This is a genomic window from Amycolatopsis vastitatis (assembly GCF_002234595.1).
Taxonomy (GTDB): Bacteria; Actinomycetota; Actinomycetes; order Mycobacteriales; family Pseudonocardiaceae; genus Amycolatopsis; species Amycolatopsis vastitatis.
This window is the reverse complement of the sequence record NZ_NMUL01000005.1, coordinates 281,037-336,787: the sequence shown is the minus strand read 5'-3', so window position 1 is coordinate 336,787 and position 55,751 is coordinate 281,037. Positions and strand designations below refer to the sequence as shown.

General features: G+C 71.1%; 59 protein-coding genes, 1 tRNA gene and 1 pseudogene (1 of these 61 only partly in view). 28 read left to right on the top strand and 33 right to left on the bottom strand.

The window, feature by feature from the left end:
• Positions 1-45 precede the first annotated feature (45 nt).
• The 4 genes from CF165_RS05255 (at position 46) to CF165_RS05240 (ending at position 4,269) form a co-directional block, all read left to right on the top strand.
• Positions 46-639, top strand: coding sequence for a GNAT family N-acetyltransferase (locus CF165_RS05255; protein WP_093946247.1), 594 nt, complete (start codon positions 46-48; stop codon positions 637-639).
• Positions 640-737: 98 nt separating this feature from the next.
• Positions 738-2,720, top strand: a complete 1,983-nt coding sequence (gene acs, locus CF165_RS05250; RefSeq protein ID WP_093946246.1) for an acetate--CoA ligase — start codon at positions 738-740, stop codon at positions 2,718-2,720.
• Between the two features lie 142 nt (positions 2,721-2,862).
• Positions 2,863-3,333: a DUF6319 family protein gene (locus tag CF165_RS05245; protein ID WP_093946245.1), complete on the top strand. Its 471-nt coding sequence runs from the start codon at positions 2,863-2,865 to the stop codon at positions 3,331-3,333.
• Between the two features lie 207 nt (positions 3,334-3,540).
• The gene (locus tag CF165_RS05240) at positions 3,541-4,269 is read left to right on the top strand and encodes a VIT1/CCC1 transporter family protein (RefSeq protein ID WP_093946244.1); all 729 of its coding nucleotides are present in this window, start codon (positions 3,541-3,543) and stop codon (positions 4,267-4,269) included.
• On the opposite strand, the gene CF165_RS05235 is transcribed toward CF165_RS05240, so the two are convergent.
• Positions 4,270-5,727 carry a peptide MFS transporter gene (locus CF165_RS05235; RefSeq protein ID WP_093946243.1) on the bottom strand — a complete coding sequence of 486 codons (1,458 nt, stop codon included), beginning with the start codon at positions 5,725-5,727 and terminating at the stop codon, positions 4,270-4,272. It lies immediately after the preceding gene.
• A gap of 188 nt (positions 5,728-5,915) precedes the next feature.
• On the opposite strand from CF165_RS05235, the gene nhaA reads away from it, so the two are divergent.
• From nhaA to CF165_RS05220, 3 genes are read left to right on the top strand one after another with little or no spacing between them, the layout of a single operon-like run.
• Positions 5,916-7,172 carry a Na+/H+ antiporter NhaA gene (gene nhaA, locus CF165_RS05230; RefSeq protein WP_240521458.1) on the top strand — a complete coding sequence of 419 codons (1,257 nt, stop codon included), beginning with the start codon at positions 5,916-5,918 and terminating at the stop codon, positions 7,170-7,172.
• Between the two features lie 42 nt (positions 7,173-7,214).
• Entirely contained in the window at positions 7,215-7,715 is a 501-nt protein-coding gene (locus CF165_RS05225; RefSeq protein ID WP_093946242.1) for a phage holin family protein, read from the top strand.
• A 4-nt stretch (positions 7,716-7,719) separates the two neighbouring features.
• Positions 7,720-8,643, top strand: coding sequence for an alpha/beta fold hydrolase (locus CF165_RS05220; RefSeq protein WP_093946241.1), 924 nt, complete (start codon positions 7,720-7,722; stop codon positions 8,641-8,643).
• Here the strand turns inward: CF165_RS05220 and CF165_RS05215 are convergent.
• Positions 8,630-9,724 (bottom strand): FAD-dependent monooxygenase, encoded by a 1,095-nt coding sequence (locus tag CF165_RS05215; protein ID WP_093946240.1) that lies wholly within the window; start codon positions 9,722-9,724, stop codon positions 8,630-8,632. The genes CF165_RS05220 and CF165_RS05215 overlap by 14 nt on opposite strands.
• A gap of 109 nt (positions 9,725-9,833) precedes the next feature.
• Between CF165_RS05215 and CF165_RS05210 the strand changes: the two genes are divergently transcribed.
• Positions 9,834-10,718 (top strand): TetR/AcrR family transcriptional regulator, encoded by an 885-nt coding sequence (locus CF165_RS05210; RefSeq protein WP_093946239.1) that lies wholly within the window; start codon positions 9,834-9,836, stop codon positions 10,716-10,718.
• On the opposite strand, the gene CF165_RS05205 is transcribed toward CF165_RS05210, so the two are convergent.
• Genes CF165_RS05205 through nth form a run of 4 tightly spaced genes read right to left on the bottom strand, consistent with a single transcriptional unit; the run spans position 10,715 to position 13,875 of the window.
• Positions 10,715-11,899 (bottom strand): MarP family serine protease, encoded by a 1,185-nt coding sequence (locus CF165_RS05205; protein WP_093946238.1) that lies wholly within the window; start codon positions 11,897-11,899, stop codon positions 10,715-10,717. The genes CF165_RS05210 and CF165_RS05205 overlap by 4 nt on opposite strands.
• A 4-nt stretch (positions 11,900-11,903) precedes the next feature.
• Positions 11,904-12,599, bottom strand: coding sequence for an NUDIX hydrolase (locus CF165_RS05200; protein ID WP_093946237.1), 696 nt, complete (start codon positions 12,597-12,599; stop codon positions 11,904-11,906).
• On the bottom strand, positions 12,596-13,195 hold the full coding sequence (locus CF165_RS05195) for a TlpA family protein disulfide reductase (RefSeq protein WP_093946236.1): 600 nt from the start codon (positions 13,193-13,195) through the stop codon (positions 12,596-12,598). The genes CF165_RS05200 and CF165_RS05195 overlap by 4 nt, the downstream gene beginning before the upstream one ends.
• Positions 13,192-13,875: an endonuclease III gene (nth, locus tag CF165_RS05190; RefSeq protein WP_093946235.1), complete on the bottom strand. Its 684-nt coding sequence runs from the start codon at positions 13,873-13,875 to the stop codon at positions 13,192-13,194. Before nth ends, CF165_RS05195 begins: the two co-directional genes overlap by 4 nt.
• Before the next feature lie 226 nt (positions 13,876-14,101).
• Here nth and CF165_RS05185 point away from each other — a divergent pair, with 226 nt between their 5' ends.
• From CF165_RS05185 to CF165_RS05170, 4 genes are all read left to right on the top strand, one after another.
• Complete coding sequence (locus CF165_RS05185; RefSeq protein WP_013230551.1) at positions 14,102-14,353, top strand: hypothetical protein; 252 nt, start codon at positions 14,102-14,104, stop codon at positions 14,351-14,353.
• Between the two features lie 149 nt (positions 14,354-14,502).
• Complete coding sequence (locus CF165_RS05180) at positions 14,503-15,177, top strand: Crp/Fnr family transcriptional regulator (RefSeq protein ID WP_003081747.1); 675 nt, start codon at positions 14,503-14,505, stop codon at positions 15,175-15,177.
• A 456-nt stretch (positions 15,178-15,633) separates the two neighbouring features.
• On the top strand, positions 15,634-16,887 hold the full coding sequence (locus CF165_RS05175; RefSeq protein WP_093946234.1) for an MFS transporter: 1,254 nt from the start codon (positions 15,634-15,636) through the stop codon (positions 16,885-16,887).
• A gap of 40 nt (positions 16,888-16,927) precedes the next feature.
• Positions 16,928-17,989, top strand: a complete 1,062-nt coding sequence (locus CF165_RS05170) for a DNA polymerase III subunit beta (protein WP_093946233.1) — start codon at positions 16,928-16,930, stop codon at positions 17,987-17,989.
• Positions 17,990-18,060: 71 nt separating this feature from the next.
• On the opposite strand, the gene CF165_RS05165 is transcribed toward CF165_RS05170, so the two are convergent.
• Entirely contained in the window at positions 18,061-19,026 is a 966-nt protein-coding gene (locus CF165_RS05165; RefSeq protein WP_093946232.1) for an Lrp/AsnC family transcriptional regulator, read from the bottom strand.
• A gap of 83 nt (positions 19,027-19,109) precedes the next feature.
• Between CF165_RS05165 and CF165_RS05160 the strand changes: the two genes are divergently transcribed.
• Together CF165_RS05160 and CF165_RS05155 are read left to right on the top strand one after the other, a co-directional pair.
• Positions 19,110-19,931, top strand: a complete 822-nt coding sequence (locus CF165_RS05160; protein WP_158226735.1) for a VOC family protein — start codon at positions 19,110-19,112, stop codon at positions 19,929-19,931.
• Positions 19,928-21,076 carry a carboxylesterase family protein gene (locus tag CF165_RS05155; RefSeq protein WP_093946230.1) on the top strand — a complete coding sequence of 383 codons (1,149 nt, stop codon included), beginning with the start codon at positions 19,928-19,930 and terminating at the stop codon, positions 21,074-21,076. Before CF165_RS05160 ends, CF165_RS05155 begins: the two co-directional genes overlap by 4 nt.
• On the opposite strand, the gene CF165_RS05150 is transcribed toward CF165_RS05155, so the two are convergent.
• The 7 genes from CF165_RS05150 to sp36 form a co-directional block, all read right to left on the bottom strand.
• On the bottom strand, positions 21,054-21,308 hold the full coding sequence (locus CF165_RS05150) for a glutaredoxin family protein (protein ID WP_093946229.1): 255 nt from the start codon (positions 21,306-21,308) through the stop codon (positions 21,054-21,056). The genes CF165_RS05155 and CF165_RS05150 overlap by 23 nt on opposite strands.
• Complete coding sequence (locus CF165_RS05145) at positions 21,305-22,072, bottom strand: MBL fold metallo-hydrolase (RefSeq protein WP_093946228.1); 768 nt, start codon at positions 22,070-22,072, stop codon at positions 21,305-21,307. Before CF165_RS05145 ends, CF165_RS05150 begins: the two co-directional genes overlap by 4 nt.
• Positions 22,069-22,887: an NUDIX hydrolase gene (locus tag CF165_RS05140; protein ID WP_093946227.1), complete on the bottom strand. Its 819-nt coding sequence runs from the start codon at positions 22,885-22,887 to the stop codon at positions 22,069-22,071. Before CF165_RS05140 ends, CF165_RS05145 begins: the two co-directional genes overlap by 4 nt.
• 110 nt (positions 22,888-22,997) lie before the next feature.
• Entirely contained in the window at positions 22,998-24,122 is a 1,125-nt protein-coding gene (locus CF165_RS05135; RefSeq protein WP_093946226.1) for a hypothetical protein, read from the bottom strand.
• Positions 24,123-24,158: 36 nt separating this feature from the next.
• Positions 24,159-24,785, bottom strand: a complete 627-nt coding sequence (locus CF165_RS05130; protein WP_093946415.1) for a hypothetical protein — start codon at positions 24,783-24,785, stop codon at positions 24,159-24,161.
• Positions 24,785-25,240 (bottom strand): RidA family protein, encoded by a 456-nt coding sequence (locus CF165_RS05125; RefSeq protein ID WP_093946225.1) that lies wholly within the window; start codon positions 25,238-25,240, stop codon positions 24,785-24,787. Before CF165_RS05125 ends, CF165_RS05130 begins: the two co-directional genes overlap by 1 nt.
• Positions 25,241-25,245: 5 nt before the next feature.
• Positions 25,246-25,407, bottom strand: coding sequence for a Sp36 family protein (gene sp36, locus CF165_RS05120; RefSeq protein ID WP_003068074.1), 162 nt, complete (start codon positions 25,405-25,407; stop codon positions 25,246-25,248).
• A 110-nt stretch (positions 25,408-25,517) separates the two neighbouring features.
• Here sp36 and CF165_RS05115 point away from each other — a divergent pair, with 110 nt between their 5' ends.
• The 3 genes from CF165_RS05115 to bagB are packed head-to-tail and all read left to right on the top strand — an operon-like array spanning position 25,518 to position 27,901.
• A complete protein-coding gene (locus CF165_RS05115) occupies positions 25,518-25,766 on the top strand; it encodes a hypothetical protein (RefSeq protein WP_093946224.1) in 249 nt (82 codons plus the stop codon).
• A 21-nt stretch (positions 25,767-25,787) separates the two neighbouring features.
• Complete coding sequence (bagA, locus tag CF165_RS05110) at positions 25,788-26,795, top strand: ATPase BagA (RefSeq protein WP_093946223.1); 1,008 nt, start codon at positions 25,788-25,790, stop codon at positions 26,793-26,795.
• On the top strand, positions 26,792-27,901 hold the full coding sequence (gene bagB, locus CF165_RS05105) for an ATPase BagB (protein ID WP_093946222.1): 1,110 nt from the start codon (positions 26,792-26,794) through the stop codon (positions 27,899-27,901). Before bagA ends, bagB begins: the two co-directional genes overlap by 4 nt.
• An 84-nt stretch (positions 27,902-27,985) precedes the next feature.
• Here bagB and CF165_RS05100 read toward each other — a convergent pair whose 3' ends face one another.
• A complete protein-coding gene (locus tag CF165_RS05100; RefSeq protein ID WP_093946221.1) occupies positions 27,986-28,282 on the bottom strand; it encodes a WhiB family transcriptional regulator in 297 nt (98 codons plus the stop codon).
• A gap of 346 nt (positions 28,283-28,628) precedes the next feature.
• Between CF165_RS05100 and CF165_RS05095 the strand changes: the two genes are divergently transcribed.
• Positions 28,629-30,809: a transglycosylase domain-containing protein gene (locus tag CF165_RS05095; protein ID WP_240521457.1), complete on the top strand. Its 2,181-nt coding sequence runs from the start codon at positions 28,629-28,631 to the stop codon at positions 30,807-30,809.
• 49 nt (positions 30,810-30,858) lie between these two features.
• On the opposite strand, the gene CF165_RS53360 is transcribed toward CF165_RS05095, so the two are convergent.
• Complete coding sequence (locus CF165_RS53360) at positions 30,859-31,281, bottom strand: protein kinase domain-containing protein (RefSeq protein WP_276209720.1); 423 nt, start codon at positions 31,279-31,281, stop codon at positions 30,859-30,861.
• 113 nt (positions 31,282-31,394) lie between these two features.
• Here CF165_RS53360 and CF165_RS05080 point away from each other — a divergent pair, with 113 nt between their 5' ends.
• Entirely contained in the window at positions 31,395-32,375 is a 981-nt protein-coding gene (locus CF165_RS05080; RefSeq protein WP_167441357.1) for a metallophosphoesterase, read from the top strand.
• A gap of 28 nt (positions 32,376-32,403) precedes the next feature.
• Positions 32,404-32,477 (top strand) — tRNA-Pro (locus CF165_RS05075).
• Positions 32,478-32,518: 41 nt separating this feature from the next.
• Here the strand turns inward: CF165_RS05075 and CF165_RS05070 are convergent.
• Positions 32,519-33,289 carry a methyltransferase domain-containing protein gene (locus CF165_RS05070; RefSeq protein WP_093946219.1) on the bottom strand — a complete coding sequence of 257 codons (771 nt, stop codon included), beginning with the start codon at positions 33,287-33,289 and terminating at the stop codon, positions 32,519-32,521.
• 39 nt (positions 33,290-33,328) lie between these two features.
• Between CF165_RS05070 and CF165_RS05065 the strand changes: the two genes are divergently transcribed.
• Entirely contained in the window at positions 33,329-35,179 is a 1,851-nt protein-coding gene (locus CF165_RS05065; RefSeq protein ID WP_093946218.1) for a prolyl oligopeptidase family serine peptidase, read from the top strand.
• Between the two features lie 37 nt (positions 35,180-35,216).
• On the opposite strand, the pseudogene CF165_RS05060 reads toward CF165_RS05065, so the two are convergent.
• From CF165_RS05060 to CF165_RS05040, 5 genes and pseudogenes are all read right to left on the bottom strand, one after another.
• Positions 35,217-35,405: pseudogene (locus CF165_RS05060) on the bottom strand (tautomerase family protein); the annotation flags it as partial.
• 13 nt (positions 35,406-35,418) lie between these two features.
• Positions 35,419-36,450, bottom strand: coding sequence for a GNAT family N-acetyltransferase (locus tag CF165_RS05055; RefSeq protein ID WP_205660770.1), 1,032 nt, complete (start codon positions 36,448-36,450; stop codon positions 35,419-35,421).
• Entirely contained in the window at positions 36,444-37,469 is a 1,026-nt protein-coding gene (locus tag CF165_RS05050; RefSeq protein WP_093946217.1) for a GNAT family N-acetyltransferase, read from the bottom strand. Before CF165_RS05050 ends, CF165_RS05055 begins: the two co-directional genes overlap by 7 nt.
• Positions 37,466-38,497, bottom strand: coding sequence for a GNAT family N-acetyltransferase (locus tag CF165_RS05045; protein ID WP_093946216.1), 1,032 nt, complete (start codon positions 38,495-38,497; stop codon positions 37,466-37,468). The genes CF165_RS05050 and CF165_RS05045 overlap by 4 nt, the downstream gene beginning before the upstream one ends.
• Positions 38,494-39,219 (bottom strand): hypothetical protein, encoded by a 726-nt coding sequence (locus tag CF165_RS05040; protein WP_093946412.1) that lies wholly within the window; start codon positions 39,217-39,219, stop codon positions 38,494-38,496. The genes CF165_RS05045 and CF165_RS05040 overlap by 4 nt, the downstream gene beginning before the upstream one ends.
• A gap of 310 nt (positions 39,220-39,529) precedes the next feature.
• On the opposite strand from CF165_RS05040, the gene CF165_RS05035 reads away from it, so the two are divergent.
• The 5 genes from CF165_RS05035 to CF165_RS05015 are packed head-to-tail and all read left to right on the top strand — an operon-like array spanning position 39,530 to position 45,567.
• Positions 39,530-40,540, top strand: a complete 1,011-nt coding sequence (locus tag CF165_RS05035) for a glycosyltransferase family 2 protein (RefSeq protein WP_093946215.1) — start codon at positions 39,530-39,532, stop codon at positions 40,538-40,540.
• On the top strand, positions 40,537-41,778 hold the full coding sequence (locus CF165_RS05030) for an ATP-grasp domain-containing protein (protein ID WP_093946214.1): 1,242 nt from the start codon (positions 40,537-40,539) through the stop codon (positions 41,776-41,778). Before CF165_RS05035 ends, CF165_RS05030 begins: the two co-directional genes overlap by 4 nt.
• On the top strand, positions 41,775-43,022 hold the full coding sequence (locus tag CF165_RS05025) for a hypothetical protein (RefSeq protein WP_093946213.1): 1,248 nt from the start codon (positions 41,775-41,777) through the stop codon (positions 43,020-43,022). The genes CF165_RS05030 and CF165_RS05025 overlap by 4 nt, the downstream gene beginning before the upstream one ends.
• 26 nt (positions 43,023-43,048) lie before the next feature.
• On the top strand, positions 43,049-44,866 hold the full coding sequence (locus tag CF165_RS05020) for a carbamoyltransferase family protein (protein ID WP_093946212.1): 1,818 nt from the start codon (positions 43,049-43,051) through the stop codon (positions 44,864-44,866).
• Entirely contained in the window at positions 44,863-45,567 is a 705-nt protein-coding gene (locus tag CF165_RS05015; RefSeq protein WP_093946211.1) for a hypothetical protein, read from the top strand. The genes CF165_RS05020 and CF165_RS05015 overlap by 4 nt, the downstream gene beginning before the upstream one ends.
• On the opposite strand, the gene CF165_RS05010 is transcribed toward CF165_RS05015, so the two are convergent.
• The 5 genes from CF165_RS05010 to CF165_RS04990 all read right to left on the bottom strand — a co-directional run bounded on the left by CF165_RS05010 (position 45,533) and on the right by CF165_RS04990 (position 49,388).
• Positions 45,533-46,159 (bottom strand): TIGR03085 family metal-binding protein, encoded by a 627-nt coding sequence (locus tag CF165_RS05010; protein ID WP_093946210.1) that lies wholly within the window; start codon positions 46,157-46,159, stop codon positions 45,533-45,535. The two genes, CF165_RS05015 and CF165_RS05010, sit on opposite strands and share 35 nt — an antisense overlap.
• Before the next feature lie 55 nt (positions 46,160-46,214).
• Positions 46,215-47,603, bottom strand: a complete 1,389-nt coding sequence (gad, locus tag CF165_RS05005) for a glutamate decarboxylase (RefSeq protein ID WP_093946209.1) — start codon at positions 47,601-47,603, stop codon at positions 46,215-46,217.
• 72 nt (positions 47,604-47,675) lie between these two features.
• Positions 47,676-48,152, bottom strand: coding sequence for a Dps family protein (locus CF165_RS05000; protein ID WP_093946208.1), 477 nt, complete (start codon positions 48,150-48,152; stop codon positions 47,676-47,678).
• A 41-nt stretch (positions 48,153-48,193) separates the two neighbouring features.
• Positions 48,194-48,616, bottom strand: a complete 423-nt coding sequence (locus CF165_RS04995) for an organic hydroperoxide resistance protein (RefSeq protein ID WP_093946207.1) — start codon at positions 48,614-48,616, stop codon at positions 48,194-48,196.
• A gap of 199 nt (positions 48,617-48,815) precedes the next feature.
• Complete coding sequence (locus tag CF165_RS04990) at positions 48,816-49,388, bottom strand: NADPH-dependent FMN reductase (RefSeq protein WP_240521456.1); 573 nt, start codon at positions 49,386-49,388, stop codon at positions 48,816-48,818.
• A gap of 126 nt (positions 49,389-49,514) precedes the next feature.
• Between CF165_RS04990 and CF165_RS04985 the strand changes: the two genes are divergently transcribed.
• On the top strand, positions 49,515-50,567 hold the full coding sequence (locus tag CF165_RS04985; RefSeq protein ID WP_093946205.1) for an alpha/beta hydrolase: 1,053 nt from the start codon (positions 49,515-49,517) through the stop codon (positions 50,565-50,567).
• 145 nt (positions 50,568-50,712) lie between these two features.
• Here the strand turns inward: CF165_RS04985 and CF165_RS04980 are convergent, their stop codons facing one another.
• The 4 genes from CF165_RS04980 to CF165_RS04970 all read right to left on the bottom strand — a co-directional run bounded on the left by CF165_RS04980 (position 50,713) and on the right by CF165_RS04970 (position 53,692).
• Positions 50,713-51,237 carry a hypothetical protein gene (locus CF165_RS04980; protein WP_093946204.1) on the bottom strand — a complete coding sequence of 175 codons (525 nt, stop codon included), beginning with the start codon at positions 51,235-51,237 and terminating at the stop codon, positions 50,713-50,715.
• A gap of 91 nt (positions 51,238-51,328) precedes the next feature.
• Positions 51,329-51,475, bottom strand: coding sequence for a hypothetical protein (locus tag CF165_RS51065; protein WP_158226734.1), 147 nt, complete (start codon positions 51,473-51,475; stop codon positions 51,329-51,331).
• Between the two features lie 158 nt (positions 51,476-51,633).
• A complete protein-coding gene (locus tag CF165_RS04975; RefSeq protein ID WP_205660769.1) occupies positions 51,634-52,233 on the bottom strand; it encodes an acyl-CoA-like ligand-binding transcription factor in 600 nt (199 codons plus the stop codon).
• A complete protein-coding gene (locus CF165_RS04970) occupies positions 52,214-53,692 on the bottom strand; it encodes a DHA2 family efflux MFS transporter permease subunit (RefSeq protein WP_093946202.1) in 1,479 nt (492 codons plus the stop codon). The genes CF165_RS04975 and CF165_RS04970 overlap by 20 nt, the downstream gene beginning before the upstream one ends.
• A gap of 171 nt (positions 53,693-53,863) precedes the next feature.
• Here CF165_RS04970 and CF165_RS04965 point away from each other — a divergent pair, with 171 nt between their 5' ends.
• A complete protein-coding gene (locus CF165_RS04965; protein ID WP_240521455.1) occupies positions 53,864-55,054 on the top strand; it encodes an MFS transporter in 1,191 nt (396 codons plus the stop codon).
• A gap of 80 nt (positions 55,055-55,134) precedes the next feature.
• Here the strand turns inward: CF165_RS04965 and CF165_RS04960 are convergent, their stop codons facing one another.
• Both CF165_RS04960 and CF165_RS04955 read right to left on the bottom strand, forming a co-directional pair.
• Positions 55,135-55,515, bottom strand: a complete 381-nt coding sequence (locus CF165_RS04960; RefSeq protein WP_205660768.1) for a DUF8711 family protein — start codon at positions 55,513-55,515, stop codon at positions 55,135-55,137.
• A 16-nt stretch (positions 55,516-55,531) separates the two neighbouring features.
• Positions 55,532-55,751, bottom strand: the end of a protein-coding gene (locus tag CF165_RS04955) for an RtcB family protein (RefSeq protein ID WP_093946201.1). Its footprint extends 971 nt past the window's final position; the window shows 220 of its 1,191 coding nt (coding positions 972-1,191); its start codon lies beyond the right edge, outside the window; it ends in the stop codon at positions 55,532-55,534.

The window sequence follows — 55,751 nt, the reverse complement described above, 5'->3', positions numbered from 1 at the left end:
AAATTGGCTATTCGAAGCAGCCAATGCCGGCTTTACGGTGATCACGTGAACGACTGGAGCACCCTCCCGGCCCTGTCCGGCGAGCACGTCCGCCTGGAGCCGTTGACCCGCGAGCACGCCAAGGGCCTGTTCGAGGCGGGGACCGACCCGGGCATCTGGGCGTGGCTGAGCACCCGGCAGCCCGCCGACCTCCCGGCCGCCGAGCGGCTGGTCGAGCAGGCGCTCGCCGACCCCGACCGGCGGCCCTTCGCGCAGATCGACGCCGTCTCCGGCCGCGTCGCCGGCACGACGTCGTACTACCAGGTCGTCGAGAAGCACCGGATCCTGTCGATCGGGCACACCTGGATCGGCGCGGACTGGCAGCGCACCGGGCTGAACACCGAGTCGAAGCTGCTCCTGCTCGGCTACGCGTTCGAAACCCTAGGCGCGCAACGGGTCGCGTGGGAGACCGACATCCGCAACCTGCGCTCGCAACGCGCCATCGAACGGCTTGGCGCGCTTCGCGAAGGCGTGCTGCGCGCGCACCGGATCCGGCCGGACGGCTCCTCGCGCGACACCGTCGTCTATTCGATGCTGGCGCCGGAGTGGCCGGCGGCGAAGGCACGGCTGAACGAACGCTTAGTCAGGGCGGTTCGGTAGACCGGCGGGCAGCGCGGGTGCAACCTTTTACAAGGCGGACTAACGTCGCTAGCGTGCCGCTAGCCGTCGTTTCGGCGCACTACAGGAGGCCTTGCACCATGACCGAGCAGTCCCCAGCCCTGGACAACCTGCTCACCGAGAGCCGCACCTTCCCGCCCAGCGAAGATTTCGCTGCTCAGGCCAATGCGAAGGCCGACCTCTACGCCGAGGCGGACGCCGATCGCGAAGCGTTCTGGGCGAAGCAGGCCGAGCGGCTGACGTGGGACACGAAGTGGACCACGGTACTGGACTGGACCAATGCGCCGTTCGCGAAGTGGTTCGTGGGCGGCAAGCTGAACGTCGCGTACAACTGCGTCGACCGGCACGTCGAGTCCGGCCACGGCGACCAGGTCGCCATCCACTGGGTCGGCGAGCCGGGTGACACCCGGGACATCACCTACGCCGAGCTGAAGACCGAGGTTTCCAAGGCCGCCAACGCACTCACGTCGCTGGGCGTCGGCGCGAGCGACGTCGTGGCGATCCAGCTGCAGATGGTCCCCGAGGCCATCTTCGCGATGCTGGCGTGCGCGCGGATCGGCGCGCTGCACAACGTCGTCTTCGGCGGCTTCTCCCCGACGGCGCTGCGGGCCCGCGTCGACGACGCCGCCGCGAAGGTCGTCATCACCTCCGACGGGCAGTTCCGCCGCGGCAAGGCCGCGCCGATGAAGGCCAACGTCGACGAGGCGCTCGAAGGCGCCGAGACCGTCGAGAAGGTCATCGTCGTCAAGCGCACGGGCGACCAGCTCGAGGGCGACGTGCCGTGGACCGACGGCCGCGACCTCTGGTGGCACGAGCTCGTCGACGGACAGTCCGAAGAGCACACTCCCGAGGCGTTCGACAGCGAGCACCCGCTGTTCATCCTCTACACGTCCGGCACCACCGGGAAGCCGAAGGGCATCCTGCACACCTCCGGCGGCTACCTGACGCAGACGGCGTACACGCACCACAACGTGTTCGACCACAAGCCCGGCGAAGACGTCTACTGGTGCACCGCGGACATCGGCTGGATCACCGGCCACAGCTACATCGTCTACGGCCCGCTCGCCAACCGCGTCACGCAGGTCGTCTACGAAGGCACGCCGAACACCCCGCACGAGGGGCGGCACTGGGAGATCATCCAGAAGTACAAGGTCTCCCTCTACTACACCGCGCCGACGCTGATCCGCACGTTCATGAAGTGGGGCGCGGAAATCCCCGAGAAGTACGACCTGTCGTCGCTGCGGGTGCTGGGCTCGGTCGGCGAGCCGATCAACCCCGAGGCGTGGATCTGGTACCGCGAGACCATCGGTGCGGGCCGGACCCCGATCGTCGACACGTGGTGGCAGACCGAGACTGGCGCGATCATGATCTCGCCGCTGCCGGGCGTCACCTCGACCAAGCCGGGCTCGGCGCAGAAGGCGCTGCCGGGCATCTCCGCGAAGGTCGTCGACGACCAGGGCAACGAGGTCGGCCCGGGCGGCGGCGGGTACCTGGTGCTCGACAAGCCGTGGCCGTCGATGCTGCGGGGCGTCTGGGGCGACGAGGAGCGCTTCAAGGACACGTACTGGTCGCGGTTCAAGGACCAGGGCTTCTACTTCGCCGGCGACGGCGCGAAGTACGACAACGACGGCGACGTGTGGCTGCTGGGCCGCGTCGACGACGTGATGAACGTGTCCGGCCACCGCATCTCGACGACCGAGGTGGAGTCGGCGCTCGTTTCGCACCCGACTGTGGCCGAGGCCGCGGTCGTCGGCGCGACCGACCCGACGACCGGCCAGGGCATCGTCGCGTTCGTGATCCTGCGCGGCAACGCCGTCGACGGCGGCGAGGAGGCCATCCAGGCGCTGCGCAACCACGTCGCGAAGGAGATCGGGCCGATCGCGAAGCCGCGGCAGATCATGGTCGTGCCGGAGCTGCCGAAGACGCGCTCGGGCAAGATCATGCGCCGCCTGCTGCGCGACGTGGCGGAGAACCGGCAGGTCGGCGACGTCACCACGCTGGCCGACTCGTCGGTGATGGACCTGATCTCGTCGGGCCTGAAGTCGGGCAAGTCCGAGGAGTGAGCTAGCGTTCCCCCGTCAGGGCCCTTCCGGTTTGACGCCGGGAGGGCTCTGTCATGAACCCCCCGAGCGGCGCGCGTCGAACGCATGTTCTACACTGTGCCGCGAACCACACCCCCTTCCCGGGCAAGGAGACGACACGACGATGACCGTGGATGTCCTGACGCACGACGAGGAAACGGCCGAAGCCCCGGCTGTGTCCACTGACGAGGCGACCGTCACCGAGTCCGCGTCCCCGGCCCCCTCGGAGGACTCGGCGGACTCGCCCGAGCCCGCCGCCGAGGAGGCCCCCAAGCCGAAGCGCGGCCGCCCGAAGGGCGCGGCGGCGTCGTCGACGGCGAAGAAGACCCGCACGGTCGAGCTGATCCTGACGGTCACCGGCACCGCCGACGGCGAGTGGCAGGCCGAGCTCAAGAACGGCAGCAAGTGGGTCGCGAAGGGCCTGGAGATCCCCGCCGCCGCGGTTTCGCGCGCGGCGAAGGAGCTGCACGCCGAGCTGTCCGGCCCGATCGACGAGGTGATCAACCAGGCCCGCGAAGCGCAGGCCGCGAAGGTCGCCGAGCTGGAAGCCGAGCTCGAGAAGGCCAAGCAGGCCCTCGCCGAGCTGGACGCCTGAGCTTCTCCGAAGGCTGAGCTTCATTCCAGGAAGCGCCCGGGTCCGCACTTGGCGGGGCCGGGCGTTTCCGCTTTTCCCTGGCCGTTCCGGGACCCGAAAGCCGCAAGTCCACAGAGGACCGGCTTAGGTAAGGCATGTGTTATTTAGGCGCACCTGACTGAAATGGCAGGTCTCGCCACGATTCCTCGTTCGTGTTTCACTGTCCTGGTGACCGAAACGATCGACGGGGATGCCGTGGAGCACGCCCACGAACCGCACCAGGGCGTGGGCGGCAAGCTGAACTGGCTGCGGGCCGGGGTTCTCGGGGCGAACGACGGGATCGTGTCGGTCGCCGGGATCGTCGTCGGCGTGGCCGGCGCGACCACCGAAAGCACGACGATCCTCACCGCCGGAATCGCCGGGCTCGTCGCCGGCGCCTTTTCCATGGCCGGTGGCGAATACGTCTCCGTGAGCACCCAGCGCGACACCGAACAGGCGTTGCTCCGGCTCGAAAAGCAGGAACTCAAGGCCATGCCGGAGGCCGAGGAGCGCGAGCTCGCCGAGATCTACGAAGACAAGGGCCTTTCGCCGGAGCTGGCGAGCCAGGTCGCCCGCGAACTGACCGAAAAGGACGCCCTGCAGGCGCACGCCGAGGCCGAGCTGGGCATCGACCCGGACAACCTGACCAGCCCGTGGCAGGCCGCGTGGGCGTCGCTGCTCGCCTTCTCCGTCGGTGCGCTGCTGCCGATCCTCTCGATCGCCTGGGCCGGCGTCTCCCTGCGGGTGTGGGCGTGCGCCGCCGCGGTCGTCGTCGGCCTCACGCTGACCGGGTGGGTCAGCGCGAGGCTCGGCGACGCGAACGTGGGGCGCGCGATCCTCCGGAACGTCGGCGTCGGCGCCCTCACCATGGTCGTGACCTACTTCGTCGGTGTGCTCTTCGGCACCACCGTCGGCTAGCTAGTGGACGCCCTTCATCAGCTTGCGGATGAAGGGGATGCCCAGGAACAGCAGCACGCCGACACCGATGGCGACCAAGCCGACCGTGCTGAAGTACGGCGCCTCGTCGTCGACGGAGTAGTACTCGGCGAGCTTGCCGGACATCGCGGTGCCGAACGAGATGGACAGGAAGTTCAGCGCCACCATCTGCGTCCGGAACGCCGCCGGTGCGAGCTTCGTCGACAGCGACAGCCCGACCGGCGAGAGGCACAGCTCGGCGATCGTGAACACGAACAGGATGCCGACCATCGCGAGGATCGGGCTCGCGTTCTTGCCGCTGCCCACCATCGGCAGGAACAGCAGGAACGCCGCGCCCATCAGCACCGTGCCGAGGACGAACTTCATCGGCGTCGACGGCTGCCGCTCGCCGAGCTTCGTCCACAGCGCCGCCAGGATCGGGGCGAAGACGATGATGAACACCGGGTTGATCGAGCTGACCCAGGACACCGGCATCTCCCAGCCGAACAGGCTCCGGTTCAGCCGCTGGTCGGTGTAGGCCGCGACGACCGTGAACTGCTGCTGGTACAGCGAGAAGAACACCGCGCTGGCGATGAACATCGGGATGAAGGAGAGCACCCGGCTGCGCTCGACGGCGGTGATCTTGCCGCTGGTCAGGATGACGAGGAAGTAGGCCACCGAGATCACGCCGACCGCCCACACGACGACGTCGGCGAGGTTGCCCGGGTTGACGACGCCGGTGAGGACCAGCGCCACGATCGCGGCCACCAGCAGGACGGCGGCGCCGAGCGCCGGCGCGCGCTGGGAGGCCGGCAGCGGGTTCGGCACCTCCTTCGCCTTGTCGCCGAGGTTCTTGCGGCCGAACGTGTACTGGGTCAGGCCGAGGGCCATGCCGATCGCCGCGAGGCCGAACCCGAGGTGGAAGCCGACCTCGGTCTGCGCGATGCCGGTCAGGAGCGGGCCCACGAAGCCACCGAGGTTGACGCCCATGTAGAAGATCGTGAAGCCGGCGTCGCGCCGCTCGTCGCCCTCGGCGTAGAGCGTGCCGACGATCGCCGTCGCGTTGGACTTCAGCCCGCCGCTGCCGACCGCGACGCACACCAGGCCGACGCCGATGCCGGCCAGGCCCGGCAGCAGGGCCAGGCTGACGTGACCGATCATGATCAGGACGGCGCTGTAGAAGAGCGTGCGTTCCGAGCCGAGCAGGCGGTCGGCCACCCACGCGCCGACGACGGCGGAGAGGTACACCAGGCCGCCGTACGCGCCGACGATGCCGAGCGCGGATTCCTGCGCCAGGCCCAGGCCGCCCTGCTCGACCTTGTAGTAGAGGTAGATCGGCAGGATGCCGAGCATCCCGTAGTAGGAGAACCGCTCCCACATCTCGACGCCGAAGAGGTTCGCCAGTCCTCGTGGGTGCCCGAAGAACCTCGTGTCCTGCTGGACCTCGGTTGAGGTGCTCACAACTCTCGTCTTCCTTTGTCCGGGGACTTCGTTGTCGATTGGCATGCTATGAGCCCACCGTGTGACCCACCACCGGCACGACGTGTGACAGCGGTCATGACAGTCCGTGACAAAGGGTCGGTAAACTGACCTCAAGGTGCGCCGGGAAGTCTGGTCGGCAACAGTGATCAGCGACCCAGGAGCCGCCCGTGACCCGTCCCCTGTCCGAGTTCGCCCGCTACCTGCGCACCGAGACCACCGGCGGATTGATCCTGCTCGGCGCGGCCGCGGTCGCGCTGCTCTGGGCCAACTCGCCACTGCGGGACAGCTACCACGCCCTGCGCGACTTCCGGCTCGGCCCGGAGTTCCTCCACCTGAACCTGACGGTCGGCGACTGGGCGAAGGACGGCCTTCTCGCCTTGTTCTTCTTCGTGGCCGGGCTGGAGCTCAAACGCGAGCTCGTCATCGGCGAGCTGTCGCGCTTCAAGCAGGCGGTGCTGCCGGTCGTCGCCGCGATCGGCGGCATGGTCGTGCCCGCGCTCGTCGCGCTGGCCGTCGGCTGGGGGACGCCGGGGATCGACCGGGTCTGGGCGATCCCGGTCGCCACGGACATCGCGTTCGCGCTCGGCGTCCTCGCGCTGACCGCGTCGAACCTGCCCTCGAGCGCGCGGGTCTTCCTGCTGTCGCTGGCCGTGGTGGACGACCTCGGCGCGATCGTCGTCATCGCCGTGCTGTTCACGACGGGCTTCGACCTGGTCGCGGTGGCCGTCGCCGTCGCCGCGCTCGCGCTGTACGCGTACCTGCAGCGCCGCCGGGTCCGGACGCCGTGGCTGTACGTGCCGCTGGCGCTGGTCACCTGGGTCGCGGTGCACTCGGCGGGCGTCCACGCGACGATCGCCGGCGTCGCGCTGGGCCTGCTCACCCGCGTCCGCGCCGACGAAGGCGAAGCCGAAGCTCCGGCGCTGCGGCTCGAGCACCGGCTCCAGCCGTGGTCGGCCGCCGTCGCCGTGCCGGTGTTCGCGCTGTTCGCGGCCGGGATCTCGGTCGACGGCGACGCGCTGGGCGCGGTCTTCACGACGGCGTTGCCGGTGGCGGTGCTCGCCGGGCTGCTCGGCGGCAAGGTCGTCGGCATCCTCGGGGCCAGCGTGCTCGCCGTAAAGCTGGGCGCGGCGGAGAAGCCGCGCGGGATGGGCTGGCGGGACTTGGCCGCGTTGTCCGTGCTCGGCGGGGTCGGGTTCACGGTGAGCCTGCTGATCGCGGAGCTGGCGTTGCCGGAAGACGGGAGCGAGTTGGCGAAGGCGGCGGTGCTGATCGCGTCGGTGACGGCGTCCCTGCTGGCGGCGGCCTTGCTACTCCGTCGTAGCAAGGTTCACGCGCGAATCTCCGACACTGTGTCTTCTGGGGCCGAGCCCCAGACCCCAGCCGGGGGCGAGCCCCCTGGACCCCCAAACTGCGACACACTGTGACGCCGCCGCGCCCGGTTTATGGACACATGGCACGATGACCCGGTGAGCAGCCCCAAGCACGAACGCACCGGTCCCGACGGCGTGGGGGCCGTGCCTTACCTCCCGCTGTCCTCCGCCACCGACGTCCCCGGCGACCAGTCGATCGGCCGCCTGGTCGGCGACGCGACCCAGCACATCTCGACCCTCGTCCGGGCCGAGATGGAGCTCGCGAAGTCCGAGCTGATCGGCGAGGTGAAGAAGGGCCTCAAGGGGGCCGTCTACTTCATGATCGCGCTGACGGTCGTCCTGTACAGCACGTTCTTCTTCTTTTTCTTCTTGGCCGAAGGCTTCGCGGACTGGTTCCGGGGCCTCCACCGCTGGGGCGCGTTCGGCATCGTGTTCGTCGTGATGCTGCTGGTCGCGGGCGTGGCCGGGTTCCTCGGCTACCGCAAGGTGAAGAAGTTCAAGGCACCCGAGCGGACGATCGCCAGCGTCAAGGAGACCGCCGCCGCGCTCAAGCCGCAGCGCGCGCCCGAAGCCGACTTGACGACCACGCGCGACTGAGTCGTTGCACGCGTCCCCCGACCCGTCGATCGTCCGGCTCGACGGCCCGTGGGCCCACCGCGACGTGTCCGCGAACGGCATCCGCCTGCACGTCGCCGAGCTCGGCGAAGGACCCGTCGTGGTGCTGCTGCACGGGTTCGCCGAGTTCTGGTGGACCTGGCACCACCAGCTGCGGGCACTGGCCGAAGCCGGCTTCCGCGCGGTCGCCGTCGATCTGCGCGGCTACGGCGACTCGGACAAGCCGCCCCGCGGCTACGACGCGTGGACGCTGGCCGGCGACGTCGGCGGGCTGATCAAGTCGCTCGGCGCGCGGCGCGCGCACCTCGTCGGGCACGCGTGGGGCGGCATGCTCGCCTGGACGGTCGCGGCGCTGCACCCGCGGCTCGTGTCGTCGGTGACGGCGATCGGCGCCGCCCACCCCCTCGCGCTGCGCTCGTCGGTCCGCCCGTGGCGCGGGCAGGGCCGCGCGGCCGGGCACCTGTTCCGCTTCCAGGTGCCGGTGGCCCCGGAGAAGTGGCTGGTCAAGGAGGACGCGAAGGCCGTCGAGGACCTGTTCGGCGGCTGGGCCGGCCCCCGCTGGCGGTCCACTTCGGACTTCGCCGAGAGCGTCGAGGCGTTCCGGCAGGCGATGCTCGTGCCCGGCGTCGCGCACAGCGCGCTCGAGTACTACCGGTGGGCCTTCCGCGCCCAGTTCCGCGGCGAAGGCCGCCGCTTCACCGACGCGGTCGGCACCCGGATCGCGGCGCCGACCCTGCAGCTGCACGGCGCCGACGACACCTGCATCCTGCCCGAGACGGCGACGTCGTCGGTGCGCTGGGCGGGCCCGCACGCCGAGCCGGAGTTCTGGCCGGGCGTCGGGCACTTCCCCCACCTCGAGGTGCCGGACCGCACGTCGGCGGCCCTGGTGGACTTCCTCAAGCGAGACTGATGGCGTTCTTCGCCCGCTCCACCGACTCCTCCGCCGGGCCGCCGGTCGGGTTTTCGGTGGCCAGCGCCTGGTTGAGCGCCACGAACGGCCGCATCCGCCGTTCGTAAGCCGCGAAGGCGTCTTCGTGGGCCGCGCGACCGAGTTCCTGAGCCAGCACGTACGCCCCGACGAGCGCGAGGCTCGTCCCCTGCCCGGAGAGCGCCGACGCGCAGTAGCCGGCGTCGCCGACCAGCGCGACCCGGCCCGTCGACCAGCGGTCGAGGTGGATCTGCGCCATCGCGTCGAAGTAGAACACGTCGGCCTCGGCCATCGCTTCCAGCAGCTTCGGCACCTCCCAGCCGACGCCGGCGAGCCGCTCGGCGATCAGCCGCTTCTGCTCCGGGACCGCCAGCCGGGGCAGCGGCTCCGAGCCGAAGCCGAGGGTGACGCGCAGCTCGGTGTTCTCCCGCACGGGGTAGGCCACGCCGCCGGTCTCCTCGTGCCGGAACCAGACCTGCCAGTCCTCGAGGCCCAGGAAGTTCGGCGCGGGGAAGATCGCCAGGTACTGCCCGAGGTGCCGGACGAAGTCCTCCTCCGGCCCGAAGGCCAGCCGCCGGACCGCCGAGTGCAGGCCGTCCGCCCCGACGACCAGGTCGAACGTCCGGAAGCCGCCGTGTTCGAACTCGACGCGCACGCCGTGCGGCGCTTGCGTCAACCCGGTGATCGCGTCGCCGAAGACGTACTCGACGTCACCCGCGGTCGCCTCGTGCAGGATCGCGACGACGTCGTCGCGCAGCACCTCGAAGTCGTCGCTGTCCAGCCGTCCGCTGCTGTAGGTGAACTCCTCGGACCGGAACAGCTCGTGGCCGTCACCGTCCACCATGGACATTCCCCGCATCCGGGTGCGCACCGCGCGCATCCGGTCGCCGAGGCCCATCCGGTCGATGACGTCGAGCGCGGCGCCCCGCACGTCGATCGCCTGTCCGCCGGTGCGCGGGCCCGCCGCCCGCTCCACCACGGTGACGGTGAAGCCCTGGCGCGCCAGGAACCAGGCCAAGGTGCCGCCGGCGACACCAGCACCGGAGATCAGGACGTTTCGCATTGTTCCTCCAGAGTCGTACGCTGTTACGAACCACAGTGGAGTCGATCCAGCTCGAAGGCCATTTCTGTACTAGTACAGAAGGTGCGCTGTACTAGGTCAGGAGACGATCGTGAAGTACCTCGCCATCGCCGATGAGCTGCGAGGCCGGATCGCGCGTGGCGAACTGCCGCCGGGCGCGCGAGTCCCGTCGACCCGCCGGCTCGCGACCGACCACGGCGTCGCGATGGCGACGGCCGCGAAGGCACTGGCCCTGCTGGGCCAGGAAGGCCTGGTGCACGCGGAACCGCGGTCCGGCACGGTCGTCACCGGCCGCGAGCACCGCGGCGGCGGGCGGCGCGGGCTGACCCGCGAGCAGCTCGTGCGGACCGCCATCGCCATCGCCGACGCCGAGGGTCTCGGCGCGCTGTCCATGCGCGGGGTCGCGGCCCGCCTCGGGGTCGCGGCGATGGCGCCGTACCGGTACGTGCGCGGCAAGGACGAGCTGGTGCTGCTCATGGCCGACACCGCGTTCGGCGAGCGCGGCTACCCGGCGAAGCCGTCCGGCGACTGGCGCGAACGGCTGACCCTCGGCGGCCGCACGCTCTGGTCGCTCTACCGCCGCCACCCGTGGCTGGCGCAGCTCGGCCCGATCACGCGGCCCCTCCCGCTGCGCAACCTCGCCGTGCACGGCGAGTGGGCACTGTCCGCGCTGTCCGAACTCGGCGTCGACGCGGCGACGCTGTGCAACCTGCACGTCCTGTTCTTCAGCCACGTCCAGGGCATGGCGATCCACCTGGAGCGCGAGCAGAACGCGCTGGCGGCATCCGGGCTGACCGAAGAGGACTGGATGGACCACCAGGGCCCCGCGGTGGCGGCGATGGCGGCCGGGCACCCGACGTTCGCCAGGATGCTCGCCGACCTCACCGAAACCGGCTACGACCTGGTGCTCGACGACATCTTCGAGCTGGGCATGCGGGCGCTGCTGGACGGGCTCGCCCTGCGGTTCGGACGCTAGGCGGCGCAGGAGCCGGTGGACACGTTCCCCGTCTGCGACGGGGCCGCGTCGACCTCGGCGCGCACCTGCTCGGCCGTCAGCGTGAAGCCCGTTTCCGGGTCCTCCACCGCCGCGCCGAACACGACGCCGATGACCCGGCCGTCCGGGGTCACCATCGGGCCGCCCGAGTTGCCGCTGCGGATCTCGGCGCGGACCGTGAAGACGTCCCGCTGCACGGTGTTCGCCTCGTAGATGTCCGGGCCGCGCAGGTTGATCCGGCCGCGCACGCGTGCCGGCGTCGCGCGGTACGGGCCGTCGAGCGGGTAGCCGAGGACGATCGCGCTGTCGCCCGCCTTGGCCGTCTCCGGCGCGAACTGCAGTGCCGGGGCCCGCAGCCGCGGCACGTCCAGCACGGCGATGTCGACCTCCGGGTCGAAGTAGACGACCCGCGCCTGGTAGTCGCCCTGCGTCGTTTCGATGCCGACGGTGTCGGTGCCCGCCACGACGTGCGCGTTCGTCATGACCCGCTGCGGGGCGACGACGAACCCGCTGCCCTCGAGCGACCGCGAGCACGAGCTGGCGCTGCCCCGGATCTTGACCACGCTGCCGTGCAGCTGCTGCACGATCTCGCTGCGCTGCAGCGCGGGGTCCGGCGGTGACGTGTCCGCCGTCGGAGCCTTCTGGAACGGATCCACGATCGACGGGAAGCCGGACGCGTCGAGCAGCTTGCGCAGCTGGCTCGGGAACCCCTGCGCGGCTTCGGGCATGGCGTCGTTGACCTTGCCGAGCACCACCGAGTTGTTGATCGCCTTGGCCAGCCACGGCGCGCCGGACACGGCCGTCAGCGGCGTCGCGATCAGCCACGCCACCACGAACACGACCAGGGCCTGCACGACCGCGCCGAGCGTCTTGTCGATGCCGGAGAGCTTGTCCGGGTTGATCTTCTGCCGCAGCCGGCGGCCCACGTAGACGCCGATCGCCTCGCCGAACGCGACCAGGAAGACCACCGTCGCCACCGCGAAGGCGACCTTCCAGACGGGGTCGTCGAAGAACGCGACCACGACCGGGGCGAGCTTGATCCCGGCGACCGCACCGAGCACGACGCCGACGAGCGACGGCAGCGCGATGATCACGCCCTGGTATGCGCCGGACACCGCCGCCAGCACGGCCAGCAGCAGCACCAGCACATCGACCCAGTTCACCGTGTCACTCCCCGTCCAAGCGGGCCTGGAACGCCGCCAGCGCCTCGTCGAGGTCCCGGACGTCGCCCGGGTCCCATTCGCGCTCCCAGCCTCCCAGGCTCAGGAGAACCGACAGCAACCCGGCGGTGAACCCCCACACGAAGAGGCCGCCGACCTCGAAGGCCGGCCCCTTCCAGGGCGCGCCGGCCTTCTGGACCGTGAACCGGTTGGCCGGGTCGGCCAGGTCGGCGATGGCGACGCGCGCGACGGACGCCGTCTCGGCCGGGTCGACCGCGTGCACCGGCGACGGCTCGGCCCAGTGCGCCAGCACCGGCGTCACGGCGAACTTCGACACCGGGACGAACAGCTCCGGCAGCACCGCGACCGGCCGGACCCCGGACGGGACCACCCCGGTCTCCTCCTCGGCCTCGCGCAGCGCGGTGCCGACGGGACCGTCGTCGCCGTCCTCGGCGCCGCCGCCCGGGAAGGCGACCTGCCCGGCGTGCGAGCCCAGCGTGTCGGCGCGGCGCTGCAGGAGGACGTCCGGCTCGCCGTCGGCTTCGCGCTCGCCGAAGAGGATCAGCACCGCGGCGGGGCGCGTGTAGGCGTCCTGGGGTGGGCTGAACCGCGTGAACGTCTTCGAATCGACTTCGCCGCTCACCTTGACCAGCGGCCGCAGCCACTCGGGCACCGACTCCGGCTCGACCAGTGGTCCGATCACGATGCCCCCTCGACTGCCGCGCGCACCTGGTCAGTGTTCACGAACGTGCGTGGATTCGCGATGAACCGCACCTCGCCCGCGGCGGTGACCAGATAGGACGCCGGGAGCGCCGAAGGTACCTTCAGCGCCGTCCGGACGGGCCCGCTGCCGCCGTCGCCGTCGAACACCGACGGCAGGTGCACGCCCAGCTTCGCCAGCAGATCCAGGCCGTCCTTCGCCGGGCTCTGCACCTGGACGCCGAGGACGCGCACGGCACCCGGCTGCCGGGCGTACTCCTGGAGGACGGGCAGCTCGGTCCGGCACGGCTCGCACCACGACGCCCACACGTTGACCAGCGCCGGAGCGCCGGCCAGCGCACGCCCGACGTCGACGCTCACGCCGTCGCCGAGGCAGTCCGCCATGACGCCTTCGAGCTGCTTCACGGGCTGTGCGGGGCCCGGCGCCGGGCACGGCCGGAGCGCCGCTGCGGACCGGGCGGGCGCGAGATCCCCGGACGGCTTCGCGGCGGTGTCGTCACCCCCGCGCGGCAGCAACGCGACGATCAGCGCCACCGCCAGCACGGCGACCCCAAGTGCCCACTTGGTGACTCTCGTCACCGGGGCGCCGCCATGGCCAGGATGTGGTCCTTTTCGACGCCTTTGACCAGCTTCGCGGCTTCCTCGAACCCGGTCGGGCCGGTGCCGTACGACGGGCAGTCCCTGGCCAGCGGGCAGGCGCCGCAGGCCGGCTTCTTGGCGTGGCAGACGCGGCGGCCGTGGAAGATCACCCGGTGCGAGAGCATCGTCCACTCCTTGCGGGGGATCAGCTCGCCGACCACGTGCTCGACCTTGACCGGGTCCTCCTCCGCCGTCCAGCCCCAGCGCCGGACCAGCCGGCCGAAGTGGGTGTCGACGGTGATACCCGGCACGTCGAAGGCGTTGCCGAGGACGACGTTGGCGGTCTTGCGGCCGACGCCGGGCAGGGTGACCAGGTCCTCGAGCTTGTTCGGCACTTCGCCGTCGAAGCGTTCGACCAGCGCCGCGCCGAGGCCCATCACGGAGTTCGCCTTGGCCCGGTAGAAGCCGGTGCTCCGGAGGTATTCCTCCAGCTCGGTGCGGTCGGCGCCCGCGTAGTCGGCCGCGGTCCGGTAGCGCTTGAACAGCGCGGGCGTGACGAGGTTCACCCGGACGTCGGTGGTCTGCGCGGACAGCACGACCGCGACCAGCAGTTCCAGTGGTGTGGTGAAGTCGAGCTCGCAGTGGGCGTCGGGATACACGTCGTCCAAGCAACGCTTCATCCGCCTGGCGCGTCTCACCAGAGCTAACCGGCTTTCACCAGCGCCCTCACGGGGGGCGTTCGTGGTGGCAGGTGGCACCCCGATAGCCTACGGGCGCCGTCGGACGAGCCGGGCACTGCACCGGTGGACGACCGACACGCCAGAGCACCACCTCGGCGCGTTTTCCGGCCGCCATGAGCGAGGATCTGGAGTAGATGCTTTTCATCGAGTGTTTCGGGGTCCGGTCATGACTGTCTGGTTCGTCATCCTGGTCCCCCTGGTGATCATGTTCTTCGCGCTGTTCATGGAGCGGGTGGAGAGCAGGCTCAAGCACGTCGCGGTGCAGGAGAACGAGGTCGAAGAGTTCCTCGAGCAGGCGCAGCCCAACGAGGTCAGGGCGCTCTACGGGCACGGCATCGGCCGCGCGCTGGAGCTGTTCCGCCTGCGTAGGCTGGGCGGACGGGCAGCCAGGCTACGCGCGCGTCGCGTGCGGAGTTAGGCTCCACGTTCGAACGAGATCGTTTCCGCCTTGTGCGAGTCCGGCAGGCGATCTCGGGAGTACGCCCTAGACTGACGCGCAAGTGATCGGCGTCACGCTCCTCCAGCCACGGGGGAGCGTGATCGTTTCTCGACGAGGAGGCACCCGAGGTGGACGAAACCCTGGCCCGTGCGGGCATTTTCCAGGGTGTGGAGCCGGCAGCGGCGGAGGCGCTGGCCCAGACCTTGGAATCCGTGGAGTTCCCCCGCGGGCATGTCATCTTCAACGAGGGCGAGCCCGGCGACAAGCTGTACATCATCCAGTCCGGCAAGGTGAAGATCGGCCGCAAGTCCCCGGACGGCCGCGAGAACCTGCTGGGCATCTTCGGCCCGTCCGACATGTTCGGCGAGCTGTCCATCTTCGACCCCGGCCCCCGGACGTCGAGCGCGACCACGGTCACCGAGGTCCGCGCGGTCACCATGGACCGCCCGGCCCTGCGCCAGTGGATCTCGACCCGCCCGGAGATAGCGGAACAGCTGCTGCGCGTGGTCGCGCGCCGCCTGCGCCGGACGAACAACATGGTCGCGGAGCTGATCTTCACCGACGTCCCGGGCCGCGTGGCGCGGGCGCTGCTGCAGCTCGCGCAGCGGTTCGGCAGCCAGGAAGCCGGCCTGCTGCGGGTCACGCACGACCTGACGCAGGAGGAGATCGCCCAGTACGTCGGCGCCTCCCGCGAGACCGTCAACAAGGCACTCGCCGACTTCGCCCACCGCGGCTGGCTGCGGCTCGAGGGCAAGAGCGTGCTGATCCTGGACCCGGAGCGCCTGGCCCGCCGCGCTCGCTGAGTCTTTCTCACGGACGAAGAAGGCCCCTCGGTGAACCGAGGGGCCTTCTTCGTCGTGTCCCATAACGAGACGAGTCCCAAAACACAGTGTCTCCCAAAACAAAGAGCCGGGCGCCACCCCCGACGTGGCGCACCGGCTCTTCGTTTGTCGCGCGGACCATCCCCCGACGATCCGCGCTCCCCGCCCTCCGGGCCAGGCCCCGACCCGAGTGCCGGAGGGAGCTGGGTTTTTTTGCTGTTGTTCAACCATCACGGCCCATACCCACGAATTCAAGGCCATTCACTCTCAAGGACGCCGTCTGGGCCGTTTCGTTGCAGGAGGCCACGGAGAATATCCCTGGCGTTACGCGATCGAGACCTCCCGGACCGAACCAAGATCGGCTCCCTCGCCGGGCGGTGATGCACGCGACCCGGAAATAACTGGTACTGACGTACCATTCTGCGGCATACTGCTCTCGTGTCCCAGTCTGCCTCGAACCACGAAAGCCGCACGTCACTCGCCGACTACCGCACCGCGCTGACGACCAGGGCGGCCCGGCGGCCCGCCGTCGCGTCCGTCCTCGCCCGCCTGCCGATCGCCATGATCGGCATTTCGGCCTTGCTCTACGTCCAGCGCGAAACCGGTTCCTTCGCCGTCGCCGGGCTCGTCTCGGCCGGTTCACTCGTCGGGGTGTCGGTCGGCGCCGTGGTGCAGGGCAGGCTGATCGACCGGTTCGGTCCGACCCGGCCGCTGCTGACCTTCGCGCTGCTGTCCGCGCTCTCGATGGCCGCGCTGGTCACGGCCATCGAGTCGCACGCCGCGACGGCCGTGATGGTCACGCTCGGCGCCGTCACCGGGCTGTCGGAGCCGATGGTCGGGTCGGCGTCGCGGGCGCTGTGGGGACGGCTGCTGCCCCCGGGAGGCGCGCGCAACGCCGCGTTCTCCTACGAGGCGATCAGCATGGAGGTCTTCTTCATCCTCGGTCCCGGCGTGGCCGGGCTGCTGGTCATGGCGCCGTGGGCGGGCACCGGCCTGGTGCTGGGCGTCGCGCTGCAGTTCACCGGCGCGGTGCTGTTCGCCCTGAGCCCGGCCGTGCGGGCGTGGGGTCCTTCGGCCGGTTCGCAGGGGTCGCTGCTGGGCGCGCTGGCGAGCCCGGGCATGCGGACGCTGGCGCTCGCCGCGCTCGGCTTCGGCGTCGTGATCGGGTTCGTCGAGGTCGCGGTGCCGGCCGCGGCCACCGAAGCGGGCCAGGCGTCCGTGGGTGGCCTGCTGCTGTCGGCGTGGTCGCTGAGCTCGGTGGCGTTCGGCGTCGCGTACAGCCTGCGGCCGTGGCCGCGGCAGTTGGGCCTGCGGCTGCCGGTGCTGCTCGGCGGGTTCGGGGCGCTGGTCGCGCTGCTCGCGTGGCCGTCTTCGCTGTGGGGCCTGGCGCTGATGATGCTGCTGGCGGGCGCGTTGATCACGCCGCAGTCGACGGCCCATTCGGCGGCGATCGAGGTGGTCGCGCCGGCCGGGACCGCGGCGGAGGCGTTCGGCTGGGTGCTCACGGCGGTGACGCTGGGGCTGGCCGCGGGCCAGTCGGTCAGCGGGTACGTCGTCGAGCACGCCGGGCCGGGCGCGGCCTTCCTGGCGGCGAGCGTGGCCGGGCTGCTGCTCGCACTGGGCGTGTGGCTGTTGCGCGGCACGGTACGGACGCCCCAGTCCGCGCCGGCTCCTGCGCTGGTCAACGCGTAGTTCAGCCGTTTTTGTCGGTGCCGGCCGCTAGCTTGCGGGCATGGACGTCACCGCGCCTGCCCACCGCCTCTCGGCGGCCGTCTCGGCTGCGTCGCGCCTGCTGCCGGCCCGCGCCGGGCTTCGCCTGCACGCCGACGCGGCCGGGCTGACGGTCGCCGGTGTTGCTTCGGACCTCGCCGTCCGCTTCGACTGCCCGGCGACCACGCACACGGACGGCTCAGTCGTCGTCCCCGCGGCACCGCTGGCCGAGACGCTGAAGGTGCTCGACGCCGAGCAGGTGCGCCTGGTCGTCGAAGGCAGCCGCCTGGCGTTGCGGCTGGACAACGCCCGGTTCGCGCTGCCGCTGTTGCCGGACGCCGACGTCGCCTCCGACCCGCCGGCTCGCGTAGCCGAAGTGGACGGCGCGGCTTTCGCATCGGCGCTGCGCATCGTCGCGGGAACGGCGGCGAAGGACGACCCGCTCCCACTGTTCACCGGCGTCCGGCTGCAGTCGTCCGGTGACCGGTTGACGTTGACGGCGTCGGACCGCTATCGGATGGCGGTGGCGCGGCTGCCGCTGCGCACACCGGGCTCGCTGGACGTCCTGGTCCCGGCGGCGCTGCTGTCCGAGGCGGCGCGCCAAGCGGGCGGCATCGTCGGGCTCCACCTGGGCCCGGGCCGCTTCGGGCTCAGCTGGCGAGGTGGCCTGGTCGCCACGGCGGTGCTGGACGCGGGCTTCCTGTCGGAGGAGTCGATCGCCTCGGGCGCGGTGGACACAACGGTGTCCCTGGAGGCGGACGCCCTGGCGGCGGCGGTCCGCCGCGTCGGGGTGTACGCCGAGGACCGCCGAGTCCTGACCCTGGAGGTCGGCGACGCCCAGATCCGCCTGGCGAGCGCCCGCCAGAACGCGGGCGAAGCGGAGGAGACGCTGAAGGCGCAGGTCGGCGGCGGCCGGACGTCACCGTCGTTCCAGGCGAGGTACCTGCTCGACGCGCTGGGTGCGTTCGCGGGCGAGCAGGTGACGCTGGCGATCCAGCCGGGGATGCGGGCGTGTGTCCTGCGAGCCGCCGAGCCCGGGGAGGTGGAGCTGACGTACTACCTGATGCCGATGCTGCCGAGGTAGATCACGGCTCCTGGCGGAAGGCGATCCATTCGCTCGTCAAGCGGCCTCGTTGCCGGCTCCGACTCGCCTCGCTACACCGGCTCCAGGGCGCCGAAGCGCTTCAGCGTCCGGATCATCGGGGCCGTCTCCACTCCCTGCACTCCCGGGAGGCCGCCCAGGTCCACGGCCAGGTACTCGTAAAGTGCCGCGTCGTCGCGGCAGCCGACGTTCGCCACCAGGTTGGCCGGGCCCGTCGTGGCCGCCGCGAATGCCACCTGCGGGTGGCCTGCCAGTGCGCGGCCCGCCGACTCCAACGCCGATGGCGCCACCGTCAGCCACAGCGTTGCGGTCAGCGGGTAGCCCAGCAACGCCGCGTCCACCTCCACGTCGAAGTACAGCGCTCCCGACGAGCGCAACACCTCCAGGCGACGGCGGACCGTCGACTGCGAACGTCCGCAAGCCGCCGCCAATGTCGATATGTCGGCTCGGGCGTCGTGGGCTAGGGCCGCCAGCAAGGCCGTGTCCTCCGGCTCCGGCCGGTAGGGGCCGCCCGAAGGAGTACGGCGCAACGACGACACCTCCGAAACCGACAGTGCGCCGGCGCGGCCCGGCCAGCCCGCCGGGCCGCCCGCGAAACGGCGCAGCAGCCGGTACGCCGTCATCGACACCACCCGTGGCGTCCTCGGCAACTGACCCAGCAACAAGCCATCCGTCTGCTCGCGCAGCGGCGACCGGACGAAGCACACGATCTCCGTGCCCCCGGACATCAGGCTCACCCACTGCGTGTCGTCCCGCCGGGCCAGCCCCGCCGCGATCGCCGCCGCCGCGTCGGGGACGCAGCGCAGCCGCACCAGCCAGTGGACCTGGCCCAGCGGTGCCGCCTCCGGCACGCCGACCACCCGCAGCACCCCGGCCGACCTCAGCTTCCGGTACCGGCGCGCGATCGTCTGGTCCGAGACACCCAGCACCGAAGCGATCGTGCTGAACGACGCCCGGCCGTCCAGCTGCAGCGCGTGAGCCAGGCGACGGTCGAGGTCGTCGAGCAGGCCGGATTCCACCAGATCAGCCTAGGTGATGTCGGATTTCGCGCACGATTTCGTCGTGGATGGAACCTCGAAGCGAAGCGACCCACGCTGAAGGCATGCCCATCGACCACACGGTCTTCCTGACCAGGAACTACGAAGAAACCTGGCGGCGCTATGAACAACTCGGCTTCACGCTGAGCCCGCCGTCGCGGCACTTCGCGTCCGTCAGCGACCAGAGCGAACCGGTCCCGAGCTGCACCGCGAACCGCTGCGCCTACTTCGGTGGCTCGTTCCTCGAACTGATCGGCATCGTCGACGAGACGGCCGGCGATCCGTGGCGGGTCCTGCCGATCCTCGACGCCCGCGGCGACGGCCTGCACGGCTGCTCCTTCGGCGTCGACGACTCCGGGGAAGCCGAGCGCAGGCTGCGCGAAGCCGGGCTCTCGACGTCCGGCGTGCTGAAGCTGCAACGCGACGTCGAACTGCCGGAAGGCACGCGCACCGCACGGTTCCGCAGCGTCCACATCAGCCGGGACCGCACCCCCGAGGGCATCCTCCACACCGCCGAGCACCTCACCCCGGAGTACCTCCACCAGCCGCGCTACCTCGGCCACCCCAACGGCGCCCGCGCCGTGGCCGGGATCCTCCTCGTCGTCCCCGATCACGAGGTCGGCGAGTACCGGAGACGCTACGACGTGATCACCGGCGGCCGCGCTCCGGTCGACATCGTCGGCGTGAGCGATCTCGACACGATCCTGCACGGCGAAACCCCGCGGAAGCTGCCGTACTTCGCCGCTCACGGCGTCGTGGTGGCGGATCTCTCGCGAGCGCGGAAACTGATCGAGCAGCACGTCCCGACCACCACCCACGACCGCGGGTTCTTCGTCCGCGCCGAAGACGCCTTCGGTGCCGCGGTGCTCTTCGAGGAGGCACGATGATCGTCGAAACCACCACCGGCCGGGTCCGCGGCGCGGACGGCGCCTTCCGAGGAATTCCTTACGCCACCGCGAAACGGTTCGAAAGACCAGAGCCGCCGAAGCCTTGGACCGGCGTCCGCGACGCTCTCGAAGCCGGCCCCGCGGCGCCGCAGCCGCCGTCACGCCTTGAGCGCGCACTCGGGCCGATGCCGCTGCCGCAGAGCGAAGACTGCTTGTCCCTCAACGTCTTCACGCCGTCGGTCACCGGGAACCGGCCGGTGCTGGTGTGGATCCACGGCGGTGGGTTCTCCAGCGGCTCGGGCGGTCAGGTCTGGTACACCGGCACGCGCCTGGCCCGCGACGCGGACGCCGTCGTCGTGACGCTCAACTACCGGCTCGGCGCCTTCGGCTTCGCCGTGCTGGACGGCGTGCCGCCGAACCTCGGGATCGCCGATCAGCTCGCCGCCCTGGAATGGGTGCGCGACAACATCGCCGCGTTCGGCGGGAACCCCGCCGAGATCACCCTCGGCGGGCAGTCGGCCGGTGCGCAGTCGACGCTCGCCCTGTGGTCGTCGCCGCGCACGAACGGCCTCATCAAACGGATCGCCCTGCAGAGCGCGCCCCTCGGCATGCGACCGTCCACAGGGGAGGAGGCGAACCGGAACGCCCGGACACTGGAAGGCCTCCGGGACGCCCCGGTGGAACGACTGCTGGCCGCGCAGGTTTCGGTGCCGGGGAAGCCCGGGTCGCTGGAACCACCGTTCCAGCTGGTGGCCGACGGCGATCTCGTCGCCGAGGACCTCATCGAAGCCGCACCGGAAGGCCCCGCACTCGTCAGCTGGACGCGCGAAGAGCTACGCGCCTTCATGCCCGACGCACCGCAAGAAGTCATCGACAACGGAAACGGCTTCTTCACCAGCGACAGGCTGGTGAAGAAGCTCGACGCCTTCACCTACCGCTTCGACTGGCAGGCACCGGGAAACCGGTTCGGCGCCTGCCACTGCCTCGACATCCCGTTCCTCTTCGGCACCCACGACGTCTGGCCCGCGCCGATGCTCGAAGGAGCCCCGAAGGGCCTCGAGAACGAAACCGGCCTGCGCGAAGTGTGGGCCGCCTTCCTCCACGGAGAGCGGCCCGGCGCACTCACTCCGCCGAAGCTGCCTTGACCGCCGCCTCGACCTCGGCGAAGGACGGGTTGACCATGGCACGCGACCCGACGATCACGGTCGGCACCGTCTCGTTCCCGTTCGCCACCTCGCGGACGCGGGCGGCCGCCGCCGGGTCCTCCCAGATGTTGATCGCGCGGACGGTGAAGCCGCTCTTCGACAGCGGCCGCTCCAGCGCGGCGCAGAACCCGCACCCCGGCCGCCAGTAGAACTCGACCTCGACGTTGCTCATTTTTCCTCCGACCGCAAGTAGTCCAGCTGCGCCTGCACGCTCCATTCGGCGGGCGCCCACAGCGCCCGGTCGACATCGGCGTACACGACCTCGACGACCTGACGCGGGGTCGCGTCCGCACCGAGCGTCTCCAAGGCCGAACGCACCTGGTCGAGCCGCTGTTCCCGGTGCGCGAGGTACTCACGCGCCGTGGCGGGCAGGTCGGGCAGCTCCGGACCGTGCCCGGGCAGCCCGAGAGTGCCCGGCGGCAGCTCGATCAGCTTCCTCAACGAACGCAGGTAGTCGCCGAGGTCGTGCAGCACGGTGGTGCCCCGGCCGAGGACGGTGTCGCCGGTCAGCACCTGGCCGTCGAGGAGCAGCGACACCGAGTCGTCGGTGTGCCCCGGCGTGTGCAGGACCCGGATGTCGAGGCCACCGGCGGGAAACACCTCACCGTCCACAAAGGACGAAGCGGCCACGCACAGCGCGGGGTCGAACGCCCGGACCGGCGCGCCCACGCGTTCGGCGAACCACGGCGCGCCTTCGGCGTGGTCGGGGTGGCAGTGGGTCAGCAGGATCAGCTCCACCGCACCGACCCCGGCCAGCAGCTCGAGGTGCTCGAGGTCGCGGTAGCCCGGATCGACGACCACGGCCGGACTCGACGGCGCCACCCGCAGCACCCAGCTGTTGGTGCCTTCGAGCGTCATCGACGACGGGTTGTTCTCCAGCAGCACCGACGCCGTCCCGGTCACCTGGCGCAGCACGCCGTACGCGGGGGCAGTCATCGCTTCTCCAGGACGACGCGGACGTGGTCGTTCTCGCGGATCAGCGTCGGCGCGATCCGGACGATCTCGCGCGGCGCGTTCACCACGTCGTCCGCGGTGGCGAACTCCGCCAGCTCGCTCAGCGTCAGCCACGTCGGCGGCATCAGCATCCGGCGGCCTTCGCGCGCGTCGGCGATCGCGTCTTCGGGGCGCTGCCAGCCCGAGCCCGACGCCTCGGAAGTCGCGCCGTCCGCCTCCTGGCCTTCAGGCAGCTTCGCGACGAAGAAGCGGGTGTCGTACCGGCGCGGCTCCTCCTCGGGCGTGATCCAGTGCGCCCACGGACGTAGCAGGTCGGCCCGCAGCGTCAGCCCCGCGTCGGCGAGGAACCCGGCCAGCGACACCTCGCGCGTCTCCAGGGCTTGGCGCGCCGCCGCGTACGGCGTGACGTCGGTCAGCACCGAGTCCGGGCCGCCCGCGAGCAGGACGCCGGACTCCTCGAACGTCTCGCGCACCGCCGCGCAGGTCAGCGCCCGCGCGAGCGATTCGTCGCAGCCGAACCGCGAAGCCCACCACGACGGTTCCGGACCGGCCCACGCCACCGACGCGTCGGCGTCGCGCTGGTCGACCCCGCCGCCGGGGAACACGGTCATCCCGCCCGCGAACGGCATGCCCTTGACCCGGTGCTGGAGGAAGATTTCGACGCCGTCGGCGCCATCCCGGACCAGGATGACGGTGGCCGCGTCCTTCGGCGTCGCCGGCGGGCCGTCGGCGTTGGCGCGCGTGGCTACCCCGGCGCCGACCGGGATGTCGAAGACAAACTCCTTTGGCTGCTCCACCCGGGCAACATACCTCCGGTACCCGACGTCCCGTCGCGCAGTTGTGGCACGCCGGACACGAAAAAGGCGGCCTCCCGAGACCGGGAGAGCCGCCTTTCCGCGAAACGAACTTAAGGTGCGGTCCACCCGCGCTGGTCGCCGCCGGAACGGGACGCGCCGTTGAGCCGCATCTTCGCCGCCTCGGCCCGCTCGCGCTCGGCCAGCTCGGCGTGCAGCTCGCGCAGCAGCGCCCGGTCGCGCTCGCTCAGGCTCGGGTCGTCCAGGTCCAGCGCCGGCAGCTCGACGACCTCGTGCATCGACGGCTTGCCCGCGGCGATCTCGCGCCCCTTCTCCGGGTCCTCGGCCAGCGCCTGCCGCAGCTGCGCGACCTCGGCCGGGGTCAGGTCGGCGGTGCGTTCCGCCCGCGTCTCGGACCGCGCCTTGCGGGGCGGCTCGGGCGTGGGCGGCGGCGACACGATCGGCACCACCGGGGCGACCGGCTCGGCCGGCGCCGTCGTGGTGGCGGACCGCATGCTGTGCCTGCTGCCCGACTCCGCGACCGACTCGGACGTCACCGACGCCGCCGGCTTCGCGGGCTCCGACCGGTACGACGACGAACTCGACGTCGTGCTCCCGGTCACCCAGGCCGGCGACGCGGCCGCCGAAGCGGCCTGGTGGTACTCGGAGTGCGCGACGCCGGGACCGCTGACCTCGACGACCGAGTGGATCCCGGCCCGGCGCAACGCCGTGTCGACGCGGAACGCGACAGCCGGCGGGTTGCCTTCCGGCCCCAGCTCGACGAGCACCACCCGCTGCGGCAACGCGCCCGGCACGCTGCCGGCCGGGGTGTTGCGCCACACCGCGTGCACCGAACGGACGTCCGGCAGCACCTGCAGCGTCCGGTCGAGCGCCTCGGCGATGCCGAACTCCGGGGAGTTCTCGCCGCTGAACCGGTGCGTGTTCACCGGCTCGGTCTCGTCGACCAGCAGGTCGTTCGCCAGCGTCGCGTCCGACCGGCTCATCTCGAGGACCAGCGCCAGCTCGCGCTGCTCGGCGGAGCTGACCGGGATCCGGCCCGCGATGAGCGTGCCGGTGGTCAGCTCGACCGCCTCGTCGATGTGGGCACGGGCGATCAGCTCGCGCGCTTCGGTGAGCGCGCTGTCGTCGATCCGGCCCGCCAGGGCCAGCAACAGGTTGTGCAGGCGCAGGGGCACCGAGAACCCGTCCATGGGCGGGCCGTCGTGGACCTCCACCATTGCCTTGCTCCCTCCCAGCTCGCTGGCGGGCGAGCGTTATGCGGCTACTAGCCGGGTCCCCGCCACCGCGCCCACGCAGACCAGCTCTGAGTCGGCCAGCGCGGCCCGGTGGTAGCCCGGCAGGTCGAAGCGCGGCGGGATGACCTCGACGCTGGGCTCTTCGTCGCCCAGTACCCGCAGCACCCGCTGCAGTTCGCCGGTCAACCTCGGCAGCCCGGCCAGCGCGGTGATCAGCAGGACGCGCTTGGCCGTTCCCTGTCCGACGACACCGACGTGTCGCCAGCTCTGCCGCACTTCCCCCACGTCCGGGCGTCCTCGCAACGTTGCGTGGATCAACACGGACACGGAGTCGACCGAGTTAACCCATTCGGGCGCACTCGACGTGAATGTGTACCGGTTCTCGGAGACGTCGTCTACCCCCAGCGTCGAACTGACCTGGTGCCAGTCGGCGCCGTGCGGGATGAGACCGGCCACGAGCAGGCGGTACTCCGTTTGGTCGAGGTCGATCCTGTGCTTAAGCAAAGACCTCGGCAGGGTCCGGGCGAGGGTGCCCATGGCGCCCTCGCCGAGCCAGTCGCGGAACCGCCACAGCAGCTGGTCGGGCAGCCGCCCGGCCAGCCGGAGCAGCAGCTCGTGGGTGGACTGCTCGATGTCCGGGTCCATCACTGCACCTCCACGATCAGTTCGACCTCCACCGGCGAGCCGATGGGCAGCTCCGCGACGCCGACGGCCGAGCGGGCGTGGATGCCCGCGTCGCCGAAGACCTCGCCGAGCAGTTCGGACGCGCCGTTGACGACCGCCGGCTGGCCGGTGAAGCCCTCCGCGGAAGCCACGAAGCCGACAACCTTGACGATCCGCACGACGTTGTCAATGCCCACCAGCGCGTGCACGGCCGCGAGCGCGTTGAGCACCGACGTGCGGGCGTGCCCCTTCGCCTCTTCGGGGCTGATCTCCGCGCCGACCTTGCCGGTCGCGGCGAGCACGCCGTCGACGAAGGGCAGCTGGCCGGAGGTGTAGACGTGGTGACCGCTCTGGACGGCGGGCACGTAGGCGGCCAGCGGGGCCGCCACGCCGGGCAGCTCGATGCCGAGCTCCTTCAGCCGTTCGCTCCAGCTCACGCGGGTCAGCCCTTCGGACGCTTGAGGTAGGCGACGTGCTGCTCGCCGCTCGGGTTCGGCAGCACGGTGACCAGCTCCCAGCCGTCCTCGCCCCACTGGTCGAGGATCTGCTTCGTGGCGTGGATCAGCAGAGGGACGGTCGCGTACTCCCACTTGGTGGCGCTCATGAAACGGGAGCGTAGCCAAGCGGGCAAGACCCCCGGGGAGGGCCGCCGGAAAAGGGCCCGCGACGCGCCGGGCTGTGTCCGACTTCACAGCGGCCGCTAGCGTGAGCGGGGTGGAAACGTGGCGCGTGATCGCGGCCGCACTGCTCGCGGCGGCCGGGCTGCCGTTGATGCTGGTCGTGATGGCGAAGGTGCGCGACCGGACGCAGAGCTCCGGCCAGGTCGCGCTCGGCGGGGTGATCACCTTCACGCTGCTGGCCGTGGTGGGCGTGCTCACTCTCACCGTGCTGCCCGGCGTCGTGAGCTGGGTGCTCGTCGCGGCGGTCGCGGCTGCGGTCAGCGTCATGCTGCTGGCCAGCTGAGCACTGATTTAGGGTGAAGAAGTGACCATTCCCCATGCCGGCTGGACCGACGAGCTTGCCCGTGCCCGGCTGCACTTCGTCACCGGCAAGGGCGGGACCGGCAAGACGACGCTCGCCGCGGCGCTCGGGCTCGCGCTCGCCCGCGAAGGCCGTCGCGTGCTGCTCATCGAGGTCGAGGGCCGCCAGGGCATCGCCCAGCTCTTCGACACCGAGCCGCTGCCCTACGCCGAGCAGCGCATCGCCGCCGTCCCCGGCGGGGGCGAGCTGCGCGCGCTGCACATCGACGTCGAAGCCGCGCTGCTCGAGTACTTCGAGATGTTCTACAACCTCGGCTTCGCCGGCCGGACGCTGCGGCGGATGGGCGCCATCGAGTTCGCGACCACGCTCGCGCCGGGCCTCCGCGACGTCCTGCTCACCGGGAAGATCAAGGAGTGCGTCGGCCGCACCGAGTCCGACGGGCGGCACACCTACGACGCCGTCGTCGTCGACTCGCCGCCGACCGGCCGGGTCGTCAAGTTCCTCGACGTCACGAAGGCACTGACGGACCTCGCGAAGACGGGCCCGATCCGCGGCCAGGCCGACGGCGTCGTCCGCCTGCTGCACTCCGGCGAGACCGCGATCCACCTGGCCACGCTGCTGGAGGAAATGCCGGTCCGGGAGACCGTGGAGGCCGTGGCCGAGCTGGACGGCGCCGACCTGCGCCCGGGCGCGGTGCTGGTGAACCGGGTCAGACCGCCGCGGCTGCCCGCCCGCTCGGTGACCGCCGCCGCGGACGGCCGCGTCGACGCCTCCCGCGTCCGCGACGGGCTCGCGTCGGCCGGGCTCAAGCTGCCGCAGGCGACGCTGGAAGCGCTGGTCGACGAAACCGTCGAACACGCCGTGCGGGTCGCCGCCGAGCAGCGGGCGCGCGAGCAGCTCGCCGAGGCCGACCTGCCCACCCTGGAGCTGCCGGACCTGACCGACGGCGTCGACGTCGCCGCCCTGTACGACCTGGCCGAAGCCCTGACCGACCAGGGGGTGCGGTTGTGACCACCATCGACATCGACGCGCTGCTCGACGACCCGGAGAGCCGCGTGATCGTCTGCTGCGGCTCCGGCGGCGTCGGCAAGACCACCACTGCCGCGGCCCTGGCGCTGCGGGCGGCCGAGCGCGGCCGCCAGACCGTGGTGCTGACGATCGACCCCGCGCGCCGCCTCGCCCAGGCGCTCGGGCTGCGCGAACTCGGCAACCACCCGAAGCAGGTGCAGGTCGAGGGGTTCGAGCCCAAGGGCGAGCTGTGGGCGATGATGCTCGACATGCGCCGCACCTTCGACGACATGGTGCGCGTGCACGCCGGCCCGGAACGCGCCGAGCAGCTGCTGCAGAACCCCTTCTACCAGACCATTTCCACGTCGTTCTCCGGCACGCAGGAGTACATGGCGATGGAGAAGCTGGGCCAGCTCGCGGCCACCGGCGACTGGGACCTGATCGTCGTCGACACCCCGCCGAGCCGGTCCGCGCTGGACTTCCTGGACGCGCCGACACGGCTTTCGTCCGCTTTGGACGGACGGATGATCCGGCTGCTGACGGGTCCGGCCAAGGCGGGCGGCTGGGGCCTGCGCAAGGTCGTCAACGCGGGGTTCTCGATGTTCGCCAAGGCGGTGTCGACGATCATCGGCGGCCAGCTGCTGACCGACGCGTCGGCGTTCATGCAGGCTTTCGACAGCATGTTCGGCGGCTTCCGCGAGCGCGCCCGCAAGACGGCGGAGCTGCTGCGCTCGTCCGGGACGTCGTTCCTGGTCGTGGCCGCCCCGGAGCCGGACGCCCTGCGCGAGGCGTCCTACTTCGTCGAGCGGCTGTCTTCGGAGTCGATGCCGCTGGCCGGGCTGATCGCGAACCGGACGCACCCGGTGCTCGCCCCGCTATCGGGGACCGAGGCGCTGGCCGCGGCCGAGTCCCTGCAGAACGCGCCACTGGCCGAGGCCGTGCTGCGGCTGCACGCGGACCGCGTCGCCCTCGCGGCCCGCGAGGAACGGCTGCTCGCGCGGTTCACCCGGGCGCACCCGGAGGTGGCGCTGGCGAAGGTGCCGGCGCTGGCCGGTGACGTCCACGACCTCGACGGCCTGCGGGACATCGGCGTGAAGCTCGCCGGCTGACCACCACGCCACGACACACCCGTCGTGAGTGAGAAACAGGGTTAGAACACTGTTTCTCACTCACGACCGGTCACGGGCGGCCGCTCAGCTGACCTTGACCCGCTCCGTCGCGTTGCGCTTGGCCGCTTCGAGCAGGACGGCCCAGCTCTCCACGTCGGGACGGCGGCGCAGCAGCGCGCGCCGCTCCCGTTCGGTCATGCCTCCCCACACGCCGAAGTTGATCCGGCCGTCGAGTGCTTCGGCGAGGCATTCCGTGCGGACCGGGCAGCCCATGCAGACGGCTTTCGCCCGGTTCTGCTCCGCACCCCGGACGAACAGGCCGTCCGGATCGGCGTCCCGGCAGGACGCGTTGATTCGCCAGCTCGACTGGTTGGTTTCCATACCCCCAGCTCCCTACCCTGGTGATCGACGCACCAGCGGGGGAAAGGCACTGCGCTCCCTGCCCCCGCGAGCGTGTCTCCCTCAGCTCACGTCGGTTACCCGGGCACCTCCCCGGTGCCGGTGCCGCCGTTCGGCCCAAGCGGACTCCCACCCGCGTTGATCCATCCGTCGGCTTTTCTTCGTGAGACGTTGACGGACTGTAGGGGCCTTCGGTTCCCCCCGCCAAGACCCAGAATGCCTTCCGTTACCAGTTGTCACCAAAGGGGGTCGGTTTTGTCACTGATCCCACCCCCTTCGGGGACACGGCGTCACCGGCGCCCGACTCACTCCGGGTAGCCTGGCCCTCGTGCGAAAAGCGGATGGTTTGTTCAAGCTCATCGGCCTCTGCCTGCTCGCGGGGGTGCTCGTCGCCGGCATGCTCTTCCCGGTCGTGGGGGCCGCCGGTGTCATGTCCAACCAGGCCAGCGAGACGGTGGAGAAGACGTCGTCCGACCTCGCCGACATCCCTCCCCCGCTGGTCACGACGGTCACCGACAACACGGGCCAGCCGATCGCAACGCTGTACGACCAGTTCCGGCTGCCGATCAACGAGAACCAGATCAACGAGGCCATGAAATGGGCCCTGGTCTCGGTCGAGGACAAGCGGTTCTACGAGCACCACGGCGTCGACTGGCAGGGCACGCTGCGCGCGGCCGTCAGCAACAGCACCGGCGCCGACACGCAGGGCGCGTCGACGCTGACCCAGCAGCTCACCAAGAACTACCTGATCAACGTCGTCTACCGGAACGACCCGATCGGCCAGAAGAAGGCCCAGGAGCAGTCGATCTCCCGCAAGCTGAAGGAAGCGCGGATCGCGATCAACCTCGAGACGAAGCTGACCAAGCAGCAGATCCTGGCCAACTACCTCAACATCGTCGAGTTCTCCCGCCAGATCTTCGGGATCGGCGCGGCCGCGCGCGCGTACTTCGACACGACCCCGGAGAAGCTCACCGTGCCGCAGGCCGCCCTGCTGGCGGGCCTGGTGAACAACCCGATCAACAACGACCCGTGGAAGCACGCGGACAAGGCCACCGCGCGCCGCAACCTGGTCCTCGACCGGATGGTGGAGAACAAGAAGCTGGCCAAGGCCGACGCCGACCGCTTCAAGGGCGAGCCGCTGGGCGTCGTGCCGGACGGCCCGAAGAAGGGTGCGGCCAACTGCATCGGCGCGGGCGCCGAGGACGGGTTCTTCTGCCAGTACGTCGAGGACTACCTGATCAAGGCCGGGTTCACGAAGGACCAGCTCTACACCGGCGGCTACACGATCAAGACCACGCTGGACCAGCGCGCCAACCACGAGGCGAAGGTCTCGGCGGAGGCGCAGGTCGACAAGACCCAGCCGTACATCGCGAACACGTTGTCGCTGATCAAGCCGGGCAAGAACCGGCACGAAGTGGTCGCGCTGGCGGCGAACCGCGACTACGGCCAGAATCCGGACGCCGGCCAGACGACGTACACCCTGCCCGCCGGCGTCTACAACTCCGGCGGCGCCGGATCGTCGTACAAGGTCTTCACCACCGCCGCGGCGATGGAAAAGGGCATGATCGGGATCGACACGCCGGTCGACGTGCCGGAGTCCTACACATCGCACGTGTTCACCGGTGGTGGCGACAACTGCCCGCAGACCGGGCCGCCGCTGCGCTCGCGCTGGTACTGCGTGGGCAACGCCGGTGACTACAGCCGGGTCGCCCAGGGCGCGACGATCCAGACCGCGCTCGCGACGTCGCCGAACACCACGTTCGTCCAGCTGGAGGACCAGCTCGGCAGCACGGCACCGGCCATCGACATCGCCCGGCGCCTCGGCATGCGCGACACGATGGCGAGCACGATCGGCGGTGGCACGGTCGACCCCAAGTCCCCGGACGAGAAGAAGCGGCTCAGCCAGGCGCAGGTCTACGGGCCCAACGGAAACAACCCGGGCTACGGCGCGTTCACGCTCGGCTTCAGCCCGCTGAGTGGCCTTGAACTCGGCAACGTCGGCGCGACCATCCTGTCCGGTGGCGTCTGGTGCCCGCCGACGCCGATCAGCGCGGTGACCGACCGGAACGGCAAGCCGGTGCCGGTCAAGGAAGCGCCGTGCGAACAGGCCGTGCCCGAGGGCCTGGCGAACACCCTGGCCGTCGGCATGTCGAAGGACGACCAGCCGGGCGGCACCTCGTTCAAGGCGGCCAGCGGGGTCGGCTGGAACCGGCCGGTCATCGGCAAGACCGGTACGACGCAGTCCAACGTCTCGGCGGCCTTCTTCGGCGGCACGCCGCAACTGGCGGGCGCGGCGATGACCTTCAAGTTCGGCGGCGGCCGGGGCGGTATCTGCGACGGCGGGGCCGGCAAGGTCAGCCTCTGCGGCGGCGGCCGCGACGGCAACATCTTCGGTGGTCACGCACCGGCCCGCACGTTCTTCGGCGCGATGAAGAACATCCTGGACGGCCAGCCGCCCGCGGACCTCCCGCAACCGGACCCGCAGTACATGGTCGGGGGCTCCCGCTAGGTTCCCCGTTCGAAGGCCCTCGCGCTCCGGCGCGGGGGCCTTCGGCGTGTCAGCCGCCCGGCATGGTGAACAGGATCTGCTCGTTCCACCAGTAGTAGAGGTCTTCCAGCTCGTCGCGTCGGTCACCTTCGCCGACTTCAGCAGGCCCGCCATCAGGTTCCGCTCGTCCGTCCACACGAGCATCGCCGGGTCGCCGAGGTAGCACGTCAGGTACTCGCCGTCGACCGGGTGACGCGTCTCGGCCCCGGCCCGAGGCGAAGCCTCGGATGTCACAGCCGGCACTCGTGACGAGCACGTTCGACGGCTTGACGTCGCGGTGCACCAGGCCGTCCGCGTGGGCGGCGTCGAGCGCGCCCGCGACCTGGGCCACGATCCTGGCGGCCCGCACGGGGTCGAGCGGCCCGTCCGCCAGGAGCTCCTTGAGGTCGCGGCCCTCGACGAGCCGCATCCGGTACGGCCCGAACTGCTCCATCGTTCTCCCCAAACCGAAAACACCCCGGCATCGGGCCGACGCAGATGCCAAGCGCGAGGTTCCCCGGAACGGGGGCGAAGTCACCCAACCGTTGAGCACGTATCCTGGACTTCGTGAGCACGCTCAGTAACACAAGCACGTCGGGGGCGACCGCGAAGCGCCTCGCCGCGGGGACGCTGGCGCTCGGCGCCGCGACCCTCGGTTACGCCGTCGGCATCGAACGGCGCCACTGGACCCTCCGCACCGCCGAACTCCCGGTGCTGGCGCCCGGGTCGCGGCCGTTCACCATCCTGCACGTCTCGGACCTGCACATGCTGCCGGGCCACCGCAGCAAGCAGCGCTGGGTGGCCGCGCTCGACGAGCTGAACCCGGACCTCGTCGTCAACACGGGCGACAACCTCTCGCACCGGAGCGCCGTCCCGGCCGTGCTGCGCGCGCTGGGCCCGCTGCTCGACCGGCCCGGGGTGTTCGTCTTCGGCAGCAACGACTACTACGCGCCCAAGCCGAAGAACCCGGCCCGCTACCTGATGCCGCGGGGCAAGAAGAAGCGCATCCACGGCGTCCAGCTGCCGTGGCGCGACCTGCGCGCGGCGTTCGTCGAGCACGGCTGGACCGACCTGACGCACGTCCGGCGCACGATCGACGTCGGCGGGCAGCCGGTGTTCGCGGCCGGCGTCGACGACCCCCACCTGCGCCGCGACCGCTACGCCGACATCGCCGGCCCGGCCGACAGCGGCGCGGCCGTCCGCATCGGCGTGACGCACTCGCCGGAGCCGCGGGTGCTGGACACGTTCGCCACGGACGGTTACGACCTGGTGCTGGCGGGCCACACGCACGGCGGCCAGCTCCGCCTCCCGGGCTACGGCGCGATCGTCACCAACTGTGAGCTGGACCGCAGCCGCGCGCGGGGCGCGTCCCGGTGGGGCGCGCACATGTGGCTGCACGTGTCGGCGGGGTTGGGGACGTCGCCGTGGGCGCCGGCGCGGTTCGCCTGCCCGCCCGAGGCGAGCCTGTTGACGCTGGTCCCGCGCGGATCGGGGTCCGACGAACCGCGTAAGTCGGCCCCCCGGAAAGCCCGCGACACCGTCCGCTAGACTTCTCACGACCCGTTAAGCAGTACCTCGGGGTGTGGCGCAGCTTGGTAGCGTGCCTCGTTCGGGTCGAGGAGGTCGTGGGTTCGAATCCCGCCACCCCGACGAGTAAGAGCCGGTGTCTTCGGACACCGGCTCTTCTGGTTTCAGCGGGTCGCCGTCACCTCGACCCAGCACTGGCTGAAATCACCGTCGCCGCCGCGGGTCCACACGTGGGCCGAACGGGCCGCGCTCGCCAGCTGGTCGCGGTCGCGGCCGAAGTCCGGGTCCGTCAATGCCTCGTCCAGGCGGGATTCCACGTACTTCGCCAGGTCCCGGTAGCTCATGTCCTCGCGGTACCGAGCACGCGAAACCACCTCCGTGAAACCCGCTCGTGCGCACTCGTCCGCGATGTGACGGCCCGCGAACGGGTCGCCGCCCGCACGGCGGCGCAGCAGGTAGTGGCCGCGCAGGGCCGCGTCGACGTTCGCCGTCTTCGGCCTCAGCCGTGCCTTGCTCCAGTCCGAAGTGGACAAGGCCAGCCTGCCACCCGGCCGCAGGACCCGGCGCAGCTCCGCCAACGCCTCCGCGGGACGGGAAAGGTGTTCGAACAACGCGTGGGAAAACGCCACGTCGACGCTCTCGTCGGCGAACGGCAGGTCGTACGCCGACGCCACCAGGAAGTCCACTGTGGACCTTCCGGCGCGGCGGGCGGCCGCGCGGGCCAGTGCCACCTGGCCCGCGTCGAGGTCGATCCCGGCCACCCGTGACTCGGCGGCCAGGCCCAGGGTGATCGAGCCGGGACCACAGCCGAGGTCGACCACCCACGAGCCCGGCCGGAACAGGGGCTGGGCGAACGTCGCGCGCTCCGCGGCCGTGCGCGCGGCCATCATCGAAACCGCGTCTCGCCCGTAGCCCGGCGCGTAACCCTCCAGCACCCCGCACACAGTACGGCCAGAAGGTGGCAGGATCGAGGGGTGAGCACGCAGTCAGCCAAGCAGTATCCGCCCGCGGTGGTCCCGGACCGGCTGTTCGACGACGCCGAAGCCGAGAACCGCTGGCGCGCCCGCTTCCACGCCCCGCGCATCTCCGTGCCCGAATGGGCCCGCGATGCCCCCGAAGCCAATGTCTACGTCTCCAACGCCAGCGGCGTCTGGGAGGTCTACGCCTGGAACCGAGCGACGGACGAGCACCGCCGCGTCACCGACCGGCCCAACGGCACCCTGCACGCCACGCCGTCGCCCGACGGCGAGTGGATCTGGTGGTTCGACGACACCGACGGCGACGAGTTCGGCTCCTGGGTCCGCGAGCCGTTCGCCGCGACCGAGGGCAGCGAGCCGGAGAAGGCCGTCCCGGACGTCCACGACGGCTACCCGGCCGGCCTCGAGATCGGCGCGAAGATCGTCGCGGTCGGCGTCTCGACCGACGACGGCAGCGAACTGTTCGCCCGCGTCGGAGGCGAGACGCACCGCTTCTACAGCCACGCGGACGACGCCGGTATCGCCTCGCTCTCCCGAGACGAAAGCCTGGTCGCCATTTCCCACTCCGAGCACGGCGACTCGCGGCACCCCGCGCTGCGGGTGCTCGCGACCGACGGGTTCGGGACCGTCGCGGAAAAGTGGGACGGCGAAGGCAAGGGCCTCTCCGCCCTCGAGTTCTCGCCGCTGCCCGGCGACCGGCGGCTGCTGGTGCTGCACGAACGCCGCGGCCGCGAGGAACTGCTCGTCTGGGACGTGCGGGCCGACACCGAGACCGAGATCGAGCTGGACCTGCCCGGCGAGGTCGTCGCGGGCTGGTACCCGGACGCGCGCGCCCTGCTCGTCGTCCACTTCCACGAGGGCCGCAGTTCGTTGTACCGCTACGACCTCGACACGGCCGAACTGTCCTCAGTAGACACTCCGGCCGGGCGGATCGGCGGTGCTGGCGTCCGTCCCGACGGGACGGTCGAGTACTCGTGGTCGAGCGCCGCGGAGCCGACCGCGGTGCGGGCACGGACCAACGACGGCACCGACTCGGTGCTGCTCGAACCGCCGGGTGAGCGGGCGCCGGGGTCGGAGCCGGTGACCGACGCGTTCGTCGAAGGCGTCGGCGGGCGGATCCACGCGCTCGTCTCACGGCCTTCGGGCGCGCCGGACGGTCCGTTGCCCACGGTGTTCTCCCTGCACGGCGGCCCGCACGCGGCGGACGAGGACCGCTTCTCCGCCTACCGCGCGACCTGGCTCGACGCCGGGTTCGCCGTGGTCGAGGTCAACTACCGCGGCTCGACCGGCTACGGCTCGGCCTGGCGCGACGCCATCGAGGGCCGTCCCGGCCTGACCGAGCTGGAGGACGTCGCCGCGGTCCACGACTGGGCCGTCCAGAGTGGACTGAGCGACCCGGCGAAGTGCGTCGTGAACGGCGCTTCGTGGGGCGGCTACCTGTCCCTGCTCGCGCTCGGCACGCAGCCGTCGCGGTGGGCGGCGGGCGTCGCCGGGGTGCCGGTGGCGGACTACGTCGCCGCGTACGAGGACGAGATGGAGCAGTTGCGCTCGTTCGACCGCGCGCTCTTCGGCGGCTCGCCGGAGGACGTGCCCGCGGTGTACCGGGAATGCTCGCCGATCACGTACGTCGACGCGGTCAAGGCGCCGGTGCTCGTGCTGGCCGGCGACAACGACCCGCGCTGCCCGATCCGGCAGATCGAGAACTACCTCGACCGCCTCGGCGGTCGCGACCTGCACCACGAGTTCTACCGCTACGACGCCGGCCACGGCTCGCTGGTGATCGCCGAGACGATCAAGCAGACGTCGATCGAGGTCCACTTCGCACTCCGGGCCCTCGGCCTGCGCTGACGCCCGCCGCCGGGAGGCCGGACCGGTCTCCCGGCGGTCAGCGCTCGGAGTGCAGGACGCCGCCGGTGGCCCAGTGGTCCGCGCCGACCTCGACGAGCGTCACCTGGACACCTTCCGGCTTGCCGCCGCAGGTGCGGATGAACGCGTCCGTCAGTTCCCGGACCAGGGCGCTCTTCTGGGCGGGCGTGCGGCCGGGGAACATGGCAACGCTGATCATCGGCATGGCGGGGCTCCTGCTGCTAGGCGTGACGCCGCGAAGCTAGCACTGGGACGGCGGCGGCGTACTGCGGGACGAGCCGGGCGCCGAGTGTCGCCTTCAGCTCGGCCATGCCCTTGCCGAACAGCACCGACGGCCGTCCGTTCGCCAGCGCCCATCGCACCACTTCGCCGTAGAAGTGGAAGTAGAGGTTGGGCCGCCCGCCGTCTTCGCGCTCCACCGCTCCCCAGTGCCGGGCGATCGGGAGCTCGGGGTGGTCGAGCAGGCTCCCCACCGCCAGCAGCCTGCCGGTGGCCGTTTCGTGGTACTCGATCACCGAGACGTCCGGCTGCCGCAGCAGGGCCGTCAGGTAGCCGACGAAGTGCGGCAGCGCGACGATCGGCACGTCGCGGTGCTTGCGTTCGTTGTACCGCAGGACCTCCGCGACGGCGACCGGGTCGGCCTCCTTGCCCGGGACGAGCCGCACCGCGATCGACGGGTCGGCGTCGACGGTGCGGAAGATCTTCCGCAGGTTCTGCTTCCGCTTCCTGGCCAGCGACTGCATCCAGTCGTCGCGGGAGCCGAACCGGGCGACGTCGAGCACGGCGACGTCCTCGGTGCGCCGGACCAGCCGCACCCGGCCGCCTGCCGCCGCCGGCTCGCCGAGCTGGCGGACCAGCATCGCGCGGAACCCGGGCCCGAGCTCAGCCCGCATCGCCGGGACGTACGACTCGAGGAGACGGCTCAGCCCGCCGTCGGTGCCGGCGTCCGCGAACCACCAGCCGGGCAGGGAACTGACGCCGGGCGCCCGGACGACCAGCCCGCCGAGCCGGCCGCGGCCCGTGCCCGCGAACCGGTGGCGGCGGGTCCGGCCGGTCACCCACGCGGCGCCGACCACGCCCCGCGGTTCGCCGCCGTCCCGGAACACGGTGACCGGCTGCGGGGTCCGCGCGGCCCACGCCTGGGTGGCGAGGACCTCCCAGCTCCAGTCGGCGCGCAGCCCGGCCCGCTCCCGCAACGCCGTCCAGTACGCCGGTTCCGCGTCGTGACGCGGGTCGAGGACGTCGATCACCACCGCGTCACCGGCCTCGGCACGACCACGCCGAGCAGCGGGCTCGGGGTGAACCCCAGTGACTCCTTGAGCGGGACGACTCCGCCGCCCAGCGACAGGAACTTCCGGTTGTGCTCGATCATGTGCCGCACCCCGCCCGCGATGATGCCGAAGTAGAGGTGCTTCGGCCGTCCCTCCGCGAGGGGCAGCGCGGCCCAGTGCTGCTGCAGCGGCATCACGGGGTGGTCCAGCAGGTTGGTGAAGGCCAGCAGCCGTCCCCGGGCGTCGTGGTAGGTCGTGGTGACGACGTCCGGGCGGCGGACGAGCTCACCGAGGTAGGCGGCGGCGACCGGCCCGCGCGGGTCGAACTTCAACGGTCCCTTGGCTTCGCGGTGGGCGCGCAGCATCGCCGCCAGCTCGGCCGGGTCGAGGTCGTCGCGGGCGGGGCCGGCGCGGACCACCACACCGGGGTCGGCGGCGATCTTGCGGAGCTGGCCGCGCAGGCTCGACCGCCGTTTCCTGCTCAGGGACGCGAGCCAGTCGTCGAGTTCGGTGAAAGTGTTCTCCAGCACCAGGTCCGGGTGGACTTCGCGGACCTGCCTGCCCCGCCCGGACACCAGGCCCGCGGCGTCCGGGGCGATCCCGCGGTACACGACGCCGAGGCAGCCGGGCCCGGTGAACCGGCAGGCCGCCCGTTCGAACCGCCGCAGGATTTCGCGGCACGCGGCCGCGTCCAGCTCTTCGGCGAACAGCCACGCCGGGTGGCACGGCGCCCAGGCGTGCCGCACCTCCAGCCAGCGCGGCCCCCACCGGGCGGGCCCGCGCCACCCGCCCGGACGGCACAGCATGGCGAGCACCGCACCGACCAGCGTGTCGCCTTCGGTGACCACGGTCAGCAGGTCCGGGCTGCGGGAGTGTTCCGACTCCGCGCGCAGGAGGCCGTAGTCCCAGATCAGCGGCGCCTGCTGCGCCCGGAGGAACGCGGCCCAGCCGGCGGGCTCGGGATCCATGCGCGGATCGAGCACCCGGACGGTCCAGGTCATCGGCCCAGCACCGGCCGGGGCACCGCGGCCGTGTAGATGGTGCGGGTCCGGAAGCCCAGCTGCTCCTTGAGCTCGACCATGCCGCGCCCGGCGGACAGCTCCTTCGCCCCGCGCTCGGTGAGCAACCGCACCGCGTGGACGTAGGAGTCGAAGTACAGGCCCTGCGGGCCGCGCTCGTGCAAGGGCAGCGCCGCCCAGTGCTGCATCGTTGGGCTGTCCGGGTGGTCGAGCAGCGTGTTCACCGCGAGCAGCCTGCCGTCGGCGGTGGCGTAGGTGAGGGTGTGCACGTCCGGCCGGCGGAGGAACCGGTGCAGGAAACCCGCCGACGGCAGCGTGCGCGTGTCCATCTTCAGCGGTCCGTAGCGCGCGCGGTGCTCTCGGATGAGCCCGGCCACGACGGCGCTGTCGACGTCGTCGCGGCCCGGGCCGCTCCGCACCACCAGGTCGGGGTTCTCCTCGATCCGCCGTCGACGTCGCCGCAGCGCGGACCGCCGGGCGCTCGGGAGGGAAGCGAACCAGTCCTCTTCGGACTCGAACCGGTTCTCCAGCACGGTCGTCGGGTCCACGCGCTTCACCACACGGCCGCGGCCGCCGATCCCGGTGGCCAGGTCCTCGCCGATCGAGCGGTAGACCACGCCGAGCAGGCCCGGCCCGAGGTGGCGGCCCAGCTGCCGTTCGAACTCCCGCACCAGCGCGAGCCGGTCGGCGAAGCCGGGGGCGAACACGATCCCGGGGAACCCGCTCAGCCAAGGCTGGTACACCTCGGCCCAGTGCGGCCCGAGCGGCCGTCGTCCCGGCGCGGGCGCGAACCGCGGCGAGAGCCGGGGACGGCAGAGCATGACGGACAGGCCGGCGACGAGCTCGTCACCCTCGGCCGCGACGACCAGCAGCTGCGGGTTGCGGGCACCCCAGGCTTCGAGACCCATCAGCTCGTAGTCCCACACCAGGTGCAGCCGCGCGGCGCTGGAGAACGCGGCCCAGCCCACGGGTGCCGGATCGACGCGGGGATCGTGGAACGCGAACTTCATATGAGCACGACCGGGGTGCCGTGCCGCGGGCAGGGCGCGACTTCGCCGGGGACGCCGCCGGCCGGGACGACGTCCACGAACCGCGGGGAATCCTGGCGCAGCAACGTGAACGCGAGCCCGGCGGACGTTCGGCGCGCGTAGACGTGCGGCCAGTCGAGGTGCCACCGGCCGCAGTTGCCGAGCGCGCCGAGGTAGCCGAGCGCGGGGTCGTGCAGCACGCCGTACGGGCCGGCGTCCACTGAGTCCAGTTCGCGGTGCGGCACGGCTTCGACGCGGTGCGCGAGGTCGTCGGGCACCACGTCGGTGAACGTGGTGAGCGCCTTGTCGTCGCCGACCGCGAGCACGCGGTGGCCTCGCCGCAGGACGGCCGTCACCTCGCCGAGCACCGCCGCGGACGGCGTGTCCGGGTCGGTGACACAGCCGCGCACGCCCTTCGGCAGGTCGGCAGGCGGGCGCAGACCGTCCGGTCCGAGAAGCACGACAAGGCTGCCACGCTCGGGTTTCCGCGCCGTGCGAAGGACCCGGCCGAGCCCGCGGCCAGGCTCGGTCCGCTGGGTGCCGCCCGCCAGCGGGACCAGGTCGACGACCTGGTGCAGGGCCTCGGCGAGCGGAGCGGCTCCGCCGTCCGTTCCGGTGCGCCCGGGCACCAGAACCGGATCTTCGCGGCCGTCGAGCGCCCAGCGCTCACGGTAGAACGGCACCGTGGCGAACGCCGACCGCACCGCACGCAAATAAGCGGCGCGCCAGAGCACCGCCACCCCCGGATTCCCCATGGCGCAGCAGTCTGTGTCACCCGGCCCGGCTTTGGGAAGCGCCCCGGCGGCAGAACACGCCGAATGCCCTAACCTCGCGACTTCTTCCCTGGGCTGAAAGGACGAATTCCACTCCTTGCCGTCCCCAAACGGAAGGTTTTCTGCTTATAACTCGCAGACCGCAGAGCTTATCGGATCCAGCTGGGGGATTCATGAGGAGTAGTGCCACGGTCGGTGACCGTGCGGACACAAGACCGCGCACACGGCCTTGGTCCACCCGATGACCAGTCCTTTCCCCGGACCAGACCAAGGTGGACTCAGCGTAGTCATCCCGTGCTTCAACGAAGTCGAGAACGTCGAACCGTCCTATCGGGAAATTACCAACGAACTAGGTCACTATTCGCTTGAACTGTTTTACGTCGACGACGGGAGCAGCGACGGGACGCTCGAGAAGATCATTTCTCTCGCCGCGGCAGACCCGCGCGTGCGGTATGTGTCCTTTTCGCGCAACTTCGGTTTCGAAGCCGCGTTCTCGGCCGGTTACCGGTACGCGACGAAGCCGTGGATCCTGCACATCGACGCCGACCAGCAGTTCCCAGCCGCGGAGGCGGAGAAGCTGATCGCGGCCGCCGCACACGGCCACGACGCGGTCTTCGGCGTCCGCACCAACCGCCAGGACCCGCGGCTGCGGCGCTGGGGCACCGCCGCGTTCCACTTCGTGGGCCGCCGCGTGCTGCGCATCGAGATCCCGCAGGGCGCCACGGCGTTCCGGCTGGTCCGCGCCGAACTGGCCCGCAAGATCGTCGACCTGCGGCTCGGCACGCCGTACTTCCTGGCCACGGTCCCCCGGCTGACCAGCCGGTACACCTGCGTCCCGGTGGCGCACCGGGCCCGTGAGCGCGGTGAGTCCAAAGTGGGCATGGGCTTCCTGAGCTCGCACGCCATCGAGCTGTTCGTCGGCTTCACCCGCAGGCTGACGACGGCGGCGTCCGCGACGGCTCTGTTCGCCGCCGCGATCGGCGTGCTCGCGGCGGGCGCGGCGGCGTTCGGGCTGCTCGGCGCGAGCGCCTCGGCCGCGGTGCTGTTCGTGCTGCTGTCGGTGCTGCTGCTGGTCCTCTCCCTGACCGTGCGCTACCTCGTCGTGGTCGGCGCCGGGCAGCCGAGGCCGCGCCAGTTCTACATCCGGGAAGCGAACGTCGTCGTCGACGCCGAAGACCGGCTCTTCACGGCCGAGGACCAGGGGGGTCCGCGGCTCATCGATGTCCAACTGGGGAAAGGCGTTTCAGCGTGACGAGTTCCGAAGTGGACCCGACGAGAACTCTGGTGATCCTGGGGGGCGCGGACGGTTCGGTCAGCACCTACGAGCGGGCGCGGGAGCTGGGGTTCCGCACGATCTGCGTCGACGTCCGGCCCGGCGCGCCCGCGGTGGCCTGCGCGGACGAGTTCCTCCAGGTCAGCGTGCGCGCGCCGGAGCAGATCGCGGCGGCGCTCGACGGGCGCCGCGACCTGGCGGGCGTGCTGTGCCCGGCCAGCGACGTCGGGCTGCCGACGCTGGCCTGGCTGACCCGGCACTGGGGCATGCCGGACCCGTTGCCGGAGTACGCGGTGAAGGCGTCGACGGACAAGTCCGTGTTCCGCGCGCTGTGTGACCACTTGGGACTGCCGAGCTACCGCAGTGTCGGCGGCCGGCCGGGGCCGGAACTGGTGGCCGCCGCCCAGCAGCTGCGCTTTCCGGCGCTGGTCAAGCCGGTCGACTCGTCCGGCAGCCGCGGAGTCGTCTCGTGCTCCGGGCCCGGCCGGCTGACCGCGGCGTTCACGGAGTCGCTGGCGTTCTCGCCGTCGGGCCGCCTGGTGGTGGAGGAACACCTCGACGGCGGGCACTTCACCATCGAGGCGCTGGTCGTCGACGGCCGGATCGTCTTCCACGCCGTCACCGACCGCACGCTGACGCCGCCGCCGTTCTTCGTGACGTCGTCACACCTGCTGCCCGGCGCCCTGCCCGCGGACGTCGAGCTGCAGCTGATCGAAGCGCTCGACCTGATCTGCACCGAGCTCGGCTACCGCACCGGCCCGCTCACCCTGGACGCCGTCCTCGGCCGGGACGGGCGGCTCTACCTCATCGAGATGGGTGCCCGGATGGGCGGCAACGGCCTGGCGGAGGCGATCGAGCACTGCTACGGCGCCGATCTGATCGCCGCCGGGATCGCGGCGGCCACCGGCGGCGAGGTGCGGCTGGACTTGCACGAGCCGAAGCCGACCCTGGTGCACATCCTCGCCTCCGACCGCGGCGGCCACCTGTCCCATGTGGACGGTGTCGAGGACGTGCGCTCGATGCCCGGCCTGGTCGGGCTGCACCTGTTCGCCGAGGCGGGCTCCTTCGTCCGGCCCTACGAGCAGGCAGGCTACAAGCTGGGTTACGTCGTGCTCACCGCCGGTTCGGTGCCCGAGCTGCTCGCCGCGGAGAACGCCGTGCGCGGCACGCTGAAGTTCCTGCTCCACGAGCAGGACATGGCGGTACCGCTGCCGTGACCGTGCCGTCCACCGCGCCGGCGGTCGCGGCCTCGCCGCGGCCGGCGGTCGTGCTGCGGCTGCTCGCCGGCCGGGGCGCGTTCCGGTTGTCGGTCCAGCTGATGGGGCTGGTCCTGATCACGGCGTGGGGTGCCCACGACTACGGGCGGTTCGCCAACGCGCTCGGCCTGATGGGCTGGCTGAACTTCGTGCCGTCCGCGGTGGAGAAGTCCGCGCTGAAGACGCTGCCGCGGCTGCGGCTGACCCGGGACGCCGTCGCGGCGCTCGCGGTCCGGCTCGCCACGGCGCCGGTGCTCGCGGTGCTGGCCGCGATGGTCGTCGCGCTGGTGGCGGCCCCGCGGTCGGACGCGGCGCTCTACCTGACGGCGGCGGCCTGGTCGATCTGCGGCGGGCTGCTGATGACCGTGTCCGGGCTGCACCGGTTGCGCGAAAAGTCCACTTTGGACGCCCTCGCGTTCACCGCGGGCGCGGTCGTCGTCGGCGTCGTCACCTGCGTGACGTGGGCGGTGCGCTGGTCCCCCGAGACGCACCTGGTGCTGCTGCTCGGCGGGCTCCTCGTGCTCCTCGGCGCTTCGGTGGCCCTGCTGCCACGGCCGTGGCTGCGCGGCGGCGGGGTCACCGGGCACCGGTTGCTGCCCGCGTTCGGGCGCAGCACCGTCCTGCTCGGCGCCACCGAGCTGCTCGACGTGATCTCGACGTCGGTGGTGTTCGCCGTGCTGGCGCTGTCCGGGCGGACCACCGACAGCGGCCCGTTCTACCTGGCGCTGCTCGTTTCCAGCGCGTTCTGCTCGCTGCTGTTCTACCAGCTCAGGCTGCACCAGCCGGCGGCGTCGCGGCGGATGCGCGGCACCGGCGCGGCCGCCGGGCGGGCCCGCGCGACGGACCTGCTGCGGTTCGTCGAGCGGGCCGGGGCCGTGTTCGTCGTGCTGCTGGGCGCCGGTCTCGCCGTGCCCAGCACTCGCGAGCTGCTCACCGCCGAAGACGCCTACGTGGCCCTCGGGGTGCTCGTGCTCGTCGAAACGGCGTTGTACGCGATCGGCCTGTACGCGGGCTTCCTCATCGAAAACACCAACAGCAAGGTGCTGACGCTGACGTCGGGCACCGCCGTCGTGTCACTGGCCGCCACCGTCGTGGCCGCGGTGCTGCTCGTCCCACCGCTCGGGCCGGTGGGCGGCTTCGCCGCGCTCGTCTTCGCCCTCGCGGTCAAGGCGGCAGTCCTGCGACGCCTGCTCCGCCGCCACTGAAGTTTGACTCACCGGGAGAAAAAGTCATGTACGTACTGGGCATCAGCAGGGTCCACGACTCGGCGGCGGCACTCGTGCGCGACGGCGAGATCGTCGCGTTCGCCGAGGAGGAGCGCTTTACGCGCGTGAAGCACGACGGCGGCTTCCCCGCCGAAGCCATCAAGTTCTGCCTGGAGCGCGGCGGGATCACCTTGGCCGACGTCGACCACGTCGCCTACTACTGGCAGCGCTGGAAGGAAGGGATCCACGCGGCCAAGGTGTTCGCGCGGTACTTCCCGGGCACGCTGGAGGTTTTCCGCAACGCCAACGGCGACGAGGGTGGCAAGTCGGCCGGGATGGTCGACACCTTCAAGACCGGCGGCGGCTCGGGCAGCGACGACTACCACGTCGGCGGCGCGGTGCTCGCGCACCTCAAGCGGTCCTACACGTTGGAGAAGGACGTCAAGGAAGCCGCCGGGTGGACCGGCCCGACGAAGTTCAAGACGCACCTGGTCGACCACCACCGCGCGCACGCGGCCAGCGGCTACTTCATTTCGCCGTGGGACGAGTCGGCTGTGCTCACCTTCGACGGCATCGGCAGCGACGGCACGGCGACCTACCTCGCGCACGGCCGCGGCGACAGGATCGTCGACCTGCGGCGGATCAAGTTCCCGCACTCGCTCGGCGCGATGTACGCCGGGGTCACTGGCTACCTCGGCTTCTACCCGACCCGCGACGAAGGCAAGATCATGGGGCTCGCACCGTTCGGCGAGGACACCTACGTCGACGCGTTCAAGCAGCTGATCCACCTGAACGACGACGGCGGCTTCGAGCTGGACCTGAGCTGGTTCGGCCACCACCGCACCGGCAAGCACGTGATGTCCAAGAAGTTCACCGACACCTTCGGCCCCGCACGGCCGAAAACCCGTGTCACGGCGGACAACCCGGTCCCACAGCACTACCGCGACATCGCCTACGCGCTGCAGGTGACGCTCGAAGAGGCGGGCCTGCACCTGGCGCGGTGGCTGCAGCGCGAGACCGGCTCGAAGCGGCTCTGCGTCGCCGGCGGCGTCGCGCTGAACAGCGTGATGAACGGCCGGATCCTGCTGGAGACGCCGTTCGAGGACTTCTTCGCCCAGCCCGCGGCCGCCGACGACGGCTGCGCGCTCGGTGCCGCGCTCGAGGTGTCGGTCGGCAAGTACGGCAGGCCGCGGCCGCGGGACGGCTACACCTACACCGGCCCGGACTACACCGACGCCGAGATGGAGCAGGCGCTGCAGGACGCCGGCGTCGAGTACACGCGCGTCGACGACATCGCCGCGCACACGGCCGCGAAGGTGGCCGAAGGGCGGATCGTCGGCTGGGTGCAGGGCCGGATGGAGTGCGGCCCGCGGGCGCTGGGGAACCGGTCGCTGGTCGCCGACCCGCGCGACCCGGAGTCGAAGACGCGGATGAACGAGAAGGTCAAGCACCGCGAGGCGTTCCGGCCGTTCGCGCCGTCGTGCCTGGTGGAGCGCGCGGGCGAGTACTTCGTCAGCGACTACCCGTCGCCGGTGATGCTGCTGGTGTTCGACGTGCTGCCGCACAAGCGCGACGAGGTCCCGGCGATCACCCACGTCGACGGCACCGCGCGCGTGCAGACGGTGAGCGAGCAGGACAATCCGCTGTACTGGCGGATGATCAGCGAGTTCGAGAAGCTGACCGGCGTGCCGATGGTCGTCAACACCTCGTTCAACGACAACAACGAGCCGATCGTGGCGAGCCCGGCCGACGCGATCGCCTGCTACCTCAAGACCGACGTCGACGCGCTGGCCCTCGGCCCGTTCTGGGCGGAGAAGCCGCGGCTGGAGGAAGACACCGAATGACGACGACGTCCGCTCCCGTCACCTTGCGCGAGAGCTGGGTGGCCGCGCTCTACCGGCGGCGGCGGTGGCTGTGGCTGGTCGCGGCGGTCCCGGCCGTGGTGACCGCCCTGCTGATCATGGTGGTCCTGCCGCCGGACCAGACACTGGACAACATCGGCGACTGGGCGTTCAAGCTGTGCCCGTTCGCGTTCTCGGTGCTGACGGTGTCACTGTTCCCGCGCGGCCGGTTCGGGCCCGCGCTGATCGTGTTCGCCGTGTTCGTCTACATGTCCTATTTGGACACGGAGCTGGTGCTGCGGATCCAGGACTTCGCGCGGTCTCCCGACGACTTCCAGCCGGTGTACCAGTTCGAGCTGTTCGTCACGACGTTCATCGTGCTGTTCGCGCTGCTGGCCTACCGCCTCGGCGGCGGCCGCACGGCCAACGTGCTCAAGGCGGGCGCCGCGGCGATCCTCGTGGTGATCTCGGGGGTGAACGACCTGACGTTCTGGCTGCTCAACGACGTCTGGTCGGCGGGGAGCAAGCCGGCCGAGCTGAAGTGGGCGTCGCACATGATCGTGTTCCTCGGCGGGCCGCCGAGCGTGCCGGCCGCGGTGGTGTTCATGGCCGTGCACCTGGTGCTGGCCGCGGTCGTCGTCGCGCTGCCGGTCGGCCGGTGGGTTTCGGTCAGAGTCCCCGCTTCGCCGCCTGCAGCTTCGTGACGGCGGACGCGTCGCCTTCGAACTCGAGGCGGACGGCGTCGCGGCCGAAGACGAACAGCAGCAGGTCCACCGGCTCGCCGACGATCGTGACCGGGTCGGGCCCGGTCTTGACCGCGGCCTCCTGACCGGTCCCGGTCCGGAGGGTGACGCCGACGGGAGCCTTGCGCAGGTTGAGCTTGGCGGCCTGCTTGGCCGACTTCCAGGCGGCGATGTCCCGGGGCGTCTCGGCGGGCCGCGGCTGCCAGTCCGGCTGCGCGCGCCGGACGTCTTCGTGGTGCACGAGGAACTCGGCGGTGTTCGTCAGCTCGTCGAGCGGGCCGATCGCGGTCGGCCAGAACTTCGACGGGCCGCTGCGAACCTGCTCGACCAGGCTCGCCCACGGCTTCGCGGCGTAGCGGTCCTGGACTTTCTGGGTGTACCCGGCGAGCGCGGGCACGAGGATGCCCGGCGCGGCGTCCGGCCGGTGCTCGCGCACGACGAGGTGAGCGGCGAGATCCCGCGTGGTCCAGCCCTCGCACAACGTCGGCGCGTCGGGCCCGAGGTCATCGAAAAGCGCGCTCAGCGCCCGGCGTTCGTCAGCAGCGACACCCATGGCGACGACGTTACCCGCTGGTAGACCCCGCTGGCGACGAGAAGAGACGGCGACCTCAGTGGTGGAACGCCGTCGCCTTCGCCGGGTCCTTCGGCCGGCCGCCGAGCTGCTCCAGTTCCGGGAGCACCCGGGCCAGGTCCGCCAGCAGCAGGTCCGCGAGGTCGTGGGTGAAGCCGTTGCGGACCACGATCCGCAGCACCGCCAGGTCGGTCCGGTTCTCCGGGAACGTGTACGCCGGCACCAGCCAGCCCCGCTCACGCAGGCGCCGGGACACGTCGAAGACGTCGAAACCCGCGTCGGCGCGGGTCGTGAACGCGAACACCGGCAGCTGGTCACCCTTGGTCAGCAGCTCGAACGGGCCGAGCGCGGCGATCCCGGCGGACAGGTGCATGGCGACGTCGCGCGAGGCCTGCTGCACCGCGCGGAATCCCTCCCGGCCGAGGCGCACGAACGTGTAGTACTGCGCCGCGACCTCGGCGCCCGGGCGGGAGAAGTTCAACGCGAACGTCGGCATGTCGCCGCCGAGGTAGTTGACGTTGAACACCAGCTCGGACGGCAGCGCCGCCTTGTCGCGCCAAATCACCCAGCCGACGCCCGGGTACACGAGCCCGTACTTGTGGCCCGACGTGTTGATCGACGCCACGCGCGGCAGCCGGAAGTCCCACACCAGGTCCGGGTCGAGGAACGGCGCGATCATCGCGCCCGAAGCGCCGTCGACGTGCACCGGGATGCCCCAGCCCGTCCGCTGCTCCAGCTCGTCGAGCGCCGCCGCGATCTCCGCGACCGGCTCGTAGCTGCCGTCGAACGTCGAGCCGAGGATCGCGACCACGCCGATGGTGTTCTCGTCGCAGCGCGCGACGGCTTCGTCGGCGGTGAGGTGGAACCGGTCGCCTTCCATCGGCACCAGCCGCGGCTCGACCTCCCAGTACTCGCAGAACTTCTCCCAGCACACCTGGACGTTCGCGCCCATCACCAGGTTCGGCTTCCCGGTGCGGCCGAGCCTGGCCCACCGCCGCTTCAGCGCCATCCCGGCGAGCATGCAGGCTTCCGACGAGCCGGTCGTCGAACAGCCCATGATGTCGCCCGGGTCGGGCGCGTTCCACAGGTCGGCGAGGATGTTCACGCAGCGCCGTTCGAGCTCGGCCGTCTGCGGGTACTCGTCCTTGTCGATCATGTTCTTGTCGACGCACTCCGCCATCAGCTCCCGCGCCTGCGGCTCCATCCACGTGGTGACGAAGGTGGCGAGGTTGAGCCGCGCGTTGCCGTCGAGCATCAGCTCGTCGCGCACGAGCTGCAGCGCGGTGTCCGGCGGGAGCGAGTCGTCCCGCAGCTTGTCGTGCGGCATGACGAACCCGGCCGCGAGCGCCGGGTTCGCCCCGGCGTAGAGCGGGTTCGTCCCGGCCGTGCGGTTCGGTCGGCCGGCTTTCCCCTGATGCAAGACCATGCCACCGAACGTACTGGGCCCGCCGACGCGAAAGGGGCCGCTCCATCCGGAACGGCCCCTTTGGGGGGAAAGTCAGGCCTGCTGGGCCTGCCACATCCAGTGCGCCTCTTCCAGCGCCCGGGTGATCTCGATCAGCAGGTCCTGGGTGACCAGGTCGCTCTTGTCGGTCTCGTCGATGCGCTGGCGCAGCCGCTCGATGAGCGCCGCCAGGATGTCGACGATCGCGGCGACCGTGGACTCGACCGACTGCCAGTTGTCCGGGTACTCGGGCACGCCCGAACTCTCGACGACGGTCTTCGCCTTGCCGTTCGGCGAGACGCCGATGGCGTTGGCCCGCTCCGCGACCTCGTCGACGTACTGGCGCGCGGTGTTGACCAGCTCGTCGAGCTGCAGGTGCGCGCTGCGGAAGTTGGCGCCGACGACGTTCCAGTGCGCCTGCTTGGCGATGAGGGAGAGGTCGACCAGGTCGACCAGCGTCGCCTGGAGGGCGTTGCCGGTGATCTCCTTGTCGGCCTCGGACAGCGGGCTCTTGATCGGAGACTTGCTCATCTGGACTGATCCTTTCCTCAGTGCTTCGGGCGCGTGGCGGGTCAGACGGTGGCGGAGAGCGCGACCTCGATGTTCCCGCGGGTCGCGTTCGAGTACGGGCACACCTGGTGGGCCTGCTCGACCAGCTGGTCGGCCTGGGCCTGCTCGAGACCCGGCAGGGAGACGTTCAGCGCGACGCCGAGGCCGAACCCGACCTCCTGCTTGAGCACGCTGACCTCCGCGGTCACCGTCGAGCCGTTCAGCGGCACCTTGGCCTGGCGGGCGACCAGCTGCAACGCGCTGTGGAAGCAAGCCGAGTAACCGGCGGCGAAGAGCTGCTCCGGGTTGGTCTTGTCGCCACCCGGGCCGCCCATTTCCTTCGGGACGGCCAACGACTCGTCGATGACGCCGTCGGACGAAGTCACTTCGCCGTTGCGGCCGTCCCCGCGTGCCGTCGCCACCGCGGTGTAGATCGCCTGACCCATGCTCAGCCTGCCTTCCGTCGCGGACGCTCCTCGGTGAGCGTCTCACTGGGCACAACATCCCGCACCCGCGGAACGGTGCCCCCACATGGCAGGCATCACGTCGATGAATTACCCGTGGACTTCCGGGCAAAACCTCTGTGACAACCGGGGCTCCGCCCCGGGCCGGGGGCTCCGCCACCCGGAGCCCCCGAAAAACCTCTCACACGGTCCGCGTCACCGCGAATTCGGCAACTTGCCGCCCGATCAGGCGAAGGGTGCGGACGGTCTTCTCGTCCGACGCGCCGCCGGCTTCGTCGAACTTGGTCTCGGCCGAGTTGATGGAACCGCCGAGCGGGGTCGCCCAGCCGCGCAACGCGTGCGTGATCGTGCGCAGCTGTTCGAGCGTGGTGACCGCGGCTTGCCAGCCGTACGCGACGGCGGCGAGGCCGACCGCGCGGCCGTCGAGGTAGGGACGCCGGTCCTCGCGGAGGTCTTCGACGTAGTCCAGGGCGTTCTTGACCAGGCCGGACAGCGCGCCGTGGTAGCCCGGCGAGACGACGATGAGCCCGTCCGCCTGCCGGATGGCCTCGACGAGCCGCGTCGCGCGCTCGTCTCGCTCGGGCACGCCGGCGTCGTAGAACGGCAGCACCAGTTCGGGACCGGTGAGCAGCCGGGTCCGGACGCCGGCTTCGGCCGCACCGTCGAGCGCGATCTGCAGCGCGCGTTCGGACTGGGAGCCCGTACGCAGAGAGCCGCCGATCCCGAGCACGTTGACCGTCCTGGCTGAAGTCACGTTTTCCAGGCTAACCCCTCCACTTAACTGGAGGACCAGACTCTGGGACCGAGGTCCTGGTCACAGCTGGACCTGTTACCTACTGGCAAGTAACGTCCTGGGCGGCCCCGACGTCCAGGAGGAACCATGGCGATCCCGCTCCCGACCCGTGTCCAGGCGGCCGCGTCACAGCTCGCGTTCTGGCTGCCCACGCCGGTGCGGCGCGCGGTCGCGGGCCGTCCGGTCCGCATCGACGGCCAGGACCTCGCCCTCGACGCCCAGCTGCTGCTCCGGCTGCAGAAGATCGCCCGCGCCGAGCTGGTGCGCGGCTCGGTCGAGCGGTCGCGCGCGCTGCTCGACGAGGCCAGGCACCTGGTGAGTGGCAGGCCGATCGAACCCGTTTCGGTGCGCGAAATCGCTGTGCCGACGCCGGACGGCGAGTTGCCGGCGACGCTCTACACGCCGGTCGGACTGCCGGAAAAGTCACCGCTGCTGGTGTTCTTCCACGGCGGCGGCTGGGTGATCGGCACCCGCGCCAGCCACGACAACGCCGTCCGGTTCCTGGCCAAGCACGCCGGGGTGCGGGTGCTGTCGATCGAGTACCGGCTGGCCCCGGAGTTCCCGTTCCCGGCGGCGACGGAAGACGCGCTGGCGGCGTTCGAATACGCGGTGGCGAAGGCGAGTGACCTCGGCGCCGACCCGGCCCGGATCGCCGTCGGCGGCGACAGCGCGGGCGGCAACCTCGCCGCCGTGACCGCCCAGCAGGCCGTCCGGCGCGGCGGCCCGGCCCCGGCGTTCCAGCTGCTGATCTACCCGGCGACGGACTTCGCGCGGCGCTACCGCTCGCAGGACCTGTTCGCCGAGGACCTGTTCCTGACCGACGTGCACATGAAGTGGTTCGAAGGCCACTACGTGCCGGAAGGTTCCGACCTGACCGACCCGCGGCTGTCACCGCTGCACGCGGACACCCTGGACGGCCTGCCCCCGGCCCTGATCGTCACGGCCGGTTTCGACCCCCTGCGCGACGAAGGCGAGGCGTACGCGCGGAAGCTCGCCGACGCCGGAGTCGACGTCACACTCCGCCGCCACGAGGACCTGATCCACGGGTTCATCAACTTCACCGGCGTCGGCACCCGCTTCCGCGAAGCCCTGGCCGAGATGGCCGGCGCCCTCCGCCAGGGTCTGTCCAAACGGGACTGAAGCCGCTTCCGGACGTCATGAACGACTCTTTCCTGTCATCGGACGGGGTGAACGAGTCGTTCACGACCTTCGAAACGGGACGAACCCGGAGCCCGGCGCGGAGAAATGTCCGCGTCCGGGCTCCGGGGCCCCCTGTTTTCGGTGGCTACGACCCTGGCACCGGCAACGGTGGCAGCGGCAACGGCGGTACCGGCAGGGCGCCGAGCAGTCCGCCCAGGATGCCGGTGAGGGCACCCAGCAGGGCCTTGAGGAGGTCGCTGACGATCTTCAGCGGACCGGGCAGGTCCGGGATCGGCGGCAGCGGCAACGGCGGCAGCTGGCGCGGCTTCGCCGTCGGGTTGGCCAGCAGCCGGGCGGACTCGTCGGCCCGGCCCTTGGCCAGGCCGGCCAGCTGCTCGGTGTCGGTCTGGACCGTGTAGCGCTTCCCGGCCGCGATGTCCGCGAGCACCGGGCTCAGCTGCCCCAGGTCCGCGCGGGTGGCGCCGACGTTGCTCGCGTAGGCCACCTTGGTCAGGTCGTCACGCATCTGGAGCACCTGTGCGGCGAGGGCCTGGGTGCTGGAGGACCCCTTGCCCCCGGCGGGGCTCGCCGACGCGATCCCCGCCGTCGCGACCGCGAGCAGACTGCCTGCGGCTACCAGGGCGATGGATCGACCGATCTTGCCTTTCATTCCTAACCTCCTGCCTCGGGGGACCTGACGAGGTAAATCGATACCCCCCGTGTCGGAGATAAGCCACCCGATCACCGGTTAGGGACGTTTTCTAACCCTTACGTGCCGGATGCGAATGAAGGGAACTGACCCGCAATTGATTAACGGCGGAAGCTTGTCCGTCCCCCTGAAGATCATCATGACCGATTCCGACCATCACCGCTGGTAGCATCTGTCCACTATGGAACAGATCGGTCACTCACGCGAGTGTAAACGGTGATCATTTAGCTTCATCACTCCGTCGGACCGCGTGTCACCACTGCTCCAGATGGGGCGTCCCCCACGCTCGCATCGCCACCCACACGGTTCTCCCCATGTGACGGCGGAAATGCGAAACAAGTTTCGGAATCCGCAGTGTCAAAGCGGCAGCCCGGCCTCCAGGTGGGCCAGCGCCTTGTCGAGGATCGCCAGGGTGTCGGCACCGGGATCCGCTGCGGCACCGGCGAACGCGGCCATGACGACGCCGACCACCGCACCCGCCCAGTTGCGGACGTCGAAGTCGTCCACGGCCCGCCCGGTGCGCCGCGCGGCCATCCCGGCCAGCAGGTCGATCCCCTCGGCGAACTTGTCCATCACCGCGGTGCGCAGCTCCGGCTCCCGGAACACCAGCACCTGCCGCTCGCGTTCCCGCTCCCACTCTTCGGCCGGGATGTGGGTGCGGATGGTGTCCGCGGTCGCCCGCAGCGCGGCGGTCGGGCTGAGCTCGGGCGGCTGCGCGAGCGCGGCTTCGATGAGCACCGGGTCGAACGGGTCGTAGAGGACGGTCGCTTCCTTCGTCGGGAAGTACCGGAAGAAGGTGCTGGGCGAGATCTCGGCGGCGGCCGCGATCTGGTCCACCGTCGTCGCGCTGTAGCCCTGCTCGTGGAACAGCCGCAACGCGTGCCGCTGGATCGCGGCACGCGTCCTGGCCTTCTTCCGTTCGCGCAGTCCCTGCGGCTCAGATGGCGACGACGTCATGCTCCGATTCTCGCGGCTGCGCTCCCGCGGGGTCCCGCCCGGGCAGGAATAGCAGCGCCAGCGCGGCGGCGGCCACGCCGAGGCCGGCGCACACCCACAGCGTCGCGGCCATGCCGTCGGTGAACGCGGCCCGCGCGGAAGCGGCCAGTGCCGGCAGGTGCAGCTTCTCCGCGACGGCGACCGCGCCGGACGCGCTGCCTCGCACCACGTCGGCCACCGGCGCGGGCAGGCCGTCGACGGCGACGCCGTCGCGGTAGACCCCGTTCAGCACGGTGCCCAGCACCGCGACGCCGATGGTGCCGCCGACCTGGCGCAGCACCTGGATCAACGCCGAACCGGCCCCCGACCGGCCCTCGGTGAGCGCACCCATCGCCATGGTCATCAGCGGCGGCAGGGTGCACCCGGTGCCGAGGCCGATGACGACCTCCCACCCGGCCGTGGCGCCGTAGCCGTCCGACGGCGAAGTCGTCGAACCCCAGGCCAGCCCGGCCGCGAGCAGCACGAACCCGCCGGTGACGACCACGCGCACGCCGAGCACCGCGACCAGCCGTTCGGCGATCTTCGCCGCCACCAGCATCCCGCCGATCAGCGGCAGCAACCGGATGCCGGTCTGCAGCGCGTCGGCGCCCTGGACCGCCTGGAACAGCTGCGGGAGCACGAACAACAGGCCCATCAGCGCGAAGGACGCCATCGTGGCCAGCACCGCGCCCCAGACGAACCGCGGTTCGCGGAACAACGCGAGGTCGGTGAGCGGCGCGGCCACCCGCGTCTGCGTCCAGCAGAACACCGCCACGAGCGCGGCACCCAGGGCGATCAGGCCGTACGTCACCGGGTCGGCCCAGCCGTGCTCGCCGGCGTGGACGAAGCCGTAGGTGAGCGCGACCAGCCCGGCGGCCGAGAGCGCGATGCCGGTGAAGTCGATCCCGCCCTGGCCGGAGCCCCGGGTCAGCGGCACGAGGCACAGCACCGCGACCACGCCGACCACGGTCAGCGGGACGTTGACGAGGAACACCGAGCCCCAGGCGAAGTGGTCGAGCAGCCAGCCGCCGAGCAGCGGGCCCAGCGGGATGCCGAGGAACATCGCCATCACCCACGTCGTCAGCGCCTTCGCCCGCTCCTCCGGCGGGAACAGGATGTTCAGCAGCGAGAGCGAGAGCGGGATGAGGAACGCGGCGCCGACACCGAGCACGACCCGGGCGGCGATGAGCTCGCCCGGCGAATCGGCGTACGCGCACCCCAGCGAGGCCAGCCCGAACACCACGAGGGCGCCGAGCAGGAGCTTCTTCGGGCCGAACCGGTCGCCGAGCAGGCCGGCCGGCAGCAGCAGGGCGGCCAGCGCGAGCGTGTAGGCGTTGCCGAACCACTGCAGCTGCGTGGTCGTGGCGCCGAGGTCGACGGCCAGCGTCGGCACGGCGACGTTGAGCACGGTCAGGTCCAGGCCGACGGTCAGCAGGCTCACCGCGAGCGCACCGAGTGCCCACCACCTGCGGGGATGAAGTTGAGTCATAGCGACCCCCAATTGATAGCAATTACCAACTGATAGTAGCTATCATAATCTCCGGGCGCCAGAGGTGAGCACGTAAACAAGTTGCACGCGCGTACCACCTTGGGTTCTCATCGAGGTGTGTCGATGCAGCCGTACCGCCGGGTCCTGTCCGTCCCCCGCGTCCCGTCGACGATGGCCCTGATGTTCCTGGCGCGGCTGCCGATGACCATGAACGGCGTGCTGATGACGCTGTACATCGTCACCGGGCTCGGCCGCGGCTACGGCGCCGCCGGGCTGGTCGGCGCCGGTATCACGCTCGGGATGGCCGTCGGCGCGCCGCTGCTCGGCCGCTGCCTGGACCGGTACGGGCTGCGCCCGGTCGTCGCGGTCTGCGGGATCGGCACGACGGTGTTCTGGGCCGCCGCACCGCACCTGCCGTACGCGGCGCTCGCCGCGGTCGCGGTTCCGGCGGGGATGCTTTCGGTGCCGGCGGGCTCGCTGGCCCGGCAGGTCCTGGCGGCGCTCGTGCCGCCGCAGGAGCGCCGGGCGGCGTATTCGCTCGACACCATCTCGATCGAAGCGACGTTCATGATCGGTCCCGCGGCGGGCATCGCGGCGATCACGGCGTTCTCACCGACCTGGACGCTCACCGCGCTCGGCGTGCTGTTCGGCGGCACGGCGTTCCTGATCTGGCTGGTCAATCCCCCGCTCCGCGAAGAGGTCGCCGAGCCGGAGCCCCCCGGCGCCCGGCCGCCGCTGCGCAGCTGGCTCACCGGGCGGCTGGTGGCGACGCTGCTGATCGCCGCCGGCGCGTTGTTCGTGCTCGTCGGCACCGAACTGGCGACGCTGGCGGCCCTGCGCTCGAACGGCGACCTCCAGGTGACCGGGCTGGTCATCGCGGTGATGTGCGCGGCGTCGATCCTCGGCGGCATCGTGCACGGCGCGGTACGGCGGTCGCTGCCCCAAGGCGTGTTGATGCTGCTGCTCGCGCTGCTGGTGGTGCCGGTCGGGCTGGCCGACCGGCCGTGGTGGCTGCTGATGCTGGTGCTGATCCCGACGAACCTGGTCTGCGCCCCGACCCTGGCGGCGACGACCGAGACGGTCAGCCGGATCGCCCCGCCGCAGGTCCGCGGCGAGGCGATGGGACTGCAGGACGCTTCCACCCGGCTCGGCCTGGCACTGGGCGGCCCGGTGGTCGGCTTCGCGATCGACCACTCGAGCCCGGCGTGGGGCTTCGCGGCGGCCGGCCTCGGCGGCCTGGTCCTCGCGGCGGCCGGCCTGCTGCGCCGCCGCACCCCGGCCCCCGAGCCGGTCCCCGCGCTGGCCGAGCGCTAGGTGTAGTGAATGACTCATTCCTGTCGCCGGAGGACAGGAATGAGTCATTCATGTCGTTCGGGTGCGCCGCCGCAGACCCGCTAGCCGCAGGCCACGCGCAGGGCGTCGATCTTCTTGACGTTGCGTTGCACCCACTTGGCCACGACACCGGCGTCGTCGATGCGTTCCTTCTGCACCTCGACGTAGGAGTCGGCCATGCCGAGCAGCGCGTTCTTGACGTCCTGGTCCTGGACGTCGCCCGCGAGTTCGCGCAGCCGCCGCTCCTTGTCTTCGGCGCGGGCCTTGAACTTGGCCGGGTCGACCAGCGGGTTCAGGTCGGCGAGCCCGAGCGCCTCCGCGCACGCGCCGACCTTGTCCGCCGTCTTGCTCCCCTGGTCGACCGCGTTGCCGACCTCGGCGCACCCGCTCAGCAGCAGTGCGGCCGCGGCCAGCAGCGCGGCCGTGATTCCACCCCTCGTCATCCGGCCAAGGTACCGCTCAGCCCTTGACGCAGACCACCTGCTTGAGGTGCGCCACCACCTCGACCAGGTCCGTCTGCGCGCGAATCACCGAATCGATGTCCTTGTACGCCGCCGGGATCTCGTCGACCACGCCGGAGTCCTTGCGGCACTCGACGCCCGCCGTCTGCGCCGCGAGGTCGTCGGCGGTGAACAGCTTCTTCGCCTTGGTCCGCGACATCCGGCGGCCCGCGCCGTGC

Coding starts and splice junctions, on each gene's coding strand:
- gad (WP_093946209.1), bottom strand. CDS start 47,603: ATGGTCTTGCATCAGGGGAAAGCCGGCCGACCGAACCGCACGGCCGGG.
- CF165_RS04985 (WP_093946205.1), top strand. CDS start 49,515: ATGGCGATCCCGCTCCCGACCCGTGTCCAGGCGGCCGCGTCACAGCTC.
- CF165_RS04965 (WP_240521455.1), top strand. CDS start 53,864: ATGCAGCCGTACCGCCGGGTCCTGTCCGTCCCCCGCGTCCCGTCGACG.
- CF165_RS05020 (WP_093946212.1), top strand. CDS start 43,049: ATGTACGTACTGGGCATCAGCAGGGTCCACGACTCGGCGGCGGCACTC.
- nth (WP_093946235.1), bottom strand. CDS start 13,875: ATGAAGCGTTGCTTGGACGACGTGTATCCCGACGCCCACTGCGAGCTC.
- CF165_RS05215 (WP_093946240.1), bottom strand. CDS start 9,724: ATGCGAAACGTCCTGATCTCCGGTGCTGGTGTCGCCGGCGGCACCTTG.
- CF165_RS05155 (WP_093946230.1), top strand. CDS start 19,928: ATGATCGTCGAAACCACCACCGGCCGGGTCCGCGGCGCGGACGGCGCC.
- CF165_RS04960 (WP_205660768.1), bottom strand. CDS start 55,515: ATGACGAGGGGTGGAATCACGGCCGCGCTGCTGGCCGCGGCCGCACTG.
- CF165_RS05035 (WP_093946215.1), top strand. CDS start 39,530: ATGACCAGTCCTTTCCCCGGACCAGACCAAGGTGGACTCAGCGTAGTC.
- CF165_RS05145 (WP_093946228.1), bottom strand. CDS start 22,072: ATGACTGCCCCCGCGTACGGCGTGCTGCGCCAGGTGACCGGGACGGCG.
- CF165_RS05130 (WP_093946415.1), bottom strand. CDS start 24,785: ATGGACCCGGACATCGAGCAGTCCACCCACGAGCTGCTGCTCCGGCTG.
- CF165_RS05050 (WP_093946217.1), bottom strand. CDS start 37,469: ATGACCTGGACCGTCCGGGTGCTCGATCCGCGCATGGATCCCGAGCCC.
- CF165_RS05010 (WP_093946210.1), bottom strand. CDS start 46,159: ATGGGTGTCGCTGCTGACGAACGCCGGGCGCTGAGCGCGCTTTTCGAT.
- CF165_RS05160 (WP_158226735.1), top strand. CDS start 19,110: ATGCCCATCGACCACACGGTCTTCCTGACCAGGAACTACGAAGAAACC.
- CF165_RS04995 (WP_093946207.1), bottom strand. CDS start 48,616: ATGGGTCAGGCGATCTACACCGCGGTGGCGACGGCACGCGGGGACGGC.
- CF165_RS04975 (WP_205660769.1), bottom strand. CDS start 52,233: ATGACGTCGTCGCCATCTGAGCCGCAGGGACTGCGCGAACGGAAGAAG.
- CF165_RS05135 (WP_093946226.1), bottom strand. CDS start 24,122: ATGGTGGAGGTCCACGACGGCCCGCCCATGGACGGGTTCTCGGTGCCC.
- CF165_RS05185 (WP_013230551.1), top strand. CDS start 14,102: ATGACTGTCTGGTTCGTCATCCTGGTCCCCCTGGTGATCATGTTCTTC.
- CF165_RS05245 (WP_093946245.1), top strand. CDS start 2,863: ATGACCGTGGATGTCCTGACGCACGACGAGGAAACGGCCGAAGCCCCG.
- CF165_RS05100 (WP_093946221.1), bottom strand. CDS start 28,282: ATGGAAACCAACCAGTCGAGCTGGCGAATCAACGCGTCCTGCCGGGAC.
- CF165_RS53360 (WP_276209720.1), bottom strand. CDS start 31,281: ATGGAGCAGTTCGGGCCGTACCGGATGCGGCTCGTCGAGGGCCGCGAC.
- CF165_RS05015 (WP_093946211.1), top strand. CDS start 44,863: ATGACGACGACGTCCGCTCCCGTCACCTTGCGCGAGAGCTGGGTGGCC.
- CF165_RS05170 (WP_093946233.1), top strand. CDS start 16,928: ATGGACGTCACCGCGCCTGCCCACCGCCTCTCGGCGGCCGTCTCGGCT.
- CF165_RS05045 (WP_093946216.1), bottom strand. CDS start 38,497: ATGAAGTTCGCGTTCCACGATCCCCGCGTCGATCCGGCACCCGTGGGC.
- CF165_RS04980 (WP_093946204.1), bottom strand. CDS start 51,237: ATGAAAGGCAAGATCGGTCGATCCATCGCCCTGGTAGCCGCAGGCAGT.
- acs (WP_093946246.1), top strand. CDS start 738: ATGACCGAGCAGTCCCCAGCCCTGGACAACCTGCTCACCGAGAGCCGC.
- sp36 (WP_003068074.1), bottom strand. CDS start 25,407: ATGAGCGCCACCAAGTGGGAGTACGCGACCGTCCCTCTGCTGATCCAC.
- CF165_RS05150 (WP_093946229.1), bottom strand. CDS start 21,308: ATGAGCAACGTCGAGGTCGAGTTCTACTGGCGGCCGGGGTGCGGGTTC.
- CF165_RS05000 (WP_093946208.1), bottom strand. CDS start 48,152: ATGAGCAAGTCTCCGATCAAGAGCCCGCTGTCCGAGGCCGACAAGGAG.